The sequence below is a fragment of the Balneola vulgaris DSM 17893 genome (assembly GCF_000375465.1).
Taxonomy (GTDB): domain Bacteria; phylum Bacteroidota; class Rhodothermia; order Balneolales; family Balneolaceae; genus Balneola; species Balneola vulgaris.
Genome location: NZ_AQXH01000001.1, coordinates 1,326,443 through 1,384,113, shown reverse-complemented (window position 1 = coordinate 1,384,113; position 57,671 = coordinate 1,326,443). Strand labels below are relative to the sequence as shown.

The following is a 57,671-nucleotide window of genomic DNA, read 5'->3' as shown; positions in this document are numbered from 1 at the left end:
CAATCATTTCGCCCAATTTGGGATGCGGATGAAAAAGAAGTGATAGCCGTACGCTCTGTGGGCTTAGTGGAACTTGAAGTTTAGCTTTGGGTATTCCATAAAATAAAGTTTGAAATTAAGGCCCTTAAAAGGGCCTTTTTTCATGCATTCCCAATTTCATTTCCTATCTTTCACCTATGAATATTGAAGACGTACAAGAACGGATTATAAAAGAATTTGAATTGTTTGATGATTGGACCGAGCGGTACAAATACATCATTAAACATGGGAATAAACTAGAGCCACTGCCTGAAGAAGACAGGGTTGAAAGCAATTTAGTGAAGGGTTGCCAAAGCCAAGTATGGTTAACCGCTTCATTAAATGGAGACACCATCCAATTTAAAGCCGATAGTGACGCGGCGATCACAAAAGGATTAGTATCGTTGGTGGTTCGTTTGTACACCAATCAAAGCCCAGACGACATTTTAAGGGTAAACCCCGACTTCATCGGAAAGATTGGCATGGCTCAACATTTATCGCCTACACGCGCTAATGGATTAGCAAGTATGGTTAAACAAATGAAAATTTATGCCATGGCGTATAAATCTAAATTGAAAAACTCTTGAACGCTATGAAATAATTGCCGTACTTCACCCTATAATTTAAGGTATGGCAAATAATTTTTCGTTTACCGGACTTTCGGAGGTGGCAAGCAAGGAGACTCCGATTGATTCCGATCAGCTATTAGTAGAAGGAGTATCCAATAGAATTCTAAAATGGGTTTCATACTCATGTGCATTTGTGAGCTTAATGTTCCTGATTGCATTTGCGTTTGATGAGTCTATTTCTGTTTCTTGGTTTTTTGTATCCCAAGTAATCGCCTTCCTTTTAATACCTATTCTGGCCAAATCTGGCTTCGAAAACACCGCTAAGTTCATTCTCATCCTCTATGTGGATGTGTCGATTGTACTTCTAAGTTCCATTTTTGAAGGGGAAGTATATGTGCAGTTTTTCTTTATCCCTACTATGGGGCTGGCCATACTTTTATTCGATTATAAGTACATCCATCTGAGAAACATCTCTATTATGATATCGGTGATATCATTCTTCGTGATTGATTTCATATCCATCGATAGTATTATTTTAAGTGAAGACAATGTGGATGTAATTCGATGGAGTGTGTTAACCGCTTCATTCATTACAACATGGATCATTTTTAACACCTTCTCTGAATCGAAAGAAAAAGCTGAACAGGCCACTAAAAAGCTGCTTGAAAAAGAGCAAGACCTAAACAAGCAGTTAAGTCATAAGCAGGATGAGCTTCAAACGTATATCGACCAATTAGAGGTTACGAGTTTAGAGCTAGAGAAAAGTGCTCGAGCTAAATCGGATTTCTTAGCTACCATGAGCCATGAAATTCGAACACCGATGAATGCGATTTTAGGGATGACGCATTTGTTAAAAGAAGATGATCCACGAGAAGATCAGCTCGAGTCGATAAATATATTAGATTTTTCTGGTCGTACTTTATTAGCGCTTATCAACGACATTCTCGACTTCTCAAAAATAGATGCGGGTAAAATTGAATTCGAGCAAACGGAATTTGAGCTCCAACAATTAGTAAGCACCATCTCAGAGACATTCAAAGTAACGGCTACGAATAAACGTATTGAGTTAAAGACAGAGATTGAAGATGAAATGCCAAATACGCTTATTGGCGATCCTGCTCGGCTTACTCAGATCTTAAATAACTTGGTGAGTAATGCACTCAAGTTCACAGAAAAAGGCTCGGTAAAAATCAATGTGAAGGCATTGGAAGAAACCGATGATGAAGTCAAAATTGAGTTCAAGGTTATAGACACAGGCATAGGAATTGAGGAAGATCGCTTAGATTCTGTGTTTGAAAGTTTCACACAAGCAAATACAACTACAACACGCCTATTCGGGGGTACGGGCTTAGGGCTTTCCATCAGTAAGCAACTCACCGAATTACAAGGGGGACGGATATTTGTAGAAAGTGAGATAGGTAAAGGAAGTACATTCTCGGTTCAGCTACTTTTTCCTAAAGGAACTGCTAAAGAAAAAATTGAAGCAGGTGTTATCCTCGATGAGTTTGTGAAGCTGAAAGGGACACGAGTACTCTTAGCTGAAGATAATCCCGTGAACCAAAAAGTAATGACACGATTCCTAGAGCGTTGGGAAATTATTACTACGGTGGTAAACGATGGCCACGAAGTAATCGCTGAGTTAGAATCTAACGAATACGACATTATTTTAATGGATCTTCAAATGCCTGAACTTAATGGATTTGAAACAACAGAGAGAATCCGAGCTTTTGAGGATGAAAAGAAAAGGAAGATTCCAATCGTCGCACTTACAGCCGCCGCACTTAAGGAAGTGAAAGATCAAGTGCAGGAAGTAGGGATGGATGCGTATGTAACCAAACCATTTAATCCGGTGGAACTCAAAAAGAAAATATCAGAGCTTACTCGCCTTTAAGATTCCTTCTCATGATACAAGAAACTTCCTTTTCCCCGCCTTTTTCTAAATGATCAATAACCCCTTGTTGATCTTCTTTACTACGATTTTGATTGAATTTAAAAGTGCCTTGTAGATCCGTAATGTTGATCTGAATACCTACAATGGCTTTTAAATCGGTTTCCATGGTGGGTTCCCCCTCTTCTAGCGACCAATCGGTATCCACCATAGATTCATGGTGTTCAGTTAGCTCAGTTACTATGGAACGTAATTCCTTTGAATCATGAATCAATACAGGGGTACCATACACATGCACGGAAGCATAATTCCAAGTTGGAACGGTTACTCGATCTTTATACCAAGCAGGGGTGATATAGCTGTGAGGTCCCTGAAATACGCATAGTATTTGTTGTACATCTTCGAGATTTCTCCAATGCTTATTAGCCCGTGCCATATGGGTGGTAAGCGTATGCTCTTCAAAATTTACCATAAACGGTAAATGAGTAGCTTCTGGAACTCCATGTGATTGGCTAAAAAGTGTGCCAAAGTTATGAGCTTGGATAAACTCTAAGAGAACCTTAGGGGCAGTTTCTTTAAAAGAAGAAGGGGTGTACATCACAGAAATATTATTTCTTAGAAGGTACTAGATGAACGGTAGAATTCAAGGATTGAATTCAAGCAATCACAATATGCATAAAAACAAAAAAGCCGTCTCTTTTTTATGAAACGGCTCTGCATTAAGGGGTGAGCTCTTTCCGCTTGTTAGCAGAAAAATTATTTCTTTCCACCTTTTTTAGCTTGACCAACTTTCTTCTGTGGCGCTGCGTTTTTAGCGGAAGATTTGGTTTGAGCTTGAGCTGGCTGCTTAAATTTGTTAGCCATGGTAGTGTTCCAATAAAGGAGTTTTGGCCATGTTCTCTCGCCCGTTTTGGCGAAACCCTGACCCATGTCTTGGTGAGTATTCTCCTTACGACATTGATTAATGGTACACACTTTTTAGATCATATCAATGCATTGTAGATGTGGAAGTCCATAGATTTTATTGATAAAGTTTTTGGGACTTAGCTATCAGTGAAAATTGAAAAGACATAAAAAAAGCCCTCCAAAGAGGGCTATATCCACTATAGATAAATGAAGATCATTCTTTACCAAAAGGAAGTCTGTTCAATCCAATTTTACCATTGGTTATTACTACAATAACATCCTGTAGAGCACGGATATCTTCCAGGGGGTTGTCGTAGGTAACAATGATATCGGCTTCTTTACCCACTTCGATGGATCCTGTTCTATTCTCGATACCGAATAATTTGGCGTTATCGATAGTAGCAGTTCGGATAGCTTGCATTGGGGTTAAACCTAGCTTCACAAAGTTGATCACTTCCGTAGGAACGCGTGTTAAACTTTCAGGGCCATATCCTGAATCGGTACTCGCCCCCAGAGGAACTCCATAGGCAATGGCTTTCTTAACGGTTTCAGCCATTTTTGGGAGCATATAGTTCCCACGAATGGTTGTAACAGGGTGGTCGTAATCGCCACCAGGAATGGTTAGGTCCTCAACGGTAGAATAGGTAGGTACTAAGTAGGTTCCTTTTTCAGCCATGAGCTTAAGGGCTTCGTCGCTTGCATAGGTGCCGTGTTCTATACTCTTTACACCAGCTCTAACCGCGTCTATTACCGAGCCATGAGCATGCGACATCACAGGGATATCATATTTAGCTGCTTCTTCAACAATCCAGCGTAATTGTTGTTCGGTGTACACTTGTTTTCGTGGATCGGTTGTAGGCGTTCCTGCGCGTTCTGCACTACGGGTTTTAATCCACTGCACTCCATTTTCAGCATTTACTTGAACAAGTTTTTTTAGCGCTTGTTCTGTGGTTACTCCATCATAAAGCTCAGCTAGTTCGGTATCAGCTAGAATACTTGATCCTAATTTAGGTTGCACGAATACACCAGTAGGGATGATTTCAGGGCCAACCCAGTCACTTTCAAGAGCAAGTTTTTGGAGGGCTACATCGGCGTAGGAACCAACGCTAGCGCTACGAATGGTTGTAGTGCCGTAAAATAATGCACGTTCAGCGGCCTCAAAGCTACTAACGTGGGCGTGGGCATCTAATAAGCCCGGAAGCACAAAGTGCCCTTCCAAATCAATCACTTTACTGCCTGCAGGAATATCCCCTTTGGAAGATGAGATAGAAGTGATGGTGCCATTTTTAATAACGATTGTTTGATTGGGCCGAACCCCCTCCGAAACTCCATCAATAACGTGTGCGTTTGTGAGCACTAAAACTTCATTATTTTGAGCGATTACTTGAGTGCTGCTAAAAAATAAAACCCCTAAAAGAAATAATTTCAATTGTTTGAAAAATGCCATGTCCTAAACTCCATTAGTTAGTATATATGAACCCATCAAATAGAAAGTATTCGTGGTTCCGGCAATATGCGAAGATTAAAATGATGTAAAAAGAGTGAATCGATATGGATTGACATATTAAGGAGGATGAGTGGGCGAGAATTTTTGATCTAAAGATGTTTTAAGTCTGTGACTTTTAACTAGCAGTACCGTAAGACTGTGTCTTGCATTAAGGGTTAAATTCTATACATTTAGCCAATGTCTTTCAAAATTCATAGCGACGTTGGGAATGAAAATAAGCTTCAATATAATGAGCCAGTGATGGAAGTCAGGAGACTTCCTAGTCTAGGGCTTTTAAGTTGCAAACTTAAAAGATCGGGGGGGGGAAGAGAAGCCGCAAAGGCATATTATAAAGAGCATCAATCTATTTTTGATAATTTGATAATGTCTATTAGCTATAGAAAAACCTTAGAAGAAAGAGAAAATGATTAATCCAGTCCCAATTACAATAATAGTATCATTGATAATCCTGTTAATAATGTTAATAACAGGTAAGACACCTGCTTATGGAGTAAAATCTGGTATTATTGCTACGAAAAAGGAAGTTCCATTTTTATATTGGACACTTGTAATCAATTTTTCTTTTATAATCATTTATGGTACATACTTATACTACACAGAGTTATGATTACATTTTGTAGATGAGATAGCAGAAATAGAATTAATAACATACAGACTCAGAAATGCGATTTACAGCAAATAGGATATACTGTATTATTTTATTCTTTTTTGGACTTATTTCATTGAACGGTTGTTCCAATGAGGCAAATAAGAGCCATCCTGATACAGGTACTTTATCTACTTCTCAGGACTCTATTTTGTCTAAAATGGATGCAGATAGTGTAATAAAGAGTTTTTATATCGGTTGATTCTCTGCGTAAGTTAATAGAAGCAGATACGTCGTTGAAAGAAATGAAACCGATGATGGATTCTTTATTGAACGAGTTAGAAAAAGATTCTATCTGAAATTGATAATCTATTAAAAGTAAAGAAACCAAAGCCTCGGCAAATTGTCGGGGCTTTTTGTTTGGTGGTTACTGAATAGCCTTAAGCTTGGTAGCCTTAATAAAATTGTCAATAGTGAGTAGCAGGGAATTACGATCTTGCACCCCCAAAGATGTTTTAAGTCTGTGACTTAAAACTAGCAGTAAGGATTAAATTCTATACATTTAGCCAATGCCATTCAAAATTCATAGCGACGTTGGGAATGAAAATAAGCTTCAATATAATGAGTCAGTGATGGAAGTCAGGAGACTTACTAAGCTGGTACTTTCAAGTTATAAACTTGAAAGATTTATGGATAGAAAGTTGGTGAGAAAATCAGGAGTGGAGTCCTTTTAATGTTCCCCAGCGGTGCTACGGAACTAGGGGTATAGAATTGTAAGAGGTTAAATGGCATGTGTCACAATCTCGTTACGGAGTTCCACTCCGTAATGCCTAGACGGAGCTCTGCTCCGATTACTAAGAGTAAAAAATATTGTAAGGACCTACCTATCATGGAAGTCTTACCTAATAAAAAACTAATGGGAAGAAGTAGGTTTAAATTTCATGAAGATCATTACCCATACTTTATAACATATACAGTGGTGGGAGGGGTGCCTATTTTTGATGACCCTATTTTATCTAAAGTGATTATTGATTCATTGAAATTTATGACAGCTGAATTCGAGATTGTACTTTATAGCTATGTCATTATGCATAATCATATACATATGATTGTTGAATCAAATAGTATTGCAGAAAAGATAAGAAGGGTAAAATCTTTCACAGCTCGAAAAATCATAGACTCTTTAGAATTTCGAAATAGATCAAATATTCTATATAGAATCAAGCTGTTTCGGGTTACTTTTAAGGAGTCTTCACAATATCAATTTTGGCAAGAAGGTTCACACCCCATTCAAATAAATAATGATAAAAAGCTTATTTCTTGTATCGAATATATTCACAATAATCCTGTTAAAGCGGGCTTTGTGGAAAAACCAGAACACTGGCTATACTCATCTGCAAGAGCTTATAAAGGACTTGAGACTGATCCAATATGTACCTTGTATGGATTAAGATGATATTCATTATTAGTAAGGAGCAGAGCTCCTTAAGATATTCCGCAGCGGAGCTACGGAACTAGGGTAAAAGTAAAGCCCTCTGCGACTATTGATGTAAATATTGATGGTGTGGACTTCAAAGAACTAAAATATATAGATAATTAAACAATGAAGAATATAGATTCAGAATTATTAAATGAAATAGTTAGAAACTTAGAAATAGACTATATAGGTTTTTGGATCATTTATTCTATGATAAAAAAAGCACATAATACAGAAGACTCTAAAGAAACATTAGTCTATAAGGTTTTTTTGTATATAAATGAGTTGCTTGAAATAGATAATGTTTTAATTGGAGATTTATTAAAAGATAACGAAGATCAATCATTCTTTAAATCTTGGAAAATTTTAAAGAACGAAAGTATTCTAGCCATAATACAAAGATGGTCTCTGATGAATTTTGAAGAGCCTAACATCGGTGATGTATGTTACTTTACTAAATTAAAAAATTGATTCTCTCGCATCTATTGTAAAGCACGTTATTGAAAAACTAAAAGACATTCTGAGAAATTAGGATGTCTTTTTTTATTGGTGACTACTGAATAGCTTTGAGCTTGGTAGCTTTAATAAAATTGTCAATGGTAAGCAGTAAAGATTCTCTATCGGTTTCGGGGAGGTTTTGTATTTCCCAGTAAAAGCAGGATATGTGGATGATCCCATTCATTGGAGATATTCATCAGCAAGAAATTATCGTGGTGAGACTGGTTTGATTGATATTAGTTTGTATGCTGGTTAGGAGTGCAATTAATAGAAGCTGGAGCTTCTGGAATGTGTTCCCAAGCAGGAGCTTGGGAACAAGGAAGGGGGCCAGTGATGGAAGTCAGGAGACTTCCTCGTCTAGGGCTTTTAAGTTGCAAACTTAAAAGATCTGAAATGAATGAGAAAACAGAGGAGAGCAATAGTATATCACATCACATAGGGGCATAAAAAAAGCCCCAGAAGCTGTGAAAGTGCTTCGAAGGGCTTATTTAGGTGTACACCCGAGAGGATTCGAACCTCTAACCGCCTGATTCGTAGTCAGGTACTCTATCCAGTTGAGCTACGGGTGCATATTTCAATAATTTGAAAGGCTCCAAAGATACGGACTTTAGCAGCCCGAAACAATAGAGAATTCATGAAAAAAGCCCACTCGAAGGAGCGGGCTTTCTTTATTTACAAATTGTATACCTAAGCAAATGCTTAGTATCTGTACTGATCTGACTTATAAGGACCTGTGATTGGAACACCAATGTATTCCGCTTGGTCTTCAGTAAGGGTTTCAAGCTCTACACCAATTTTAGATAAATGTAAGCGTGCTACTTTTTCATCTAAACTTTTTGGAAGTACGTGAACACCTGGCTCAAATTCCTCTGGACGGTTCCAAAGTGCAATCTGTGCCAAAGTTTGGTTGGTGAAGCTGTTACTCATCACAAAAGATGGGTGACCCGTTGCATTACCAAGGTTCATTAAACGTCCTTGAGATAGTAGTACAACTTGCTTACCCGACTTCAACGTGAAGATATCAACCTGTGGTTTGATGTTTTCTTCTTTGGAGTTTTCTTTTAGCCACGCAACATCAATTTCGTTGTCGAAGTGACCGATGTTTCCAACAATCACTTTGTCTTTCATTATTTCGAAATGCTTGCCTTGTACGATGTCTTTATTACCCGTAGCGGTCACAATGATATCGGCACGAGGTGCAGCGTCATCCATTTTCTTAACTTCGAAACCATCCATAGCAGCTTGGAGTGCACAGATTGGATCGATTTCGGTAACAATTACACGAGCACCAGCACCACGTAGTGAAGCTGCGGTTCCTTTACCTACATCACCGTAACCAGCAACAACAGCTACTTTACCAGCCATCATTACATCGGTAGCACGACGAATAGCATCTACAGCTGATTCTTTACAACCGTATTTGTTATCAAATTTCGATTTTGTAACCGAGTCGTTTACGTTAATAGCAGGAAGAGTTAGGGTTCCTTTGCGCTCACGCTCGATAAGGCGAAGTACACCAGTAGTAGTTTCTTCAGAAATTCCGTTGATACCATCTACTAACTCAGGGTAGCGATCGAGTACCATGTTGGTTAAGTCGCCACCGTCATCTAAAATCATATTTAGAGGTTGGCCATCTGGGAAGAATAGTGTTTGTTCAATACACCAATCAAACTCTTCTTCAGTCATACCTTTCCAGGCGTAAACAGGAATGCCAGCTTCAGCAATAGCTGCTGCTGCGTGGTCTTGAGTAGAGTAGATATTACATGAAGACCAAGTTACATCGGCACCTAAATCTACTAATGTTTCAATAAGTACGGCAGTTTGGATAGTCATGTGAAGACATCCGGCGATGCGTGCACCTTTCAGTGGTTGCTCGGCTTTGTATTCTTCTCTTAATGCCATTAAACCTGGCATTTCAGCTTCAGCTAGTTCAATCTCTTGGCGTCCAAATTTTGCCAATGAGATATCTGCTACTTTATAAGCTGGTTTCTCTTTTACATCTTGCATAATAATTATATCGTCGATTCTAGGATTGTTTATTGTCTTCAATAATGGTTTTTGCCTTCAAGTAATCGCCTTTTGTACCGCTACTACCTACTTCAGCTTTTATCAAATATCCATCTGGATCGATGAATATTTTAAAGGGGATACCAAAAGTAATCACTTTTGCACCCACTTCTTCAGTGTCTAATAAAAAGTTAAAATCATAGCCTTTTTCTTCAGCAAAGGCTCTTACTTCTTCGGGAGTGTCTGAATCTTGCAAATTCACAGCAAATACTTCGAAGTCGTCGCCATATTCTTTGCGCAACGAATCCATAGCTGGGAATACTTGTAAACAAGGGCCACACCACGTTTCCCAAAAGTCAACCAGTATCACTTTACCCTTGTAATCTTTTACTGAAACCGTGTTGCCTTCCAAATCAGTAAAGGTGGCGTTGTAAATGATTTCACCTGTTTTCAGTAGTTCGCTATTGAGTTCGCGAGGGTTTTCGCGGGTTTCACCACAGGCTATAAATAGCAGTACAGTTAGGATGGGTAATAAGAGCTTTTTGTGCACAGTCTTGATTGAGTTTAAGGTTCGTTTATGTAACACCATAAAGATACCAATTAGTTCGGAGAAATTTCAGAGAGAGGTTTACATCTCTTAACACCATGCTTATAGTGAAACTGATTCTTAATTATTATTTAATAGCCGACACGTCAAAAGACGTTGTTTTTTAATACTAAAACAAATAAGGCATATGAGAAAAAGTTACTATTCGAAGGTAGGCGCATTTTTATTCGCACTACTTTTTTCAAGTCACTTAGTGATGGCCCAGTATCAAGTTACTGGTGTTGTTACAGATGAAGCCACAGGTGATGAACTTGTGGGTGTTACCATTTTCGATCCAGCATCGGGAGGTGGTGTAACCACTAATGTTGATGGTATTTATACCATTGAAGTTGACGGAGCCACTACCTTGCGCTTCTCTTACATTGGGTATGTAACCCAGAACATTGATGTTGATGGAAACGCTGGAGAAGAAGTTACTCTAAATGTGACGTTAAAAAGTGATGTTGCAAATCTAGATGAGTTAGTGATTACAGGTTTGGCTTCAACAACGAAGCGTTCCAACCTAGCAAACTCTGTTTCTTCCATTAACGCAGAAGATATTTCAGGTAAAACTGACCCTCCTACATTGGATGGAGCTATGCAGGGTAAAATCCCTGGGGTCCAAATACAGTCGTATAGTGGAGCGCCAGGTGGTGGTTTCAACGTTCAGATGCGTGGGGTATCCACTTTTGGTGCTTCAGGATCTCAACCACTTTATATCGTTGATGGAGTGTATATCAATAACTCTAATATTTCAAACGGTAGATCAAGTGTAAGTGGAGCCGGTGGCTCGTCGCAGGATGATTCAGCGAACCGACTTGCAGATTTAAACCCTGATGATATTGAAAGCATTGAGATTCTTAAAGGATCATCAGCGGCGGCTATTTATGGTCAGCGTGCGAATGCAGGTGTAGTAATCATCAAAACGAAAAGAGGTAAGGCTGGCGATACTAAGATTTCTGTATCACAAGATGTAGGTTTTAGTGCTGCATTACGTTTCCAAGGTCGTACCGAATGGAATGAAGCTCGTATTCGGGATTTCTGGGGAACGGGTGCTCGTGGCGATCTAGAAGTTCAGCGGTATAACACTGCAAAATCTAATGGTAATATCGTTGATCTTGAGAAAGAGTTATATGGCAACCAAGGTGCTATTATGAACACGCAGATTAGTGTATCTGGTGGTAATGAAAAAACTCGTTTCTTTATATCAGCATCTAACAACGATGAGCAAGGTATTATTGAAGAAACAGGCTTCCAGCGCCGTAGCCTACGTGCGAATATTGATCATAGCATCAATAAAAATGTGCGTATAGCTACTAGTTCTTCGTATATCAATACTGACTCACAGCGTGGATTTACTGGAAACCAGAATAACACGGGTGGATCTATTGGTTATACCTTAGCATTTACTCCGAACTACGCTTACGATATCCTTAAGCAGAATGCGGATGGGACCTATAACGACAACCCATATTTCTCTGAAAACCCATTTAGACTTATCGATGACGCTAGAAACGACCAAGAAGTAAATCGTTTCATCCAATCGGTTGAATTAAATGCAGATCTTATCTCAAGCGGTGTAAATCGTTTAGCATTTAGCTTACGTGGGGGATTAGATTATCTAGCTTCAGATGGTATAGTGTATTTCCCTGAGTACATGCAGTTCCAAAGAACAGCCGCTGACTTCCCTGGTGATGTGTATCATTCAATTAGTGAAGTATTGAATTTAAATCTACAAGCTTCATTAGCATACAGCACAGAGCTACAGTCTGAGATGGGAACGTACTACTTGAATACTCAAGCTGGTTTCTCTCGTTACGACCAAAAGATTTCACAAGACAATATTCGAGGTCGTGGTTTATTACCAGGGCAAACGAATGTTGGAAATGCGGCACAAGTAACGGCTTCTCAGGGCTTTACTGAGATTGCAGATATTGGATACTTTGCTCAGCAAGAAGTCAACTGGGATGATAAAGTTATCGCAACGGTGGGGGGTCGATTAGATCGTTCTACTCTAAACTTAAATGACGATGAGCTTTATTTCTATCCAAAAGCATCGGTTGCTGCAAACCTTACCAATTTCGACTTCTGGACGGTAAATGACATCAGCCAGTTGAAGTTACGTGTTGCTTATGGTGAGACTGGTGGACTTCCAAACTTTGGAAACATATTCACGAGTGCGAATAGTGAGAACATTGGAAGCTTTGTTGGTATTTCAGCAGGTGGTTCTACAGTTGATCCTAACCTAAAGCCAGAAAGTGCAAAAGAGCTTGAGTATGGTATAGATGTAACGTTCTTGGATGGACGTATTTCATTTGAAGGAACCGTATACAAGAAAACGGTTGAAGATTTAATCTTGAATCTAAACCCTGCTCCAGCAACAGGACTAGGTGGTGTTTCAACAAATGCAGCTGATCTTGAAAACGAGGGTATTGAATTAGGTCTTAATTTAATTCCAGTGAATAATTCTAACTTAGTGTGGAATAGTTCCATTCTATGGTGGAAGAATGAGTCGCTAATTACCGACTTAAGAGTACCTGAAGATATCAATGGTGCCTTCTCAACGGGTTTTGGTTTTGCTAAGATCAAAGAGGGCGTTTCACCAACAACCATTTATGGTTTTGATGAAAATGGTGAAGAGAAAATCTTTGGTAACTACCAGCCAGATTTCCAGATGTCGTTTTCAAACGATTTCAACTTCTTGCAAAACTTCAGTGCTAGTTTCTTAGTGCATTGGAGTCAGGGCTCTGAGTTAACAAACTTATCGGATTTATTATCTGATGGTAGAGGTAACACGGATGATTATTATACCGAAGGAACTACTCGAGTTCAGCGCCCAGCGGGTACCGCACGTTTCGTAGATGATGGTTCTTACATCAAGTTAAGAGAAGCGTCGTTGTACTATACAGTGCCTAAAGAATTCTTGTCTGACCAATTGAACGGTGCATTGAGCCGTATCAAAGTTGGTGTGTCGGGTACAAACTTATTATTGATATCAGATTATGGAGGGTATGATCCTGAAGTGAGTGCGCTTGGTAGATCAAACATTGGTCGTCAAGTAGACATTACCCCATATCCAAGTTCAAGAAAGATCTTGTTCCATTTGAAATTCGATATCAACTAATTCTAAAGAATGTATACTATGAAAAAATTTACCAAATATTTAGCTATTGCAGGACTTGGACTTAGTTTTGTGGCGTGTGATCTGATTGATCCCGCAGCCGTGACTGATCCAAATAGTCCGAGTGAAAATGCGGTGTTGCAGAATGCAACCAAGTCAGATATCCAAAACTTGGTAACAGGTTTGGAAGCTGAAAACAGAAACTATAATACTGTATGGACGTTATTCGGAGCTTTCGGGCGTGATTTATATTACTTCGGAACTTCTGATCCTAACTTTTTCGACCAGTGGTTACAGTTACCTGGAAACCCTGCACCTGATGCGGAAGACAATCATACTTTCTTCGGTGATGGATCTGCTTACGAAAGCCCTTATGGAGCCGTTCGCCAAGCTGACTTCTTAATTACTGCGGTTAACAATACCGATCAGTTATCTGATGCAGAAGCAAGTGGTGTAATTGGTTTTGCCAATACCCTTAAGGCCTATCAGCTTATCTGGCCATGGCACCATCAGGGAACGAATGGAATTCGTGTAGATTTAAACTACAGTGATCCATTGAATCCCGGTGATTTCCTATCGCAAAGTGATGCATTAACGAGAATTCGTGCCATTCTTGATGAGGCGAATACTTCATTAGGTAACGCGGGTTCAAGCTTTGTGTTTGAATTAACAGATGGCTTCGAAAACTTTGATACTCCAGCAACCATGCAAGAAGTGAATAGAGCTATTGCGGCTCGTTTTGCGGTATATGCAGGCGACTGGGGTGGTGCTTTAACTGCCTTAGATGATTCGTTCTTGAATCTGAATGCAACAACCGTAGCTGAACTAAAGGCAGGTCCAGCGCATGTGTATGCAGGTGGTGATGATAGAACAAACCCGTTTTATTATGTGCCGGATGCGGCCGCTGATCGTGTAATTGTTGGAAGCCCAAACTGGGTGAACGACGCTGAGGCGAACGACGATCGTATCGATGATAAACTGGATCTAAGAACAGCTCCAGCAGAAGTATCAGAGCTACCGCTCGTATCTGCGGATTACCAAGAAGGTAGATACGGACAAACGGATGCAGTACCATTTATCCGAAATGAGGAGTTAATCCTTATTTATGCGGAAGCGAAAATCAACCGTAATACGGGTACTGATTTAGTGGATGCCGTTGATGCTATAAATACCATTCGTAACATTTGGGGATTACCTGATTATTCAGGGGCAGTTACTCAAGCAGCTTTACTCGATGAGATGTTGAATCAACGTCGATACTCACTGTGGGGTGAAGGTCACCGATGGGTAGATATGAGAAGATATGATCGTCTGGATGATATCGATACCTCATTAGACGGTGGTCGTGTACCTACTCAAGTTGCACGTCCTCAAGGAGAGCTTGATTGGGAAGACTATGTTGGTTCCAATTAAAAAAATGGAATAGTAGTATATCTAACCTAATACTAAAGTAGGCGGTTAGCATTCCTGGAGCCCTGTGTGTAAAAGCACAGGGCTTTTTTTATGCAACCAGTATAAATCATTGTCTCAAATTGATTTAAATAGTTTGTAATTATTAAAGAGCAATTTACTCTAATAGTGAAATGCAATAGCGCAGATGTTAAAAAAGGTTGATAAATGTTAAAATTTATATAATAATGTTGGCTCAGCTTATTGCTATAACAATCAATTAAATCAAGACATATGAGACACAGTTACTATAAACGAGTATGTGCCTTTTTATTTGGTATACTCTTAACCAGCCAGTTAGCAATGGCCCAGTATCAAGTTACGGGCCTTGTTACAGACGACGCTACCGGTGATATACTGGTAGGTGTTACCGTATTTGATCCTTCTACAGGAAATGGTACGACAACTAATTTAGATGGTAGATATACCATCGATATTCCCTCAGGAGACGCTACGCTAAGGTTTTCTTACATAGGTTACCTTACGCAAAATATTAATGTATCAGGAAGCAACGGCGCTACCGTTACCATGGATGTAGCCATGAAATCCGATGTTGCCAATTTAGATGAGTTGGTTGTTACGGGTTTAGCTTCCACCGTGAAAAGGTCGAATCTTGCAAATTCAGTAGCCTCCATTAATGCAGAGGACATTGCAGGTAATAACGACCCTTCAACGATAGACAATGCACTATATGGTAAAATCCCTGGAGTGAATATCATATCCCAAGGGGGTGCGCCTGGTGGAGGATTTAACATCCAGTTACGTGGCGTAAGTACGCTTGGTGCAGGTACCTCTCAACCACTTTATATTATTGATGGGGTGTATGTAAACAACAGTGCAATTTCTACCGGTCGTTCTTCTGTTAGTGGGGCAGGTGGCTCGAGTCAGGATGATGTTGCCAACCGTTTAGCCGATTTAAACCCAGACGACATTGCCAGTATAGAAGTGCTTAAAGGTTCATCAGCAGCAGCCATTTATGGGCAGCGTGCGAATGCAGGTGTAATCATTATCACTACTAAAAAAGGTAAAACGGGTGAAACGGAAGTGAGCGTTCAGCAGGATATTGGTTTCACTAATGCTGTTCGTTTACTAGGTAGAACAGAATGGAATGAAGCTAAAATCAGAACATTCTGGGGAACAGGCGCACGTGGCGACTTAGAAGTTCAGCGCTATAATGATGCCAGCAATGCAGGTAGAATTCGTGATCTTGAAAAAGAGATTTACGGTGAAACTGGATTATTGAAGAACACTCAGTTGAGTGTATCAGCTGGTGGAGCGAAAACACGTTATTTCTTATCAGGTAACCTAAAAGAAGAAGACGGGATTATAAAAAACAGTGGTTTTGAACGTCAATCGGTTCGAGCCAATGTTGAGCATAATATTAGTGATCGCGTAATTGTAACCTCAAATACTAACTTTGTGCGTTCAGTAACCGACCGTAGCTTTACGGGTAACCAAAACGCAACGGGTGGTTCACTTGGGTATACATTGGCATTCACTCCTAATTATGCCTACAACCTATTGGTTAACCCTGATGGTACGTATAACAACAACCCTTACTTCTCTGAAAACCCATTCCGTTTAAGAGATAAAGCTGAAAACACTCAGGCGGTAAGTCGTGTGGTTCAGTCATTTGGTGCTACTGCAGACTTAGCTGAATGGGGAGCTTCAAGATTAGCCCTTAGAGCGAATGGTGGATTCGATATCATCAATTCGAATTCGATGGTATACTTCCCTGAATTCATGCAGTCACAGAGTACACTTACCGATCCCGGTGATGTGATTCACACCACTACAGATATTATCCAGACAAACCTTCAAGCTTCTTTAGTATATAATACAACGCTTGTATCAGGTGAAAATGAATTCTTCTTGACTTCGCAAGCGGGTTACTCACGTTTTAGAGTAGACCAAGAAGTGGAGACTTTAAGAGGCCAAGGATTAGCTCCAGGACAGGTTAATGTTCAGAATGCGAATGTTCAGCTACTAGGGCAAGCATTCCAAGAGGTAACCGATGTGGGATATTTTGCTCAGCAAGAAATCAACTGGGCTGATAAAGCAATCCTGACCATTGGTGGTAGAATGGATAAGTCGACGTTGAATGTTCAGCAAGACGAATTGTATTTCTACCCAAAAGCATCGGTAGCATTTAACTTAACGAACTTCGATTTCTGGAATTACGATGAATTCAATCAGTTAAAGTTAAGAGCTGCGTATGGCGAAACAGGTGGTTTAGCAAGCTTTGGTCAAACCTTTAGTCCGCTTAATAGTGTGAATATTGGTGGTAACTTAGGCGGTGTGCAAGGTACACGTGCTATTGACCCTGAGTTAGTTCCTGAGAGAGCCAAAGAGATTGAGTTTGGTATCGATTTAAGTGTACTAGACCAGAAAGTATCTTTCGAGGCTACCTACTATAACAAGACTGTTGAAGACTTGATTCTTGATTTAGTGCCTTCAAACTCTACAGGTATTACAGCGGTTGCAACCAATGCTGCCGAGCTTGAAAACAAAGGGCTTGAGTTAGGTTTGAATGTGAACCTGGTTCGTAACGTAGATATCGATTGGATGACCCGTATTTTCTGGTGGACCAACAGTTCTGAGATCACCAAGTTGAATATCCCAGATCAGTATAACACAGCTTTTGGTGCTCCGGTATTGGGTGGTGTATTACTTCGTGAAGGGGAATCGCCAACAGCAATTGGTGGCCAAAATGCAGATGGTGACCTCGTTAAGTTTGGTGACTTCCAGCCAGATTTCCAGATGTCGATTGGAAACGAATTAAAGCTTTACAAAAATTGGAGCTTAGATTTCTTATTCCACTTCAGTCAGGGAGCAGAAAACATTCAGCTTTCTAACTTACTAAGAGACTCTGGTGGTAATACCGATGATTACTTTGTGAGCGATACTGAAACAGTTGATCGCGGTCCATTCATCACATCTCAGTTTGTTCAGGATGCAAGCTACATCAAATTACGTGAAGCATCGCTGTACTACACCGTTCCAAAAGCAAGCTTAACAGGCTTATTTGGCGACTCTGTTCGAGGCATTAAACTCGGTGTATCGGGTAACAACTTATTATTGATAAGTGATTACGACGGATACGATCCGGAGGTAAGTAACTTTGGACGTCAGTCTGTATTGAGTTCTGTTTCAGTAACTCCATACCCGAGTGCACGACGTGTTCTGTTCCATGTAAAACTGGACCTGTAAGATGAGAACAATGAATAAAGGAATTAATATTATGAGAAATATAACAATGACCTTGGTTCTTGCAGCTCTGCTTGTTTTCACAGGCTGTGACTTCTTTAGTTACAATGAGGTTCAGGATCCAAATAACCCAACTGTTGAAGCCGTTACCAGCGGCGCTACGGCCGGCCAGTTAGTAAACTTGGCCACAGGTCTAGAATCACGCCATAGAACCTATGCGAATGCGGGATCAAACTACCAAGCATTAGTAGGTGTATTTGGGCGTGAGATGTATGCTATCTTCAATTCAGATCCTAACTTTTGGAGAAGATGGGTTCAAACGACTACCCCGAATGCAGAAAACGATCCAACCTTTTTTGCAGGTATATTTAGAACCTATACAGCACCATATAACGCTATTGCACAAGCAAATCTGATTTTAACAGCCGTAGACAATACGGATGCAATTTCGGATACAGAGAAAAACGGATACCGTGGATATGCGAATACCATCAAAGGATTCCAATATCTAATACCGTTGCAAACCCAATACAGAGATCAAGGAGACCGTAGTCCATCAGGTTCTATTCGAATTGATGTAGACGACTTCTTAAATCCTGGACCTTTTAGAAGTTATGATGATGCATTATCTGACATCAGAGATATTCTAGATCAGGGTTATGCTCAGTTACAGAATTCAGGTACAAGCTTGCACTTTGCAGATGGTTTATCCTCTGGATTTGATGGTTTTGCAACAGCAGCAGGAATGGCAGAACTAAACCGAGCGATTGCAGCAAGAGCGGCACTCTATGCCGAAGACTGGCAAGGAGTACTCGATGCCTTAGATGATTCATTCATAGACTTTACAGCTACACCAGCTTCTATGAATATTGGTGGCTACCATGTATTCCAAGGTCCACCAGATACATTCAACCCAATGTTCTGGACTCCGAACCAAGCAAGTACTCAAATTTTAATGGTTCATCCAGACATCCTTGCGGATACTACAGCAGGTGATGGTCGAATCTCTAAGTTCTTTGAGCGTAACGATCCTGTAGTATTTACAGGCGAGTCTACGTATCAATTTATGCATCAAGTACAGTTGTTTAATTCAAACGATTCTCCAATTCCATTTATCAGGAATGAAGAATTACTGCTCATGTATGCTGAAGCGAGTGCTCGTGAATCGAATTTCTTAGATGCCCTCGATGGTATCAATGCAGTTCGTAATGCATGGGGATTAGGCGATTATGCTGGCCCGGTTACAGAAGCAGACCTCATCGATGAAATCGTATATCAGCGTAAGTATTCACTGTATGGTGAAGGACATCGTTGGATTGATATGAGACGGCTTAATCGCTTAAATCAAATCGATACCTCGCTTGATGGTGGCCGAGTTCCATTATATATCTCACGTCCACTTGATGAGATTAACTGGGAAAATCGTAACTAATCGATTTACCCCTTAAAAATTAAGCCCTGCACAAAGTGTAGGGCTTTTTTTATGTGATAGATTTCTATCTTTGAGCATGGAGAATAAACAGCATGATTTTGTAATTGTAGGAGCCGGAATTGTAGGGCTTTCTACCGCATATAAACTATCCTTAACCTATCCTGAAGCATCGGTTTTAGTTCTTGAAAAAGAAGACAGAGTAGCGGCTCATCAAACGGGTAAAAACTCTGGGGTAATTCACTCAGGCATCTATTATAAACCAGGCAGTTATAAAGCAAAAAACTGCTTCGATGGTCGACATCAATTGGTTGAGTTTTGTAATGAACATGGAGTAGAAATTGATGTGTGTGGCAAAGTAATTGTTGCTACAAATGAAGAAGAGTTGCCGCGCTTAGAAGCCATCTATCAAAGAGGATTAGAAAATAAGATTGAAGGCATTGCTAAAATTGATGGGGAGCGTTTAAAGGAAATAGAGCCTCATGTAAACGGTATTGCAGCTATTCATGTACCTTGTGCGGGCATCGTTGATTTTGCAGGGATGTGCGAAAAGCTTCGTGAGCTCATTGAAAGTGGCAATGGCGAAGTGAGATTCGGGCATGCAGTAAACAACATACATCAGCATAAAGAAGGCTTGAACATTGCCACCAACCAAGGCAATGTAGCGGCAAAATATTTGATTAACTGTGCAGGGTTATACTGCGACCACGTTGCTAAATCAGCCGGCGTGAAATCACCGATTCAAATTGTGCCCTTCAAAGGTGAGTACTACGAGCTAAAACCTGACGCTGAATACCTGGTTAATCACTTGATTTACCCCCTTCCACATAAAGACTTCCCTTTCTTAGGTGTTCACTTTACTCGAATGGCACTTGGTGGTATTGAATGCGGACCGAATGCGGTTCCGGTATTTAAAAGAGAAGGCTACGATAAGATTTCCTTCGATATGGACGAAGCTATCGAAATGATCAATTTTCCTGGATTCTGGAAATTGTCGTTTAAGCACTGGCGAATGGGTTTAGATGAATACCATCGATCGCTATCTAAGAAAGCTTTTGTGAAAGGTCTGCAGAAATTGATACCAGAAGTTCGTGAAGAGCATTTGCAGGTAGCTCCTTCAGGGGTGCGTGCGATGGCCCTTCAACCAAATGGTGAGATCTTAGATGATTTCTATTTTGAAAGCTCCGACCGTCAAGTACATGTATTGAATGCTCCAAGCCCGGCCGCTACAGCAGCATTAGCTATTGGTGATGAGATTGTTAGTGAGGTGAAGTCAGCATTCGCTCTCTAGTTTGACTGATTGATAGATAGATCGAAAGGATTTGATCGTCTATAACTATTGGGAAATCGAAGTATTAGCATTCATATTTGTCTTAAACCAAAGTAGGAGAAATGATGAAGATAATTATTGTAGGTGCCTCAGGTACCATCGGTAAACCAGTAAGTGATGAACTTTCAAAACGCCACGAAGTGATTAGAGTAGGGTCGAAATCGGGCGATATCCAAATGGATATGACCTCTGTGGACTCTATTCAAAAGATGTATGAAGCAGTAGGAGAATTCGATGCCCTAGTTGTAGCCGCCGGAAGTGCTACCATGAAGCCTCTTCAAGAACTTGCCAACGATGATTTCTATGTGGGCATTAAAAGTAAGATGATGGGGCAAGTGAATTTAGTATTGGAAGGCCAAAAACGGATTAATCCAAAAGGCTCATTCACACTGATAACGGGTATTTTAGCTGATGATCCTGTGCATGGTTCCGTAACATTATCAACAGTGAATGGAGCAGTTAATGCGTTTGTAAAGGCAACAGCTCGAGAGCTTGATAACGGAGTTCGAATAAATGTAGTAAGCCCAGGACTAGTAGAAGAGTCGGCCGAAGCCCTAGGCTCTTATTTCCCAGGTCATACTCCAGTAAGTATGCACCGTGTGGTTGATGGCTTTGTTAAAAGTGTAGAAGGTATTGGTACAGGTGAAGTTATTCGCTTGCATTAAAATCCTTCGATCTTTTCATTGATATTTATACCAAATACCCTCAAACTCCTTTTGAATTATTTCACAGAAGGAGTTTTTTATTTTGATCAATACGGATTCGCTTTATCGGAGGCTTTATGCTACAGATGCCTCGATGTATGAGGAACTGCCTTATGGAGTTAGTTTCCCAAAAACTATTTCAGATATTCAACAAGTTGTTGAGTACGCGCAATCCAATGCATTGACAATTACTCCTCGTGGTGCGGGTACTAGTTTAGCTGGGCAAGCAACCGGCAGTGGAGTGATTCTAGATACTTCACGACACCTAAATGGCATTATAGAACTCAATGGCGAAAAGCAGTTTGCCCGAGTACAACCGGGAGTTATACGCGACACTCTTAACCGTGAATTATCGCCTTTAGGCTTTTTATTTGGTCCTGATACTTCCACTACGAATCGTTGTAATATCGGTGGGATGATTGGGAATAACTCTTCTGGTTCATTCTCAATTAAATATCAGACAACACGTGAGCATGTTCAAGAAATTGAAGCCATACTAAGCGATGGGAGTGTTGTTTGTTTTAAGGCGTTATCGTCTTCAGAGCTGGAAGAAAAAATGGCCCTTCAGAATTTAGAAGGCGCTATTTATAGAGGAATGATATCGTTGCTTAAGAAGCATGAATCGTTAATAAAGGAAATCTACCCTCATCCAGAAATAATTCGACGTAACACAGGCTATGCTTTAGATAAATTATTGGAAATGGCTCCATTTACAGAAGGTGGAAGACCATTTAATCTTTGTGAGTTGCTATGTGGAAGTGAAGGAACTTTAGCTATCACTGCTTCCGCAAAAGTGGGTTTGTCTAAACTGGATAAATTTCAACGCATGGTCATCCCACAATTTGAATCAGTGCATGATGCCTTGGTGGCTACTGTAGAAGCGGTAAAATTAGATCCGGCGGCGGTGGAACTCGTAGATAATATCATCTTAGACACTACAAAAGGAAACCTCGAGCATGTTCAGAACAGGTTTTTCTTAGATGGTGAACCCAAAGCTATTTTGATAATACAGTTTGAAGGCGATTCCGAAATTAAGCTTCAAGAGAAATGTGAAACTTTGGTTCAGCTACTTAAAGAGCGAAAACTAGGGTACGCCTATCCTATCGTGAAGAAGAGTGAGGAAATGAAAAGAGTTTGGGATCTTCGTAAAGCGGGCTTGGGATTGCTTATGGGGCTAGGTAAAGAAGCTCGCTCACCAACCTTTTGCGAAGATACAGCGGTTCGAGTTGAAGATTTACCCAATTATATCCAAGACTTCGAAGCTCTATTAAAAAGACATGACACCGAGTGTGTGTTCTATGCCCATGCTTCTGTAGGGGAGTTACATCTACGGCCTATGATTGATACCTCTACCTCAAAAGGTGTAGAGAAGATGAAAGAAATGGCCATCGAGATTGCCGATCTTGTGGGTAAATACAAAGGTTCATTATCAGGCGAGCACGGCGATGGAAGGGCCAGAGCTCCATATATCGAACAGGTTTTAGGCAAAGAGATGATCCCAGTATTACGCCAAGTGAAGGAACTCTGGGACCCAAATTATATTCTGAATCCAGGGAAAATCGTGAACCCTAAACCCATTGATTCAGATTTAAGATTTTCACCTTCATATAAAATTGCGCCTGTACACACGGAATTTAAATGGCGAAAGGAAGATGGGTATGCTAATGCCATCGATTTGTGTAACGGCGCTGGAGTGTGTAGAAAACTTTCGGAAAGTGGAGGCACGATGTGCCCGTCGTATATGGCTACAACGGATGAAAAAGACAGTACTAGAGGGCGAGCTAATATTTTTCGTCATGTGTTTTCAGGTGAGCAGCCCGAACAGTTTGAATCCGAAGATTTAAAGGATGCATTAAGCCTTTGTTTAAGCTGCAAAGCGTGTAAAAGTGAGTGTCCTGCCAATGTGGATATGGCACGGATGAAAGCAGAGTTTATGCAGGGTTGGATTGACAAAAAAGGAACTGGCTTACAGGATTTATTCTTTACGCAGAGCGCAAAATTTTATGGAATTGCTTCACTAGTACCTTCCTTTTCCAATTGGTTGATCCATTCGAATATGATTAAGGGACTGCTCGAGGAGTATGTGGGGCTTTCTTCAAAACGAAGGCTTCCTTCATTTGCGCAAAAACCATTTCATAAGTTATTACCCAGTTTGAACTTAAATTCATCCGCGAAAGAAAAAGTAGTTCTTATAGTGGATGTGTTTACAAGATATCACGAACCAGATATAGCAGTAAGTGCTATTGAGGTGCTCACGAAGATGGGATATGGGGTGCAGATTGCTGATTTTCAAGAATTAGGACGGCCTCATTTGTCAAGAGGACTTGTTAGAGAAGCCAAGAAGATTATGCAGCATAACTTACCAAAGCTGAATGCCTGGGCAGAAAAGGGCATGCCTATTATTGGGCTAGAGCCCTCAGAGATACTCACCATACGAGATGAATATGTAGACCTTTGCGAAGACACCGATTTAGACATGGTGCAAAATATCGCAGCTCTCACCTATACTTTTGAAGAGTTTATTGAAGGTAAAATAGAACGAGTTCCAGTTAGAGGGGGGAATCAAAAGCTTACTTTACACGATCATTGCCATGCTAAGGCCTTGAGTAAAAGAAGTACTACGAATTTATTATTTACTAAACTCGGGTTTGATGTACAGGAACTTGATTCTGGATGTTGCGGCATGGCCGGAAGCTTTGGATATGAAAAGGAGAATGAAGAAGTATCGTTAGCTATTGCAGAGCAAAGGCTTGCGCCGGCAATTCGTAAAGCTAAAGATCGTCAGGTTTGTGCCCCGGGTTTTTCATGTCGCCATCAGATTAGTGATAGCACAGAAAGAAACGCATTGCATACAGCTCAGATTCTTAGAAATAATTTAAAGTAAGTGCTTAATCTGCTTTTGAAATAAAGCAGATATGCTGTTTATTGTTAAAGATTTTAGGATTCTATATCCCCTTAACCCATCGGAGTTTGGTATGAGATCTTTGTTTTATTCAGTGGTAATACTCTTCCTTTTTTCAATTTCAGCGAGTGCTCAAATTGATTATAACAGTGAAATCCAGCCTATTTTTAATAACAGCTGTACTTCATGCCATGGCGGAACAAGTGGAGTAACTCTATCAAGTTACAGCGCCACTATGAACAGCACGGGTAGTCAATACGGAATCAAAATTGTTATAGCAGGAAATGCCGATGGAAGTCCGCTCGTTGATAAGATTGAACCCAACCCTACACATGGTAGTCAAATGCCGACTAATGGTACATTAAGTTCAGATGAAATCACCAAAATCAGACAGTGGATTGCTCAAGGAGCTAATGAAGTAGCTACTTCCAATGAAGAGGAGGAACTTCAAAGCCCAACAGATTATTCACTGCTCGGCAATTATCCCAATCCATTCAACCCCTCTACCACTATCCAGCTTCGCTTAAAAGAAAGTGCAGAATACAGAGTGAGTATTTACAATGTAAATGGACAGCGAGTAGCGTCCATGTTAGGTAGGGCAAGTGCCGGTACCCAACAGTTAAATGTGAATTTGGCAGAGCAACCGAGTGGGATATACATATACCGAGTTCGGGTGATGCAAGGGAATAAAAGTGTGTTCATCGGTTCAGGCAAGATGACCTTAGTTAAATAGGTCGACCTTAAGCCAGTATTCAATTTTGGTGAACCGATCGATTAATCAACTCTTGGGCACTTTTTAGGGTGTGTTCTGTGATTTCAGCACCACTCATTAAGCTAGCCACTTCGTGGATGTGCTCTTCGTCTGATAGTGCTATAATCTGCGAAGTTGTGCGCTCATCGTGTTCGGTTTTAGCCACTTTGAAATGATGATGAGCTTGGCTGGCTATCTGTGGTTGATGTGTTATAGCGATAATCTGGCATTCGCTAGATAATCGTCGCATAGCTTGGCCAACTTTCTCTGAAATCTCTCCACTTATTCCCGTATCAATCTCATCGAAAATCATTACTGGCAAACTCTGTTCTTTCGCTAAGATGGATTTTAGGGCTAGCATCACACGGCTAATCTCACCACCTGAGGCGATTTTGGCTAGCGGCTTAGGCTCTTCACCTTTATTCGTGGAGATGTAAAGTCGGATGTCATCACAACCAAATTCGGTACATTCCACAGGTTCGCCTTCGATAGAAACCCATCCCTGGTTGTTGATGAGATAGTTAACCTGAACTTCGAATTGAGCACTATTTATTCCAAGTTTTGCAAGTTCTTTGGCGATCTGATCAGATAGTTTGATTCCTATTTCTTTTCTCAATTCATGCAGGTTACGAGCACTTTGAGCAAGTTTTTTCCCTTGGTTTTGAACCGATTTCTCCAGCTTTTCAATTTCAAGATCGAAGTTATCAGCTAGGGATAATTCACGCTGAATCTCAGATAAATACGCAATGAGTTCAGGAATATCTCTTTGATATTTTTTTTGGAGTCGATTGAGCTCCGATTGGCGTTTACGTAGCTCTTCAAGTCGTTGAGGGTTGAACTCGATATTATTTCGGTATCGCTCAGCAAACTGAATGGCTTCGTTTACACTTACACGAGCGGCGTTAATCTCTTCCAAGTACGTTGAAAATTCAGGCTCGATGCGGGAAAGATCTTCCAAGTTCAATTTCAGTTGATTTAGAAGGTGAGAGATGCTCACTTCGTCATGATCGTTCATTTCGGAAATCATGGCCGCTTTTTGGTCTAACACTTCGGCATTATCGAGCAAGTTCATCTCAGCTATCATTTCCTCTTCTTCCTCTATGGATAGCCTTGCTTGCTCTAGTTCATTCACTTGAAATCTGTAAAGCTCCGTTTTTTCTTGCAGCTCACGCTCTCTCTTTTTTAAGGCTGAAAGCTGCTTTTTAAGCTCTTTCATTGCATGATACTCTTTTTGATAGGCCTCCAATACTGGGCCTACCTCTCCAAAGCCATCTACTACAGAACGATGATTTTCTTCCTTCAATAATAACTGATGATCGTGCTGTCCGTGGAGATCAACTAGGTGGTCGCCAATAGATTTGAGCACACCTATAGTAACAGGAGTATCGTTGATAAAAGCACGGCTACCAGTTTGGCGTATCTCACGCCTTAAAACCATATATGGTCGCACTTCAATTTCATGCTCTTCCAAAAATCGAGCTAAATCTGGCTGCTCAAAATATTGAATGGTGGCTTCGGCAATAGCACGATCGGTTCCTCTACGTATAACTTCGGTATCAGCACGTTCGCCTAGAATCATATTGAGTGCACCAATAATGATAGACTTACCAGCACCTGTTTGACCCGTTACAATGTTTAAGCCTTCACCAAATTGAACTTCAAGTTCGTCGATGAGAGCAAAATCTTTTATATATAGCGACTGTATCATGGCAATGAAATTATAGAAGCATTTATGGGATGATAAGATTTATGTGTGATATATGTAAGCGTAAATCTGAATCAAATGAAATATGCCGCAAAAAAACTGTTGTAATGAATCCTAAATATTTCCCTGTGATTAGGTTATCTTTACAGGTCATATTTGGCAGCGCTCTTGCAGGTAGTTAGAGTGGTGAAAATGGAATTCCTTACAGAAGAATGGAAATGGAAGAGAAGAAAACGACGATATACGAATTTACAGTTCCTGATGGACAGCACGAGTCGATACGCTTGGATGTATACATCACCAGCTTTGTTGAGAATGCTACACGTAACAAAGTGCAAGACGCTATTAAAGACGGTTATGTTCAAGTGAATGGCAAGAAAGAGAAGGCATCGTACAAGATGCAGCCGGGCGATAAAATATTTATTGAGCTGCCTAAGCCTCCACCACCTGAGGCTAAACCCGAAGAATTAGATTTGAACTTGATGTACGAAGATGACGACATCATCATCGTAAACAAAGAAGCAGGCATGGTGGTACATCCAGCCTATGGAAACTGGACAGGCACTCTAGTAAACGGATTAATGCATCATGTGGATGAATTAGCAGAGCATGATGACAATGACCTCAGGCCTGGAATTGTTCACCGCTTAGATAAGGATACCAGTGGGGTACTTGTAGTAGCAAAAAATGACGAAGCACTAGCCAAACTATCTGCTAAGTTTGCAGAGAAAGATGTAGAAAGAACCTATTGGGCTATAGTTTGGGGTACTCCAGCAGAAGAAGGAACCATTGAGGGAGACATTGGCCGATCGAAGCACGATCGTAAGTTGATGACCGTACTACCTAACGGACGTGGTAAACATGCGATAACTCATTGGAAAGTACTCGAGTATTTTGATTACCTAAGTTTGGTAGAAGTTCGATTGGAAACGGGGCGTACTCATCAAATTCGTGTTCACTTTAATCATATAGGGCACAACATTTTTGGAGATAAAACCTATGGGGGAACCTCGGTTCGCTATGGTCCTAATACTGGGGCTAGAAAAGTACTCTTTCATAAATTGATAACAGGCTTGAATCGCCAAGCTTTACACGCAAAAACTTTAGGCTTCGAACACCCTCGAACAGGTGAAAAAGTGAGTTTCGATTCGGAACTTCCAGAAGATTTCGCCCATGTGCTCAAAAGCTTACGTGAAAACTGTAAAGCTGAATATTAAAATAGAATCAACTGATTAAGTCAGATAAAACTGTATAGGAATGCAAAAAAAAGAAATTAACATCACAGTAGAATTAGATCAGGAAAACGTACCATCTAACATCATTTGGAGAGCAACAGATTTGCAAGGTCTTGATGAGGCGCAATGTAGGGCTATGTTACTTTCATTGTGGGACTCAGACAAAAAAGACACCTTGAAGCTAGATCTGTGGACGCGCGAGATGACCGTTGATGAGATGAAGATTTTCTTTCATCAAACACTCGTTACCATGGCAGATACCCTCAAACGTGCTACCAACGATGAGAGAATCACTGGTGATATGATGGACTTCTGCGATTACTTTGCAGAGAAGATGGAAATTAAAGGGTAACATCTCCCATGATTTCTTTCCAGTACAATGTGTTTTTTGAAGTAGCTACAAATTTGAGTTTCTCAAAAGCCGCTGAGTTGTTATACATAACACAGCCGGCGGTAAGTAAGCACATAAAAAAGCTGGAAGCTGAAATCGGCGTTCCTCTATTCGAACGAAAAGGCAATAGTATTTGCCTAACAGGTCCTGGCGAAAAACTGCTAGATCACATGTATAAGGCGAAGAACTTAGAACGCCTTATACAATCAGATATGGATATCATCAAAAGTAGGCGAGAGGCTAGAGGTGAATTAAGAGTAGGAGCTAGCACTACTATTTCACTGTATGTGCTGCCAAAAGTGTTTTCAGCTTTTCATAAAAGATTTCCAAAAATTCAGCTATTACTCATCAATCGTAATAGTGAGAATATCCTGAAAGCACTTGTGAATAAAGAAATCGATTTAGCCATTATAGAAGGGAAATACGAAGTGAACTCCTTTCAACAGGCCGAGTTTATGGAAGATGAAATTATTCCAGTGTGTTCGTCCCGTAGCCCATATGCAAAGTCGGAATTGTGCATTGAAGAATTGAAAGCGCTGCCAATGATTATGCGTGAAAGAGGTTCGGGTACATTATCAGTGTTAGCCAACGAACTAGAGCAAAATGGCATTAAGTTGGGTGATCTTAAAATCATTGCTCGACTAGGAGGTACCGAAGCCCTTAAAAATTATCTTTTAGAAGATGAGGCTATAGGTTTCTTATCACGATTAGCTATTCAGCGAGAGCTAGCATCAAATACGCTTCGAGAAGTTAAAGTAGAGGGATTATCCGTGAAGCGGCAGTTCTACTTTGTGATGCGAAAGGGCGAAGAAGAAGGTTCGTTAATAAAATCCTTCAAACAGATTGCGGCGCATCAGTATAACCAGGATTTATAGCTTATACTAAATGGCTATTTGATTAGTTATGTGCTTTCGATGGATTTTTGGGCATGGAAAAAATGTACGCACCCACTACTTATGTATCCCATTTAGCCTGTTCTAAATGCGGTCAAGAATTTGATATTAAAAGCCTTCAAACATTCGCTACATGTTGTGAGCGACCGTTAATTGTACGGTATAATTTCTTAGATCTCGGCAAAGAAGAGCTCATCGGTCGCCCTTTGAATATGTGGAGATACCGTGAGGTATTACCTGTTATCCATGACGAGAATATTGTTTCCTTAAGCGAAGGAATGACTCCTATTCTAGATATGCCTCGTCTTTCGCAAAAGTACGGATTAAGAACGGTGATACTGAAAGATGAAGGATTGAACCCAACCGGATCTTTTAAGTCTAGAGGGCTAAGTATGGCCGTTTCAAAAGCGAAAGAGCTAGGCGTTACGGAGTGTGTGATTCCAACGGCAGGAAATGCAGGAGGTGCGCTTAGTGCCTATTGTGCTCGTGCAGGAATGAAAGTGACGGTATTAATGCCGGATATCACTCCAGATATATTTCAGGAAGAATGTAAGTTCTATGGAGCCGACCTCATTTTAGTGGATGGTTTGATTGATCGTTGCGGGGAGCTATCAAAAGAAGTGCAGGAGCGAACGGGGGCATTCAATATGTCTACATTAAAAGAACCATATCGCATTGAAGGCAAAAAAACCATGGGATACGAAATTGCCGAACAATTGAATTGGCAACTTCCAGATGTGATTATTTATCCAACAGGTGGAGGAACAGGACTCATCGGTATATGGAAGGCCTTTAAAGAAATGGTAGAATTAGGCTGGATTCACGAAGAAGATTTACCCAAGATGGTGGTTGTTCAAACCGAAAATTGTGCGCCTGTTGTGAAGTACATCCACGGGCAGGAAATTGATGAAGCCACTATTAAACGCTCCATAGCTAATGGCTTAGCCGTTCCTAAGGCCTTTGGTAGAGATTTAATCAAAGAGACTGTAGAGGAGTCGAATGGCTACGCTATTACCGTTTCAGAGGACCAAATCTATGAAAGTACTCTCGAAATCGGTTCGCAAGAAGGAATATCAGTAGCTACAGAAGGTGGAGCTATTTGGGCGGCCCTTAAAGATTTAGTGAGCGATGGTAGAGTAAAATCGGATGAAAAAATTCTATTATTGAATACCGGAAGTGGTAATAAGTACTTAGAAAATCTACGTAACTATCGCTAAGGTTATAGTCCAATCATAATTGCAACCATGATGGCAACTAGTCCAATGCCAATCACACAAAGCAATGGGAGCCAAGCGAATTTGAACCATTCTTTGTAACTCACCCCTGCTGCCGTGAGTACGGCAAGTAGCGCACCGTTAGTGGGGGTAATCATATCCATGGTTGATGCACCGTACTGGTAGCAAAGAATCATTACTTGTCGCGACATCCCGATTAAATCGGCTAATGGAGAGAGTAATGGCATAGTTAGTACAGCTTGCCCAGAATTACTTGGAACGGGGATATGGAGAATTGCTTGAGATACGGTCATCCCAACTGCAGAAACCGTTACAGGAAGATCTTGAAGGGGGTTGAAGAGGGCATACACCATAGTGTCTATAACTTTGCCTTCCTCAAGTATCAGATAGAGGCTACGGGCAAGTCCTACGATTACGGCAGCGAAGGCCATTTCCTGAAAACCACCGGCATACGCTTTAGAAGTACCATTGATTCCTAATCGACCAATAAGTCCACAGGTAATACCCATCACAAAAAAGAGTGCCGACATCTGATTGTAATCCCACTCCCAAATCAGAATGCCATATACCATAGTTGCAAAAGTGGCTACCACAAGGAGTAATATTATAGCTGAACGAGCGGATAGTTTTGACTTAGAATCATGTTCATACACAATGGCTTCATCTACCGTTTTTCCTTTTTTGATTACCCAAGTAATCCAAAATGCAACGGCAATGGCCATAACTACAATTCTGAATAGCGAACCTGAGAATGGAGTTACTTCAGCAATAGATTGAGCTATTAGAACTCCAAATGGGTTTACAGGACTAAAAGCAGCACCAAGGGCTGCGTTTCCTGCACTTATACCAATGGCTGCAATCCGAGAATATCCCAATCTATCGGTCATCAGGATGAGGAATGGAACCATGGCTATTATTTCCTCTTGGAGGTTATTCAATGCACCCGCAATGGCAAAGGTAACACCTGTTAAAGCCATTACTACATAACGAGAGTGCTGGAATCGATTCGCTAAGGCCGTAAGTCCTTGATTGAAGGCTCCTGTTTTATCAACAACTACAAAAGCTCCACCAATAATGAGGATCAATACTACAATATCCGCTCCGTATATGATGCCTTCAGGTATTTTGATGAAGGTTTCGAATACCCCAATTGGTTCGGAGTCAACTTCTTGGTAACTATTAGCTACAACAATCTCACGTCCGGTTTCTTCATCAATTACGCGTTGGTATTCACCTGATGGGATCAAGTGTGTAAGAGTAGCAGCCATTGCTATAAAAAAAAGTAGAATGGCGAGAGGGTGTGGGAAACTAAATTTCATATTCGAATATCCATATTGGCGGGCAAAATACGAAATCTGATTATTTCATTATGTAAATAGAATGCTTGCATAGCTTACCGCGCTATCCGCTCTTTCTTCATCCCAGATACTCCGATCTAATAGTGTACCCTTCACTTCAGTAAAAGCATTCAAATAAGTAAGCAGAGGAGGGAATCCACATACACGATAAGGGTCGTAGCCTTCTTTCATGAGCTCTACAACTTGCTTTGGGCTATTGGAAGTAGCATGGTCCAGAAACGTGGAATCAAAGTTTTCTACTTCCGAGAAGAGTTCTTTGGCTGCTTTTTGATCGCCGAATTTTTTGCCCACATGGCATTGATCGCCGCTTATCAAATAAAAGGTTTCATCATCGTTGAACTGCTGATTTAGCAGATAGATGAATGCTTTGATCTGGTCTTGCAAAAAACTCTGGTCGTGATAAAGTAATTCATCAAAGCCACCTACTAGTATGGGGATAATCTCGAAGTCATGATCCCATAGATGGTTCAGAAACAATAGATGTAGTTCTATACTATGCTCCACTCGGAATGCTCGGTCTACAAATGAAGTGCCGAAAATATCATCATGTTGAGTTTGTTCTTTAATGAGTGAAATGGCTTCACGGTGAGTTTTTACCGTGCCATTAGGCATCTCATAATCTTTAGAGCTGAGTATGAATGGTTTATTATCGTAAACATCGCCATATAAGCCGGCATAATGGGATGTAGCTAATACAACCACTCGTTTTGGTTTGAGGTTCTTGATAGCTGAAAATGCTTTTACATAGGTGCTCATTCCAACTCTTGGATCTATATGCGGAGCATATAAGGCATGTGCTTTGGAAACGGGTTCAGCATGAGGATGCGTGTCAAAAGCATCGTTCAAATATGCGTTTAATTGAGTTGGATCTGCTGGGTAGGTGCTTCCAGCCGTTATACTAGAATGAATGTTGTTCTGTTCATACTTCACTTCAATTTCTTCAGCTCTTTCACCAAAGTATGCTGAATCTAGTAAGCCGTTACCGTCTAAAAATTGGACGTATTCCAGAATCTGTTCTTTGGTAACTTCGTCATCGCTGAAGTTGATAATATCTTGTACCGAACGGCTACCATCTATGAGCGAAAGTATAGGCTCGGCGGCAGCAGGAACCGCAAAATTAGGAGTGGCATACCCCAACTGGTCGTAAAAATATATGAGTGGTTGCCCTTCTTGCTCCACAGAGATACGTTGGATGTCGAAACGAATAGGGGGTATTGCATCAGTGAAGGAATTGAAAAGTAAATCCGACATAAAGGGTATTTATTTGGTGTTCTTAGCTCTCATTTTTTGGCACTCACAATTCTTGCCATATTTAATGCATAACTCATGATCGGGAGCTTTCGAGATTCTTGCTTTACAAGGCCCTCGGCCATGATGAATCATCAAGTGAGAGAGGTCGGTCCAATTTTCACGGGGGAATAGGGCCATTAAATCACGCTCTATTTTGTCGGTATTCTTTTTCTCTTTTGTTAAGCCAAATCGATTACTGAATCGTTTAACATGCGTATCTACAACAACCCCTACATTGATATTGAATGCGTTGCCTAATACTACATTGGCTGTTTTTCGTGCAGCTCCTCGAAGCGAGAGCAAGTCTTCCATATTCTGAGGCACTTCGCCGTTAAACTCTTCAACAAGTCGTGTAGAAGTTTCTTTTAACGACTTGGCTTTGTTTCGGTAAAAGCCGGTGGTCTTCACAAGTTCTTCCAATTCTTCTAGCGGAGCTTCAGCCATTAACTCCGGAGTGGGATAGGTTTCAAACAGTTGTGGGGTCACCTTATTTACCCGCACATCGGTACACTGAGCACTCAGTATTGTAGCTATCAAAAGTTCGAAGGGATTTCGATGATTTAGCTCACAATGAGGATTTGGGTAATAGGTATAAAGTTCATCCAGAATTGCTTTAGCACGTTCTTTTTGGGCTTTTGATTTCCGTGGCAGTTTAGGAAGTTTGTTTTTTTTATCGTCCGACATAAGAATTTTTATTTCTTGGAACTTAAAGATTGTGCTACTTAGAAGGAACTTCTGTTCCGAATAGTTTCTAACTTTAGGCTATGCAGAAATCTGATGTTTTTCAAAAAGAGACCACGTCTAAAATCTACCCTTGGATAGTATTGGGGATTTTAGCCCTAATCTATATTTCTAGTTTTGTAGACCGCCAAGTTATAGCGGTATTAGCCACTCAAATTCGTGCGGAGTTAGGACTTAGTAATACGGAAATTGGTGTTTTATATGGCCCTGCTTTTTCATTGATCTACGCTATCTGTGGGATATTTATGGGAAGGGTTGCCGATCAGTTTTCAAGAAAGCGAATTATTCTCATCGGTCTGATAGTATGGAGTTTGATGACCGCCGCTAGCGGATGGGCCAGCTCCTTGGCGTTCCTAGTTACGGCTCGATTATTTGTAGGGCTAAGCCAATCAGCTTTAAGTCCGGCTGTGTATTCTATGTTAGCGGATTATTTTAAACCATCACAGCGAGCAACGGTGTTTTCCGTTTATGCCTCAGGTATCTTTATTGGAGTTGGGCTTTCATTCTTGATTGGAGGTTCTGTGGCTCAAGCCTATGATTGGCGAGTAGCTTTACAAACGGTGGGCTGGCCAGGTATAGCAATAGCGGTAATCGGTTTCTTTGTGATAAAAGAACCAGCTAGAAAACAACTTAGAGCTACTCCACAAAAAGAGAAGTTTGTTCGGGTATTTTCATCAATTTTAAAGAAGCGTACAGTACGTTACCACTTGATGGGTTTCTCTTTATTGGCATTAAGTGGGTATACAATTCTCGCATTCATTAGTACCATATTAACCGATGTATTTGATGCTTCCGACCGAATTAGTTCTTATGGCTGGTTCATGTTTTTGACGGGGATATCGGTGAATTTATCTGGGTTTTTTGCCGACAAACTAGCTTCAAAGTGGGGAAGTGAAAAACGTTTTGTAATGGGGATTGTAGCGGCATTAGCAGGATTGCCCTTCTACTATTTTGGATTGTTTGCTGAATCGGCATTGATTGCATTTTTATTAATCGGAACCGCAAACGTATTGTCATCAAGTTATAATGGAGTGGCCGCGGCACTTATTCAGGATTTTGTGGGTTCCGATAAAAGAGGAGCCGCAGGAGCTTTATATCTCTTTGTGGTGAGTATTGTTGGTTTTGGTATAGGGCCACCCGTAACAGGTTGGTTAATAGACCGTGTATTCACAGGTCCAACGGGAGCTTCACAAGCAATCTTCTTGGTATTCTGTGTTTGTGGTGTGCTTTCCACAATCTGCTTTATGCAGGCTATGAAAAGCTATCACCAGGATGTGCATCTAGAAGAAGCGAATTAGTCCGTGTTTTTTTTGATGCGATTGGCCCGTAACATGGTATCCGAGGCTTGTAAGATTTTCATGCGTAACTGCTTGTTGTAATTTGGGCGGTTTTCGAGGAAATCACGAACTGTTTTAACAGCCCTGTCTGAACTGTGATTGCTGAGTGTTTGATCAAGCCAACGTTTAGGGAAAAAGATATCTCCAGTAACCTGAATCTCTTGCAATAACTCTAAGCTCGGTAATATATATTTATCAGATTGATGTGTACGAAGTGGGTGATGTAAGTTTCCTAAGGCTCCTAACACCCACGACTCAATCGCTCTGTTTTCTTCTTGCTTTAAGGATTCAAAGAACTGATCACGAACTGCTTCATCCCGTGATAGAGTGGGAGCGATAAACTCAAATCGCTTTTTACGATCTGGATTTTTAATTCGGTTAAGCTGTGCTTGAACTAAAGTATCTGCCATTGTGGGTACTTTTATTGCTAGATTCGAAGCTAAGCCTACATAGTCATTTTCTGAAAGGGTAAGTCCTGAAATCTCCAAGTCTTGTTTCCAGATGGCCATTAATTGCTCCACAGCAGAATCTTGCATCGCTATACTTTGGTATGTATTGAAAAGGATTTTCTTACGGCTTGAATCCTTTTCTTTTATCATCTCATCCCAAAGTAGTTTCTCCCAACGCGGACCATGTTGCACACGTTGTTCAGCTGTTAAGAAATTCCAGAAAATAGATCGAACATGCCCTAAGCCAAGGTTTAATAAAAGTTGATTGTCTTCATAAACGGCTAGTGTATAAAGTTGGCTTAAATATGATTCAGGACTGAGTTCAAAGCCTTCCAACATGTTTTCATACAAGTTGATATAAACCGTTCCTCGTTCTAGATCGGTTAAGTCATTCCATAGCATGAGTCCACCAAAATCTAACGGAAATAGCCCGTAACCATAACCATTCGAGTTTAGAAATTTGTAGCAAGATGCTTCAGAAATTTTCAGTGATTTGGACTCTTTGTCGCTAAGGATAGAATACGTTTGGTTTCCAGTTTCATGATTAACCTTGATATCAAACTGTTGCGACCAAATACGCTCATTTCCAGTCGGGTCTTCTTGATGTAGGATTAAGCCCGTATATCCATCACTTTCTACACTAAAATGAGGGCGCCCCGCAGTGTTCACCCAAACTTTGCTCCATTCTGATAAATTTCGATCGATGGTTTTATTTAAAATGTGAATCAAATCAGGCCATGTAGCATTCTTAAAGCTATACGTGCTTAGATAGTCTTGCATGCCTTTTTGAAAATTCTCTTCACCCACTAATAGCTCTAATTGGCGCATCATGATTGGAGCTTTGTTGTAGATGATTGCCCCATACATTTGGCCCGCTTCATTCAAATTTGGAAGCTCTTGGCGGATGGGATTAGCTCCTGAAGTACGATCTACTGAATAAGCGGAAGGATAATGGCGTACTAAAAAGTTTAATTCATGATTGATTTCAGGGAAACTTGGATGTACAATTTTAGCCGCCATAAAATTAGCGAACACTTCTTTAGTCCAAACATCATTGAACCAGTCCATAGTTACTAGGTCACCGAACCACATATGGGCCGTTTCGTGAGCTATTAAACTCGCTCTACTAAGTTGTCTAGACTCTGAGGGATCTTCGTCTAAAAATAAACTTGAAGCTCGGTATTGAATAGCTCCTACATGTTCCATCCCTCCATATTGGAAGCTTGGGATGAGAGCGAAATCAAACTTTTTGAATGGATAGTCTATGCCTGTGTAGTCTTCCAGCCATTCAAGTGCCGTGCCATGCAATTCGAATATGTCATCCAGGTTTCGAGCTACTTTCTCTTCATCGGTTTCGCGATGTAGCATTGTCATTTCTCGACCATTTACGGTTTGGCTCACTCGTTCAAATTCACCGGCAACAAAACTGAATAGGTAACTACTGATAAGGTCGGATTCCTCAAAAGCCCAAACGGTATTCCCATTCGTAGTTGTTTTTTCTGCTAAAGGGCCATTCGAAATGGCTTCCCAATGAGAAGGGGTAGTAAGTGTTAGGGTGTAGCGAGCTTTTAAGTTGGGTTGATCAAATAACGGGAATGCCGTGCGTGCACGATCGGGTACAAAGAGTGTGTAAAGGAATTCTTCGTTTCTATTTAATGAAGTCTCACCAGCTTCGAAGCTAAGATGAATTTCATTGTCACCATCCACTAAATACTTTTTAGAGATAATGATGTGCTCTTTCTTGAAGTCGATGGGAGTAGCCTGTCCATTGATAGTTATGGAATGGAGCTTTGATTCTGCTTCTCTAAAATCTAATAATAGATCGGATTCACTATCATTGAGAGAAAAATAGATAGTGTTCGTGGCTTCAATCGAAGCATCGATCTTCGCAGGGATTTTAAAAGATAGGTGATATCGAATATCAGATAGCCTTTCTTTGCGTTCGTTGGCTAATTCGAGTGAAACACCATTTTCAATCTTACTGTTTGTATCGCAACCACTTATCGTAGCTACTGCCACACCTAATAGAATTAGAACCCTAAATAACTTCATAGATAATCTTGCTATAGTTTATTGAAACTACAGCAATCAGGTGATTTATAAAACTAGAAAAGTAAGAGAAGGGAGAATAGGCGTTTGGGTGTCAAAGCAGGTGTTAGTTAGCCTTTGAGCCTCTTCATGGGTATTGATGAAGTTCAAAGGCTAAATCATCGAATATTATTGAACGCCAATGAGGTCGATTTCAAAGATAAGATTTGAGTTTGCTGGTATAGATCCTACTTGACGAGGACCATACGCATAACCTGATGGGATGTATAATGTAATTGAGCCCCCTGATTTAATCTTCGGGATTCCAATTTGCCAGCCCGCAATCAAGTTACTTAATGGGAATGCTACAGTTCGGTCACTTTCATCAAAGATATTGCCGTTACTCATCAACTTGCCCACATAGTTAACACCTACAGTGCTACATAAATCGGGAGCAGTGCCCGAGCCTTCAGTAGTAATTACATAACGGATGCCTGTAGGGTCTGTTTGTACATTTTGAATCTGATTTTCTTCAATATAAGCGTCAATAGCGGCGATATCGGATTCTAATTGTGCTTGATCAACGTTGGTGTTTACGTCAACATCGCAACCACTATTTCTTAAACAGCCTGTAAATAGTAAACTAGTAGCTGCTAAAGTTAGGAGGAATAGATTTTTCAAAGATCTTGTTTTAGGAGTTCAAATTTTATCTATAAAAGATAGCAAAGCTGAATTTATTGTGTGCACTAAGATTTAAAAATCTACACATCATTTAACGCTTCATTTAACCCCTGTAAACTTTTCTTGGCATCCCCAAAGTACATTTGGTTTTTCTCTTCATAGAATAGGGGATTATCGATCCCTGCATATCCGAAACTAAGGCTTCGCTTAAACACGATGGTTCGTTTGGCTTCATCAACGTTTAGAATGGGCATTCCATAAATAGGGCTACCCGGTGAAGTTTTGGCCATCGGGTTTACTACATCATTAGCACCTATAATGAGCACCACATCGGTGGAAGCGAACTCAGGGTTTATTTGATCCATATCATACAACTGATCGTAAGGCACATCCGCTTCAGCTAAGAGTACATTCATATGGCCGGGCATTCGCCCAGCAACGGGATGGATGCCATATTTTACCTGTACTCCTCGCTCTTCAAGTTTCGCGGCAACCTCTTTAATTACATGTTGAGCTTGTGCCACAGCTAAACCATAACCTGGAACTATCACTACTTTAGAAGCATAAGCTACTTGTATGGCTAAGTCGGTTGCAGAAGTTTCCCGAACTGTTTTATCTCCCGATTCACCATCACCAACACTGCCTGTAGCCCCCCCTCCAAATGATCCGAAAATCACATTCATCAATGAGCGATTCATAGCTTTACACATTATTTGTGTTAAGATGAGTCCTGCTGCACCTACTAAAGCTCCAGAAATAATGAGCAAGTGATTACCCAATACAAAACCAGCCATAGAGGCTGCTATACCCGAGTATGAATTTAGGAGTGATATAACCACTGGCATGTCGGCACCACCAATGGGTATCACAGAAGTAATACCAATCAACAGAGACAACCCTAAGATGCTCCAGAAGAGAACAGCATTAGTTGGGCTGAGACTAAATGTAATGATCAGTCCTAGCACAGCGATCATTGCCGCTATGTTTAAAACATTTAATCCTGGGAAAGTAATAGACTTTCCAGAAATGAAGCCTTTAAGTTTACCAAATGCGATAAAACTTCCTGTGAAGGTGAGCGCACCAATACAAATACTTAGCCCAGTGGTTATTAAGCTGGAACTGCCCAAAATAGTTGGATCAGTTACACGGCTTAATTCACCCCATGCTACTAAGGCTGAAGCACCCCCGCCAAATCCATTGAATACGGCAACGAGTTCGGGCATTGCCGTCATAGCTACTTTTTTTGCAAGTATAGCACCGATTAAACTTCCTACTACAACGCCTATGATGATGCCTTCAAACGATACAATTTGTTGATCTAATAGGGTTACAATAACGCCAATTAACATACCGATTGCAGCAAGTTGATTACCTCGGCGAGCGGTAGCCGGTGAACCTAATAACTTCAACCCTCGGATAAAAAAGGCTGTGGCTACTAAATAGCTTAGGTGGATAGCATCGGTTAAAAAAGGAAGAATGGATTCAGGAAGAAAAGTGCTCATTACTTGTCCTCCTTTTTCTTGAACATCTCTAACATACGATCGGTAACCATAAAACCACCTACCACATTAATAGTGGCAAAGATGATGGCGGTAATACCTAATATTTGGGTGAGTAACCCATCACTTGTAGATCCTGTAATGAGTAAAGCTCCTACAATAGTGATACCTGAAATAGCATTAGCTCCACTCATTAGTGGAGTATGCAAAGTGGGGGGCACTTTGGATATAAGTTCAAAGCCAATAAAGCAGGCCAACACAAAAATAAATAATGAAAAAATTAGTGCAGACATTACTAGTTCTCCTTAGGCTTAATGAGGGGTGAGATTAAAGCCCCTTGATGAGTGATGGTAGTGTGTAGAATTATTTCGTCTTCAAAATTGAGCTTCATCTCTGAATCCGATATCAGTAAATCTAAAAATGCCAAGATGTTCTTAGAGTATAGTAGGCTAGCATGATGAGCTAATTGGCTAGCTAAATTCAGAGGGCCTATGACTTTCACACCATCAACGATGTGTGTTTCGCCAGCTTTGGTGAAAGCGCAATTCCCGCCATTTTCGGCAGCAATATCTACGATTACAGATCCTGCTTTCATGTCATGAACCATTGCCTCTGTGATGAGTAAAGGTGCGGGTCGGCCAGGAATTAAGGCAGTCGTAATCACCACATCTGATTTTTTTACATGCTCGTGTATTACTTGCCGTTGCTTCTCTTTGTCGTCTTTTGTGAGCTCTTTAGCGTAGCCACCTTTGGTTTCAGTTTCACTATCATCAAGAGGTACTTCTACAAATTTTGCGCCTAAGCTTTCTACTTGTTCTTTCACCGCTGGGCGAATATCAAATGCTTCAACCACAGCGCCCAATCGTTTACTAGTTGCAATGGCTTGTAAGCCGGCTACACCGGCGCCTAATACTAGAACTTTTGATGGGCGAATCGTCCCCGCTGCCGTCATCATCATGGGTAAATATTTATCCAACTCATTGGCAGCAATTAAGGCTGCTTTATAGCCAGCAATGGAACTCATTGAGGATAATGCGTCCATGTTTTGTGCCCTTGAAATTCGCGGGATGGCATCCATTCCAAAGGAAGTAAGCTTTAATTCTTGTAGTAGTGTTACGGTTTCAGGATGTTGAAGCGCCCATAAAAAACATAATAGGCTGGCGCCTTCTTTCATGCTTTTGAGTTCATTGTACTCTGGTGTTTGAACTGTAACTAATAGGTCGGCCTCAGCAATAATTTCAACCCGTGGCTTAATCTTAACCCCCACCTCTTGATAGCTTGAATCTAAAAACCCTGATGCAGTTCCGGCACCCGATTCTATCCAAACTTGCATACCTTTTTTGATGAGTGAGTTACAGCTCTCTGGGCTAAGAGCAACTCGTGTTTCGAGATGGGCAGTTTCTTTAATACTGGCTATTATCAACGTTCCCTCCTTCAATGGTTTACACAAACTTAATCAATTAGGGATAACACTCAAGTAGTTTCTAAATTTATACTCGAAATACTTTTGTGAAGTCTATCAACCTAATAGAAACATTCAAGGAAATGGGTGTATGATTTTTTGTACTTTCATGCACCAATTAGAAATTAAAAGAAGATGGAAATGGAAGATATTGCTGGAAAGACATTTAAAGTGGTAATCATTGGTAGTGGACCCGCGGGCCTTACGGCGGCTCTTTATGCGGCACGTGCTGATTTAAGCCCAATCGTTTTTGAAGGGCCTGAGCCAGGTGGACAATTAATGACTACTACAGATGTCGAAAATTTTCCAGGCTATCCTGATGGCGTAATGGGGCCACAAATGATGGATGATTTCCGCAAGCAAGCCACTAAGTTCGGTGCCGATTGTCGTTACGGTTATGTAACAGATATAGACTTCGAAACACAACCATACAAATTAACGGTGGATGAGAAAACGGAAATTCAAGCTCATACCATCATTATTTCTACCGGAGCTTCAGCGATGTGGTTGGGACTAGAAAGTGAGACTCGCTTACGTGGTAAAGGGGTTTCAGCATGTGCTACCTGCGACGGTGCTTTCTTCAGAAACCAACATGTAGTGATTGTAGGTGGTGGAGATACTGCCATGGAAGAAGCAACCTTCCTAACTAAATTTGCTAGTAAAGTTACCGTGGTTCATCGCCGTGATGAGTTGCGTGCTTCTAAAGCAATGCAAGCGAGAGCATTCGAGAATGAAAAAATCGAATTCATGTGGGACAGCGAAATCGATGAGATCTTAGGAGAGCAAGTTGTAGAAGGTGTTCGTATTAAAAATAGAAAGACCGAAGAAACCACAACTTTAGAAGATGTAACGGGCGTATTTATCGCGATTGGCCATAAGCCAAATACAGACTTGTTTAAAGAGGTATTAACCATGGATGATGTGGGGTATATCCAAACGAAGGGACAAACAACGAAGACTGACTTACCGGGTATCTTTGCTTGTGGTGATGCTATGGATTCTTTCTACCGCCAAGCAGTTACAGCAGCGGGAACGGGCTGTAAAGCAGCTCTTGATGCCGAGCACTACTTAAGTAACGAGCTTAGTAAGGAAGCTATCGCCGAAGAGCACTGGAAGTAAGTTCAGTAGTTATGAGCTTCACTCAACCACCCGACGGGTAATCCGTCGGATGGTAAGTTCGGGGCAGGAAGGTGAATTTGGCTATTCCATCGGGCGGATAGCCCGTCCGATGGATAAGTGAGGGATCGATTTAGTTTAGTCCAATCTGCCAGTAGTTCAGTAGTTAGGGGCTTTTCTCAACCACCCGACGGGTAATCCGTCGGATGGTTAGTTCGAGGCAGGAAGATGAATTTAGCTATTCCATCGGGCGGATAGCCCGTCCGATGGATGAGTGGGGGCTAGATCTAGTTTGATCGATTTTGATTCAGTAGTTAGGGGCTTCAACCAACCACCCGACGGGTAATCCGTCGGATGGTAAGTTCGTGGTGGGAAGATGAATTTGGCTATTCCATCGGGCGGATAGCCCGTCCGATGGATGNGTGNGGGCTAGATCTAGTTTGATCGATTTTGATTCAGTAGTTAGGGGCTTTTCTCAACCACCCGACGGGTAATCCGTCGGATGGTAAACTTGGGGGCAGAAAGATGAATTTGGCTATTCCCTCGGGCGGATAGCCCGTCCGATGGATGAGTGTGGGCTAAATCCAGTTCAATCTGCCAGTAGTTCAGTAGTTAGGGGCTTCACTCAACCACCCGACGGGTAATCCGTCGGATGGTAAGCTTGGGGCAGGAAGATGAATTCGGCCGATGGATGGGGTGAGGGCTACCATTGATTTGTTATTATGAATTATGCATAATCTATAATGAAGTTTTATGCAGGCCATTCCTATCATATTTATAATCAAGGGAATAACCGAGAGAAAATTTTTTATGAAAGAGAAAACTATCTGTATTTCTTAAAGAAATTAAAGAGCAAGGTTACCCCTCATTCAGATATACTTGCTTGGTGTTTAATGCCCAATCATTATCATCTATTGGTTCAGGTTAAAACCGACTATTATGATTCTGAGAAAAGTAGTATTGGAAAACTGAATCAAGCAATAGGAAGCATACAAAGTTCATATACTCAAGCAATTAATAAGAAATACCAAAGGTCTGGTTCACTGTTTAGACAAAGAGCCAAAGATAAAGCAGTAGATGTAAATAGCAGATCACATGATGATTATTTGTTAAACTGCTTCTTATATATCCATCAAAATCCTTTAAGAGCAGGATTAGTAGAAAGGTTAGAAGATTGGGAGTTTTCGTCTTATAGAGATTTTATAGGCCGACGAAGTGGGGAACTTTGCAATAAACAGCTTGCACTTGAATTGCTGAATATCCCAAATAACCTTAAAGAGTTTGAACGCTTTTCATATCAAACTATACCAGAGCAATTTAACTAGACTATCAGATGGTTAGCTCGGGGGTAGGAAGATGAATTTAGCTATTCCATCGGGCGGATAGCCCGTCCGATGGATGGGTGTGGGCTAAGATCCAGTTTAGTCCAATCTGCCAGTAGTTCTGTAGTTATGAGCATCTCTCAACCACCCGACGAGTAATCCGTCGGATAGTTAGTTCGAGGCGGGAAGATGAATTTGGCTATTCCATCGGGCGGATGCCCCGTCCGATGGATGGGTGGGGGTTCGATCCAGTTTAGTCCTATCTGCCAGTAGTTCTGTAGTTAGAGGCTTCACTCAACCACCCGACGGGTAATCCGTCGGATGGTTAGTTCGGGGGCAGGAAGATGAATTTGGCCGATGGATCGGCTAAAGGATACCTTAAATCATAGACATAAAAAAAGGTTAGATGAGAACGTACGTTCAACATCTAACCTCAAGTCTGACATGATTAAGTCGAATTTCTATTTCTTCTTTTTCTTACCTACGGTTTTTTCGTCCTTTTTATCCTCTTCAGGTTCTTCCGCTTTGGTTTCATCAGAAGTTTCTTCTTCCTCGTCTTCATCTTCTGTAATCTCGATGATATCAGCATCTACCGAATATTCATCGTCTTCATCTATGATTTCCTTTTCAACTAGGATTTGATAGTCGTTAATAAACATGGCGAACATCCCGATGGCCGAAATTACAGGAGCCATTGCACCTACTAGCGCGGCTCCACCAACACCAAATGCCAACTGTGTTTGAAAAACTACTTCGCCTTCTTTGTTCTTTATGATAAGCTTTCTTGCACTTCCTTCTTTGATCATCTCTCTGATAGAGCTTATCACTTCATTCACACCGCCTTGCACCTCTTCGTAGATGCGTTTCGCTTTAGATTTTGCTTCGTCTTTGTTCATGATATGTGCGATTTATGAAAATTTTTGTAAGGATTTCTTCCCACTGGGGTCTGACTACGCAAAGCAAATAAAAAAGATTCGGAATAAAAAATGTTAGCAAGAGTATACTGTGCATCCACGGTTGGAGTTGATGCACGCATCATAGATGTTGAAACTCACCACACGAACGGGCTGGTTAAATTCTTTCTGGTGGGTTTGCCTGATAGAGCAGTGAGTGAATCGCGAGATAGAGTTGAAGCCGCTATTCGAAATACGGGTTCCTATTATCCTTTAGGGCGTATAACGGTGAATTTAGCACCGGCAGATTTACCCAAAGAAGGCAATGCTTTTGATTTACCAATTGCTGTTGGACTTTTGAGGATGTCGGGGCAATTACATACTACCAAACTCGAAGATACCGTGATGATGGGGGAATTATCACTCGACGGTCAAATTCGCCCCATTAAAGGAGTACTACCTGTTGCTGTTGAAGCCAAGAAAAAAGGATTTAAATATTTGATAGTTCCCAAAGAAAATGGGCCAGAAGCCGCAGTTGTTGAAGGCATTGAAATTTTTCCTTTTGAGCATTTAAACCAAGTAAAAGATTGGTTAGAGAATAGAGGTTCGATGGACCCTTTAGAAGTAAATGTAGATTCTTATTTCAGTAGAAATGGACATAGTAAGCTTTTAGATTTTAGTGATGTTCGGGGCCAAGAGAATGTAAAAAGAGGCTTAGAGATTGCCGCTGCTGGAGGGCATAACGTTGTGATGGTTGGTCCACCTGGATCAGGGAAAACGATGATGGCTCGGCGTATTCCTACAATTTTGCCCTCATTAACCCTAGAGGAAGCCTTAGAAACAACGAAAATTCATTCGGTTTCAGGAATTTTAGAAGGTGGTAATGCTTTGGTGACTGCACGTCCATTTAGAGCACCTCACCACACCGTTTCAGATGTTGCGTTGGTAGGAGGAGGAAGTATCCCAATGCCCGGTGAAATATCAATGGCACATAACGGAGTTTTGTTCTTAGATGAGCTCCCAGAGTTCAAAAGAAGTGCTTTGGAGGTAATGAGGCAGCCATTGGAAGATGGGTTTGTCGCCATTTCTCGGGCGCGAATGAGTGTTACTTATCCTAGTAGGGTAATGTTAGTAGCATCGATGAATCCATCCCCTTCGGGAGATTGGTATGACCCCCAAGATATGAATGGAGCTACTTCATTGGCTATGCAACGTTATTTGAGCAAGATTAGTGGACCTCTTTTAGATCGTATTGATTTGCACATTGAAGTGAATAAAGTGAGCTATGAGGAACTTTCAGGTAAAGCAAAAGGAGAGAGTTCAACACAAATAAGAGAACGGGTAGTTGAAGCGCGACAAATTCAGTCAAATAGGTTTTTAGGTATTAAGGGGGTGTATTGTAATGCTCAAATGAATACACGAATGGTGCGTAAAGTATGCGAGTTAGATTCACCAAGTTCAGAAATTCTTAAAAAAGCGATTACCTCATTGGGATTATCAGCAAGAGCGTATGATCGAATTCTCAAAGTAGGGCGTACCATTGCTGATTTGGATAAAAAGGAGCGAATAGAGGCTAGTCATATTGCAGAAGCTATACAATATAGAAGTCTTGATAGAGAAGGGTGGCTTGGTTAACAGTTATGATGGATGATTGACCTACTTCGCATGTTCATGTGGTGTAAATATGGAAACAAAAAGACTTATTTATCTATTAAGGGATAGTATATAGTGATGTGTATATATATAAAGAACAATCAAAACAAGGAGGCATCATGCATGAAAAAAGATCTACATATATGCCAAGCGGTTTGGTGTTTACCTTGCCAATCATAATCATGATAATTTATTTGCTGCTTACATTATGAAGTTGATTTCAGTGAGATAATTGGATAAGCTTTCAGCCCTTTTAAAACTCATTTTTAAGCGCTGATCATTGTCTCAATTTGCTGAAATAGCTTTTCCTACCGCCGTTCGGAAAACATTTACTTATCGTGTGCCCAAAGAACAGGTTAGCAAAATTATGCTTGGTGTACGGGTATGGGTGCCTCTTCGGCAACAATATGCAATTGGTGTAGTAGTAAGGTTGCATGATGATACTCCGAGTTTTAAAACTAAAAACATTCGAGAGGTCTTAGATGACGAGCCCATTCTCTCTGCAGATTTACTCTCACTCACAGAATGGATACACCATTTCTACTTTTGTAGTTGGGGAGAGGTAATTCAAGCAGCATTACCAGCTGGCCTCAATTTTGTTTCTAGGAAGAAACTTCGTCTTTCACCTCAGCATGCCCCTACTTTGCTGGAAGATGAGCAACAAGTAATGAACGCCGTTTCGGGGGATAAAGCATTACATTTTGAAGAGGCTGAAAAGAGATGGAAAGGAACAGCGCTAAATAAGGTATTTAAGAGCTTACTTAAGCGGGGTGAAATTGAAGTGTGGGAAGAACCTGACTTGGCAGTTACGGTTAAAACAGAAAGAGCCTGGCAATGGAATGAGAATGCAAGTAAAGAAGTAGCCAAAGCTCAACTTAGCGATGCAAAGAGAGTATTAAAATGGCACGAAGCATTACAGGTTTTTTTATCGAATGAAGGTGCTATACCAAATTCAAAACTAGATGCTTATGGTATCTCCACTTACGCCATAAATAAATTGAAGGATGAAGGCTGGATTGAGGCCACGGAAGTTGAAGTGCCTTCTTCACTCGATCGTTTAACTTATGCTCCTGATGAGTTAAAAGAACTAAATTCAGCTCAAGAAGATGCTTTTAAGTCGATAGAGGATTCTATTCAAAAAGGGCAATTTCAAAACTTCTTATTAAAGGGAATTACGGGCAGTGGCAAAACGGAAGTGTATATCCATGCGCTAAAGAAAGCATTAGAGATGGGAAAAGGCGGAATCGTACTTGTACCTGAAATTGCTTTAACACCTCAAACGGTATCTCGATTTTATAGAATTTTTGGTGAGAAAATAGCCGTACGCCATAGTAGAATGACTCCACGAGAAAGGCTTGAGTCTTGGAAAAAATTACAAAGTGGTGCAAAGAAAATTGCAATCGGACCTCGGTCAGCGATTTTTTCTCCAGTTCAAAATTTAGGCATCATCATTTTGGATGAAGAGCATGATGCTTCATATAAACAAATAGACCCCTCACCAAGATATCACGCACGTGAAGTGGCTATTATGAGGGCTAGTAGGTCCAAGGCAATTGTTTTACTCGGTTCTGCAACACCAAGTATGCAAGCATTGAATATGGTGGCCAAAGATAAGGCTACCTTGCTTGAACTCACGAGTAGACATGAGGGGGCGGTTCTGCCTGATGTAGAGATTTTAGATTTGAAGCAGTACAAACATGCCATGAGAGGCGAATTTGCGGTGCCATTGTTTCAGGCAATAGAACAAGCGATCGAGAAAAAAGAGCAAGTTATTATCTTATATAATCGCCGAGGATTTGCGAATTATTTACAATGTGAAACTTGTGGGCATATTCCCCAAAGTCCAGAGTGCTCGGTAAGCTTAACCTATCATAAAAACCGAAACCAATTGATTTGTCACTATTCCGGTTATTCCCGAAAAGCTGACGTGAAATGTGAACATTGTGGTTCCAATCAATTAACCGTACAAGGTGCGGGAACTCAAAAAATAGAGGAAGAGCTAGAAGGCCTTTACCCTCAAGCCAATATACTAAGGTTTGATCGCGACACCACTTCTAGGAAAGGCGCACATGAGCGAATATTGAATAGGTTTGCAAATGGTGAAGCAGATATTTTAGTAGGAACCCAATTGGTAGCCAAAGGTTTAGACTTTCCAAATGTTACGGTTGTAGGAGTGATTGATGCTGATACGGAATTAGCATTCCCATCCTTTCAATCGGGTGAACGAATGTTTCAACTGTTAAGTCAGGTTGCAGGTCGATCAGGGAGAGGCGAGAAAAATGGGAAAGTATATATTCAAACTCGTAGGCCTGAAAATGAAGCCTTAAAGTTTGCACAAACGCATGACTTCAACGGATTCGCTCAATCAGAATTATCATATCGTGAAGCTCTGAATTATCCTCCGTATTCGAGACTCATCAAATTTGTGCTTAAGGGAAAAGATGAAGGTAGAGTACAGCAAGCTGCGAATATTTTAACTCAAGTAATATCCAAGCTCACCCCAGATTTGGAAACTTTAGGCCCCTCTCCAGCCCCCATTGCCTGGATGAATAAACAGTATATTTGGGAAGTAATGGTGAAACTATCCCCTGAAAAAGGAGAGAAATATATAGCTGCGTTTCTAGAGAAAGTGATGGAAGTTTATGATCAACATAGTGCAAGTAGCAGTAGCGCAGTTCGTATAAACGTTAATGTTGACGCAATACGTTAAAAATTTGCAATCCGTATAATAAAATCTGTATTTAAGGGCGAAGAGATTACAAACTACATTATATGGGTGAAGAAAGAGTTACGCTTGCCAAGAGCAACGACGAAGTTCAAGCTTTTATGAAGCACGTTCTAAAGGATGTTCGTGCACTTCGAAAAATGTTAGAAGATGATTGGTTCGAAACGGACATCATTCGTATTGGTGCCGAACAGGAGCTATGCCTGATAGATCGGAGTGGTAAAGCCATGACGAATGCCATGGAAGTTATGGAGGCTTTAGGAGAAGGGAATTATACCAATGAACTAGCGAAATTTAATCTTGAAGTCAATTTAGAACCGCTTGAATTCACTGGGAATTGTTTATCTCAGCTTGAAGAAAATCTGCAAAGAGAAGTAGAATATGTACGAAAGACCGTACAGAAATTAGGAGGAGATATCCTGCTTACAGGAATCTTGCCATCCATTCGAAAAAGTGATGTAGCCATAGAAAATTTGACTCCCCTTCCACGCTACAAAGCACTCTGTGATGCCATTGATAACATGAGAGGGAAGGAGTTTGAGCTACGCATCCAAGGAATGGATGAGTTGTTAATGAAATTTGATACTCCATTACTGGAAGGGTGCAATACGGGCTATCAAACCCATTTACAGATAAAACCAGAAGAATTTGTTACTAAGTATAATGTAGCTCAAGCTATTACGGCTCCAGTATTAGCCAGTGCTGTAAACTCGCCACTTTTGTTAGGTAAGCGATTATGGGCTGAAACTAGAATCGCGCTCTTTCATCAATCAGTTGATACGCGATCAGTAGGAGATCATCTTAGAGAAAGTACTCCTAGGGTTACATTTGGAACCGACTGGTTGCGTGGGAGCATTTTAGATATTTATAAAGAAGATATATCGCGCTACCGAGTGCTGCTAAGTTCAAACGTTCGAGAAGAAGTTGAAGAATTGATGAAGCAAGGGGTGCCACCTGAGCTCATGGCTCTTAAAGTGCACAATGGTACGGTTTATCGGTGGAATAGACCTTGTTATGGTGTAGGGAATGGGAAACCACATCTCAGAATTGAAAACCGTGTGTTACCTTCAGGCCCAACGGTAGTGGATGAGGTAGCCAATACTGCTTTTTGGCTTGGGTTAATGAACGGGTTTGAAGATGCTTACCCTGATATCACAGAAGTACTTGATTTCGATAATGCTCGAATGAATTTCTTTGCGGCTTCAAAGATGGGCTTAGACACGAAGTTTGTTTGGGTGAATGATCAAAAAATTACAGCTCGAGATCTCATCAAGGAAGAGCTGTTACCTATTGCCAAGGATGGACTAAAAAAAGCGGGAATCAACGAATCTGACATAGATACCTATTTAAGTGTTATTGATGATCGAGTTGAAAGTGCACAAACCGGAGCCTATTGGGTGGTTAAGTCGTTTGGTAAGTTGATCAAAGAGCATAACAAAGAACATACTTTAGCGACCATTACCGCTTCCATGGTAAAGAATCAGCAAAAAGGAGAGCCCGTTCATAAATGGGGTTTGGCTAAAGTTGAGGACCTAGATTATTGGTTGCCTTCGAAGTTGTTGGTGGAAGAGTTCATGACCACAGATCTATTTACAGCACGCAAAGATGATTTAATAGAGTTTGCTGCAAATTTGTTGGATTGGAGACGCATCCGGTATATCCCTATTGAAGATGATCAAAAGCATTTGGTAGGGCTAGTATCGATGAGGATGGTTTTACGAGAATACTCGAAAGCACTTCATGAAGATGGAGATTATGTGAGTCACGCCATAGAGGATATCATGATTGATAATCCCATTACCATTCATCCAGAAGCATCTATAATGGAAGCGATGGCCATAATGCAGGAGCAGAAGATTGGTTGCCTACCGGTGGTGAAGAATAGTCGATTAGTTGGTATTATTACAGAGGATAATTTCTTAAAAATTAGTCGGCGCCTGTTGAAGTCGATTGATAATGGGAATTCTAAAAAGTAATTATAGCAACATCTAGGATACGTTTGGCTACGCAAGTACAAAGAATTATTGGTAGAATTGATGGGCAATTGAAAGGCCCTGTAATTGTAGCTCTGGCTGGGATTCATGGGAATGAGCCTACAGGAGTGTCGGCTATAGAGCATGTTCTAGAAGTTTTAAAAGGAAAAGTTGAAAACTTCAGAGGTGCTTTTATTGGCCTTCGTGGAAATATACCGGCTCTAGAAAAGGGGGTTAGGTATATAGATGAAGACATGAACCGAATCTGGTTTACATCCATCTTAGATAAGGTAAGAAGAACACCCATTTCAGAATTAAAAACAGAAGAACGCCGACAGACTAAAGAAGTACTTGCAATACTAGACCCTTTAATTGAGGAGCAAAAACAAAAACAGTCGCCTTTAATTTTTGCGGATCTACATACATTTTCATCTGCAAACGGTCTGTTCGTGATAAGTTCCAATGCTCCACAAAGCGTGAATCTACTAGATAAGCTTCAGGTTCCACTCATCTTTGGAATCGAGAAAGCTCTTCATGGAACTGCCCTTAAATATGTACAGAATACCGGCAATATTGGCTTCGCATTTGAAGCCGGTACACATTTCTCAGAAAGTGCAGAATATAATGCTACTGCAGGCTTATATTCATTGATGATTGCTTCAGGGTGTTTGATGAAAGAAGATATTCCCGACTATGATCATTATGTTGGTTTCCTAACAGATCAGACGAACGTGTTGCCGGCTAAAGTTGAATTTATTTATAAGCACATCATTGAAGATGATGATGAGTTTAAGATGATTCCAGGATTTCAAAATTTTGATCCCGTAAAAAAAGGGGATCTATTAGCTATTGATAGGCATGGGGAAATCAAAGCCCAGCATGATGGTTATTTATTAATGCCCCTTTATCAACAACAGGGGAACGATGGATTTTTTATTGTAAAAGATATTGAGTGAGCTATGAGTGAACGATTAAATGATTATCAATTTGTTGATGGGACAAGGCTTTCGTCTGTTATAGAAGCATTGATTTTTGCGAGTGATGAGCCGATGTCGGCGGCTAAAATCCGTGATATCATTGTTGAAAATGAAGAACAGATTGAGATTTCAGAAGAAACGGTTTCTGATTTTGTAGATAAGCTAAACGATCGCTACGACGAAAATGGATTGAGTTTTAGGATTGAACGCGTAGCGAATGGTTTCACACATGTAACCCAGAAGAAATTTCATTATTGGCTCAGTGTTTTCCAGCACGAGAATGCGTATCGAAAGTTATCTCAATCAGCCATTGAGAGTTTAGCCATTGTAGCTTACAAGCAACCGATCACAAAACCAGAGGTAGATCAGATCCGTGGTGTTGATTCAGGATACATAATCAGGCAGCTGATGGAAAAAGCTCTAATTGAAGTATCTGGCCGTTCTGATAGTCCCGGAAAACCCTTACTTTACAAGACAACAAAACATTTTCTGAGACATTTCGGGATAAACAGTGTAGATGAACTTCCTAAGCCTCGTGAAATTGAGGAAATCCTGAAAGATGATGACATGGCCGAGCACAGACAATTGCTTCTAGAGCAGTCCATGATCATGAAAGAAGACGACGATGAGGACACATCGGGCGATACTGAAGCTGATATAACAGCAGAAAATGATATCAAAAAAGACGCTAGTAGCGAAGAAGAATAATTATGAAGAAAAGAAGAGGCCCAGCTAAAAATAAAAAGAAGACTCCCAAAAAAGGGCCAAAGTCTCCTAATGCTGTGGATCAAAACTACTCTCAAAAAGAAGAGATACGTTTAAATAAATTTATTGCTCATTCAGGCTTATGTAGCCGTAGAGAAGCAGATCGTTTTATTGCAGAAGGTAAAGTTAAAGTAAATGGAAAACGTGCTACCGAGTTAGGTATGTCGGTAAGGCGTATGGATAAGGTGGAAGTGGATGGCCAGCATATCGCTTTAGAGCCTTTTGTTTACTTGTTATTGAACAAGCCTAAAAACACTATTACCACCACCGATGATGACAAAGGAAGAAATACTGTTCTCAATGAAGTAGAAAATGCTACGGGTGCACGTGTGTATCCCGTGGGTAGATTAGACCGCAATACTACCGGTTTACTTATTTTAACGAATGATGGAGACCTTGCTCATCGCTTGATGCACCCTAGCTTCAAAGTGAAAAAAACCTACGAGGTGGAGTCTGAGCGCATGTTAAGTGATGAAGAGCTTTCGCAACTTGCCAAAGGAGTTGAGCTAGAAGACGGCGTTGCGAAGGGACATCAGATCAAAAGATTTGTAGATATGCCAAAGTCTTTTCAAATTGCAGTGTTTGAAGGGCGAAATCGATTGATTCGAAGAATGGTTGAGCATTTTGGAACGAGCGTTTCAAAGTTAAAACGAGTTGAATACGCAGGCTTGAACCTAAAAGGTGTAAAGATGGGCCGCTGGCGTTACCTCAAGCAAAGAGAAATTAATGATTTAAGAAGGCTAGTGAAGCTTGATACACTAGATTTCAATAAAAAATAAACTAGGTGGAATATAATAACCTATCCATATCCTCAGGCAGTATTGCAGGTGTTGATGACCAAGTCATCAAGTACGACTTGTATGCGCCTATTAGTGGCAACACTAGGGGATTTCCGGTTATTCTATTTGCACACGGGTTTAAAGGATTTAAAGATTGGGGCGCTTTCCCCGATGCTTGTGAAGATCTAGCACGTTATGGTTTTGGTGTAGTGGGATTTAATTTCTCACATAACGGAATTGGGAATAAGAGAACCGAATTCGATCAACTTGACGTGTTTGCAGAATCAACCTTAACAAAAGATCTGCAAGAGATAGGGTTAATAATAGACGCCATACAGGATGGGCGTATTTCAAATCCACAAGCAGAATTAAATACCGATGATATTGGTATTGTAGGGCATTCAAGAGGCGGGCACACAGCAATAGCTGCTGCAGCAGAATATGAGTCGATCAAATGTTTGGTGACTTGGGCTGCCGTTGCTGATTATACAGAGCGAACAACAGAAGCCCAACGAAAAGACTGGGAAAAGAACGGGTTCACTGAATTCAAAAATAGCCGAACAGGTCAGATGATGAAGCTTAATAAAGCTTTTATTGATGATCTTGATGCTAATAAAGACACTTTAGTTGCTATAACTAGAGTAAGTGATTTAGTGATACCTGCATTATTTATTCATGGAAGAGATGATGAATCGGTGCCTTATACCGATTCAGAAAAATTATATATAGAATGTGGTTCTAAGGACAAAGAGCTACGATTAATTGCAAATGCAGGACATACGTTCTGTGTTTCCCACCCTTTTGAGGAAGAGCATTTTCCTCCACAATTCGAAGAATTAGTAGAGTTTACTGGCGGCTGGTTCCGGCAGTTTCTTCGGTGAATTTGTAAACATATGTAAAGCTAAGTGACTGTTTAGTCATATTTTAATTGCTTTACTTGTTGCAATGTCAATAAATCCCGTTATCGAACACGGGCTAGGATTAATCCATAAAATCAATAACAATGATGAAACAAAACAAAATAATGGGTAGCATTTTAACCCTTGCGATGCTGCTTATTTTAAACACAAATGGATGGGCGCAAAATACCATATCCGGTAAGGTTCTGGAGGCTAATACAAAAGAACCCATTACTGGAGTAACTGTGGTAGTAAAAGGAAATACCTCACGGGGCGATGCCACCGATATTGATGGTAATTTCGAATTTTCTGTTTCGGACTCTGAGTTAACAAATGGAACTTTACTTGTTTCCTATGTAGGGTATATCCCACGAGAGATTCCTATTAATGGGCGAACAAACTTCACTATTGAACTCAGTGTAGATACTAAGCTTTTAGACGAAGTGGTTGTTGTTGGTTACGGATCAACCATTAAGGAAAAAGTGACAGGAAACATTTCCTCGGTATCTTCTTCTGATTTTGAAGATGTAACCATAAACAGTTTCGAAGAGGCCGTTCAAGGTCGAGCTGCCGGTGTTTTTATTCAAAAAGACAACGGTAAGTTAGGTGGCGGAATTACAGTGCGTGTACGTGGTACAGCATCGGTAAATGCGAGTGCACAGCCACTATACGTGATTGATGGTATCCCAGTGAATACAAATAACCTATCCAGCAATGGATCGGAAACGAACCCACTTGCGGATATTAACCCTGATGATATTGAATCGATTGACATTCTAAAAGATGCCTCTGCTTCGGCTATTTATGGTTCCCGTGCATCGAACGGCGTAGTTCTTATTACCACCAAATCTGGTAAAGAAGGTTCTACCCAAATTAATGTGAACTACTCAATTTCGACGCGAACCCCTTCTAACCAAAAGGAGTTTTTGAACGGTGATCAGTATTATGAACTGTTTGAAGAGGCGCATTCAAATTCAGGAATAAGCTTAACGATAGATGATTATTTTGATTTTTATTTTAATGATGAATGGAGTCGAGACAATAATGTTAACTGGGAAGATTTAGCTTACCAAGATAACCTATCTCAAAAGCTTGAAGTGTCAGCAAGTGGCGGTGATGCTAAAACAAGATACTTCATTAGTACTGCTATTGACGATCAGGAAGGGCATATCATTGATGATAAGTTTCAGCGTGTAAATGGCCGTGTTAACGTTGACCACAATGCGAGTGATAACTTTACATTAGGTATGAATTTGGCGCTTACACGATCGCTGAATGATCGTATTCCAAACGACAACTCGTTTGCAACCCCAATTCAGCTTGCAGCGCAAAGTCCTTTAACTCCGGCTTACTTAGATGATGGTAGCTTAAACACGAACACCATCTATAGTAATGGACTGTTATATCGTGAAGGCAATACTTACCAAACAGAAGTTTACAGAACGTTAGGTAAAGCTTATGCGAACTACCAACTCAATGATAACTTGAGTGTTCAAGGTGAGTTTGGTCTAGATTTACTTGATCAGCAAGAAAAAGTGTGGAATGGTAGTAGTGTGTTCCAGTTTACAGGAGCGAATAATGGTAGTGCTTTCTTAAGTAACGATCGTGTACGAACTATTATCTCACAAGCATATCTAGAATACACAGATACTTTTGCTGAGGATCATGATTTAGAAGCTGTACTTGGAACTTCTTATGAGAATACGGTACAGGAATTCAATTCCGTTTCGGCAGAGGACTTCCCAAATGATAACTTCACTCAAATCTCTAGTGCTGCGAATATTACAGCAGGAACAGGAGGTGTAAGTGAATACAGTTTCGTGGGATACTTCGCTCGTGCGAACTATAGCTTCCGCGACAATTACTTATTAACACTAAGTGGACGTATTGATGGATCTTCACGTTTTGGTGCGGATAATCGCTACGGTTTCTTCCCAGCAGTTTCAGCAGGTTGGATTGCTTCAAACGAAGACTTCTTAGATTATGAGAACCTAAGTTTCTTAAAACTAAGAGCGAGTGTTGGGGTAACGGGTAACGCTGCTATTGGGAACTTCCAATCTCGAGAGTTGTATGGTGCGGGAGCATATGCTGGAAGGTCATCACTTTCACCAACACAAACACCAAACCCAGCGCTAAAATGGGAGCGTGCTACACAGTACAACCTGGGTATTGATTTTGGATTCTATAACGACAGAATCAGTGGTGAAGTAGATGTTTATATGAAAAAATCTGAAGACTTACTATTGGATGTAAACATTCCAATTACTTCTGGATTTACTCAGCAAACAAGAAACGTAGGTTCACTAGAAAACAAAGGATTTGAGTTCGTATTAAATACGGCCAATTTTGTAGGTGAATTTAACTGGAGTACTACTTTCAACTTCGGTATCAACCGCAATGAGATTACCGATATCGATGGTCAGGTAATTACTTCAGGTATTAACCGTGCCATTGAAGGTCAACCAATTGGTGTGTTCTATGCCTTAGAATGGGCCGGCGTTGATCCTGACAATGGTGATGGTCTATACTACATCAATAGTCCTGAAGGTGTTGATCATAGTACGGGTACTACAACAAATCCTGATGCTGCGAATCAAGTAGTAATCGGTGATCCTAATCCGGATTTCACAGGTGGTATAACGAATAACTTTAACTATAAAGGATTCGACTTAAGCGTATTCTTCCAGTTTGTATATGGAAACGATATCTACAATGGCGGTGGTGTATACCAGTCGTGTGGTGCTTGTTTCTTTGATAACCAAACATTGGATCAATACGAAGATAGATGGCAAAATCCAGGTGACGTAACGGACGTTCCTCAAGCTCGTTTATTCGATTTTGATGCATCTGCAGCTTCATCTAGATACTTAAGTGATGGTAGCTACCTTCGTTTAAAAACATTGAACTTTGGTTATACCCTACCAAATTCAATTACGGAAAGTCTATCCATACGAAAAGCTAGGTTCTATTTCTCAGGGGTGAATTTGCTCACCTTCACTAAATATGATGGATGGGATCCTGAGGTAAACACTGATATCAATGGTGGAAATATTGCGATAGGTGAGGATTTCTATTCTGCACCGCAGGCAAGAATCTACACCTTTGGTGTAAGCTTAGGCTTTTAATCCGAAATGAAATTTAGACTAAAAATGAGATTAGACATGAAAAACAGAATTAAAACATATAGCAGAGTGCTGTTGTTGCCGCTTTTAATATTAGCAGGCTGTGATAGTTTACTCGATGTTGAGCCTAAGCAGTCGGTGTCGGGAGACCAAGCATTGCAAGGGGCTGAAAACGTTGAATCCGTATTAATTGGAGCTTATGATAGTT

At 40.7% G+C, this 57,671-nt stretch carries 44 protein-coding genes and 1 tRNA gene (2 of these 45 running past the window's edge); 30 read left to right on the top strand and 15 right to left on the bottom strand.

The window, feature by feature from the left end:
- The 3 genes from B155_RS0105910 to B155_RS0105900 all read left to right on the top strand — a co-directional run.
- Positions 1–84 carry the 3' end of a PAS domain-containing protein gene (locus B155_RS0105910; protein ID WP_018127328.1) on the top strand. It extends 1,173 nt beyond the left edge of the window, so only the last 84 of its 1,257 coding nucleotides appear in the window; its start codon lies beyond the left edge, outside the window; it ends in the stop codon at positions 82–84.
- Between the two features lie 92 nt (positions 85–176).
- Positions 177–605 carry a SufE family protein gene (locus B155_RS0105905; RefSeq protein ID WP_018127327.1) on the top strand — a complete coding sequence of 143 codons (429 nt, stop codon included), beginning with the start codon at positions 177–179 and terminating at the stop codon, positions 603–605.
- A 43-nt stretch (positions 606–648) separates the two neighbouring features.
- The gene (locus B155_RS0105900; RefSeq protein ID WP_018127326.1) at positions 649–2,478 is read left to right on the top strand and encodes an ATP-binding protein; all 1,830 of its coding nucleotides are present in this window, start codon (positions 649–651) and stop codon (positions 2,476–2,478) included.
- On the opposite strand, the gene B155_RS0105895 is transcribed toward B155_RS0105900, so the two are convergent.
- Together B155_RS0105895 and B155_RS0105885 are read right to left on the bottom strand one after the other, a co-directional pair.
- The gene (locus B155_RS0105895; protein ID WP_018127325.1) at positions 2,465–3,073 is read right to left on the bottom strand and encodes an FMN-binding negative transcriptional regulator; all 609 of its coding nucleotides are present in this window, start codon (positions 3,071–3,073) and stop codon (positions 2,465–2,467) included. The two genes, B155_RS0105900 and B155_RS0105895, sit on opposite strands and share 14 nt — an antisense overlap.
- A 522-nt stretch (positions 3,074–3,595) precedes the next feature.
- Positions 3,596–4,828 carry an amidohydrolase family protein gene (locus B155_RS0105885; protein WP_018127323.1) on the bottom strand — a complete coding sequence of 411 codons (1,233 nt, stop codon included), beginning with the start codon at positions 4,826–4,828 and terminating at the stop codon, positions 3,596–3,598.
- Positions 4,829–5,065: 237 nt separating this feature from the next.
- On the opposite strand from B155_RS0105885, the gene B155_RS0105880 reads away from it, so the two are divergent.
- The 3 genes from B155_RS0105880 (at position 5,066) to B155_RS0105860 (ending at position 7,422) form a co-directional block, all read left to right on the top strand.
- A complete protein-coding gene (locus tag B155_RS0105880; RefSeq protein WP_018127322.1) occupies positions 5,066–5,299 on the top strand; it encodes a hypothetical protein in 234 nt (77 codons plus the stop codon).
- Positions 5,300–6,363: 1,064 nt separating this feature from the next.
- Positions 6,364–6,930 carry an REP-associated tyrosine transposase gene (locus B155_RS0105865; protein ID WP_169331278.1) on the top strand — a complete coding sequence of 189 codons (567 nt, stop codon included), beginning with the start codon at positions 6,364–6,366 and terminating at the stop codon, positions 6,928–6,930.
- Between the two features lie 147 nt (positions 6,931–7,077).
- Positions 7,078–7,422 (top strand): hypothetical protein, encoded by a 345-nt coding sequence (locus tag B155_RS0105860; RefSeq protein ID WP_018127318.1) that lies wholly within the window; start codon positions 7,078–7,080, stop codon positions 7,420–7,422.
- Between the two features lie 522 nt (positions 7,423–7,944).
- On the opposite strand, the gene B155_RS0105855 is transcribed toward B155_RS0105860, so the two are convergent.
- From B155_RS0105855 to B155_RS0105845, 3 genes are all read right to left on the bottom strand, one after another.
- Positions 7,945–8,018 (bottom strand) — tRNA-Arg (locus B155_RS0105855).
- A gap of 130 nt (positions 8,019–8,148) precedes the next feature.
- A complete protein-coding gene (gene ahcY, locus B155_RS0105850; RefSeq protein WP_018127317.1) occupies positions 8,149–9,456 on the bottom strand; it encodes an adenosylhomocysteinase in 1,308 nt (435 codons plus the stop codon).
- A 19-nt stretch (positions 9,457–9,475) separates the two neighbouring features.
- The gene (locus tag B155_RS0105845) at positions 9,476–10,006 is read right to left on the bottom strand and encodes a TlpA family protein disulfide reductase (protein ID WP_240386252.1); all 531 of its coding nucleotides are present in this window, start codon (positions 10,004–10,006) and stop codon (positions 9,476–9,478) included.
- 184 nt (positions 10,007–10,190) lie between these two features.
- Here B155_RS0105845 and B155_RS0105840 point away from each other — a divergent pair, with 184 nt between their 5' ends.
- The 8 genes from B155_RS0105840 to B155_RS13725 all read left to right on the top strand — a co-directional run bounded on the left by B155_RS0105840 (position 10,191) and on the right by B155_RS13725 (position 24,917).
- Positions 10,191–13,166 (top strand): SusC/RagA family TonB-linked outer membrane protein, encoded by a 2,976-nt coding sequence (locus B155_RS0105840; RefSeq protein ID WP_018127315.1) that lies wholly within the window; start codon positions 10,191–10,193, stop codon positions 13,164–13,166.
- 18 nt (positions 13,167–13,184) lie between these two features.
- Entirely contained in the window at positions 13,185–14,576 is a 1,392-nt protein-coding gene (locus B155_RS0105835) for a RagB/SusD family nutrient uptake outer membrane protein (RefSeq protein WP_026167226.1), read from the top strand.
- Positions 14,577–14,846: 270 nt separating this feature from the next.
- Positions 14,847–17,822 (top strand): SusC/RagA family TonB-linked outer membrane protein, encoded by a 2,976-nt coding sequence (locus tag B155_RS0105830; RefSeq protein ID WP_026167225.1) that lies wholly within the window; start codon positions 14,847–14,849, stop codon positions 17,820–17,822.
- A 31-nt stretch (positions 17,823–17,853) separates the two neighbouring features.
- A complete protein-coding gene (locus tag B155_RS0105825; RefSeq protein WP_169331277.1) occupies positions 17,854–19,251 on the top strand; it encodes a RagB/SusD family nutrient uptake outer membrane protein in 1,398 nt (465 codons plus the stop codon).
- 76 nt (positions 19,252–19,327) lie between these two features.
- A complete protein-coding gene (gene lhgO / locus B155_RS0105820; protein ID WP_018127311.1) occupies positions 19,328–20,539 on the top strand; it encodes an L-2-hydroxyglutarate oxidase in 1,212 nt (403 codons plus the stop codon).
- 101 nt (positions 20,540–20,640) lie between these two features.
- A complete protein-coding gene (locus tag B155_RS0105815) occupies positions 20,641–21,243 on the top strand; it encodes a short chain dehydrogenase (protein ID WP_018127310.1) in 603 nt (200 codons plus the stop codon).
- An 82-nt stretch (positions 21,244–21,325) separates the two neighbouring features.
- Positions 21,326–24,166 carry an FAD-binding and (Fe-S)-binding domain-containing protein gene (locus B155_RS0105810; RefSeq protein WP_240386251.1) on the top strand — a complete coding sequence of 947 codons (2,841 nt, stop codon included), beginning with the start codon at positions 21,326–21,328 and terminating at the stop codon, positions 24,164–24,166.
- A 91-nt stretch (positions 24,167–24,257) separates the two neighbouring features.
- Entirely contained in the window at positions 24,258–24,917 is a 660-nt protein-coding gene (locus B155_RS13725; RefSeq protein ID WP_157464737.1) for a T9SS type A sorting domain-containing protein, read from the top strand.
- A 19-nt stretch (positions 24,918–24,936) separates the two neighbouring features.
- Here the strand turns inward: B155_RS13725 and recN are convergent, their stop codons facing one another.
- The gene (recN, locus tag B155_RS0105800) at positions 24,937–26,643 is read right to left on the bottom strand and encodes a DNA repair protein RecN (RefSeq protein ID WP_018127307.1); all 1,707 of its coding nucleotides are present in this window, start codon (positions 26,641–26,643) and stop codon (positions 24,937–24,939) included.
- 215 nt (positions 26,644–26,858) lie between these two features.
- Here recN and B155_RS0105795 point away from each other — a divergent pair, with 215 nt between their 5' ends.
- Genes B155_RS0105795 through B155_RS0105780 form a run of 4 tightly spaced genes read left to right on the top strand, consistent with a single transcriptional unit; the run spans position 26,859 to position 30,376 of the window.
- Positions 26,859–27,857, top strand: coding sequence for an RluA family pseudouridine synthase (locus B155_RS0105795; RefSeq protein ID WP_240386250.1), 999 nt, complete (start codon positions 26,859–26,861; stop codon positions 27,855–27,857).
- 40 nt (positions 27,858–27,897) lie between these two features.
- Positions 27,898–28,227, top strand: a complete 330-nt coding sequence (gene gldC / locus B155_RS0105790) for a gliding motility protein GldC (protein ID WP_018127305.1) — start codon at positions 27,898–27,900, stop codon at positions 28,225–28,227.
- An 8-nt stretch (positions 28,228–28,235) separates the two neighbouring features.
- Entirely contained in the window at positions 28,236–29,141 is a 906-nt protein-coding gene (locus B155_RS0105785) for a LysR substrate-binding domain-containing protein (RefSeq protein WP_018127304.1), read from the top strand.
- 53 nt (positions 29,142–29,194) lie between these two features.
- A complete protein-coding gene (locus B155_RS0105780; RefSeq protein WP_018127303.1) occupies positions 29,195–30,376 on the top strand; it encodes a threonine synthase in 1,182 nt (393 codons plus the stop codon).
- Positions 30,377–30,378: 2 nt separating this feature from the next.
- Here B155_RS0105780 and B155_RS0105775 read toward each other — a convergent pair whose 3' ends face one another.
- Genes B155_RS0105775 through nth form a run of 3 tightly spaced genes read right to left on the bottom strand, consistent with a single transcriptional unit; the run spans position 30,379 to position 33,726 of the window.
- Positions 30,379–31,713: a YfcC family protein gene (locus B155_RS0105775; RefSeq protein ID WP_018127302.1), complete on the bottom strand. Its 1,335-nt coding sequence runs from the start codon at positions 31,711–31,713 to the stop codon at positions 30,379–30,381.
- Positions 31,714–31,761: 48 nt separating this feature from the next.
- Positions 31,762–33,003, bottom strand: coding sequence for an AmmeMemoRadiSam system protein B (amrB, locus tag B155_RS0105770; protein ID WP_018127301.1), 1,242 nt, complete (start codon positions 33,001–33,003; stop codon positions 31,762–31,764).
- A gap of 9 nt (positions 33,004–33,012) precedes the next feature.
- Complete coding sequence (nth, locus tag B155_RS0105765) at positions 33,013–33,726, bottom strand: endonuclease III (RefSeq protein ID WP_018127300.1); 714 nt, start codon at positions 33,724–33,726, stop codon at positions 33,013–33,015.
- A gap of 80 nt (positions 33,727–33,806) precedes the next feature.
- Between nth and B155_RS0105760 the strand changes: the two genes are divergently transcribed.
- On the top strand, positions 33,807–35,081 hold the full coding sequence (locus tag B155_RS0105760) for an MFS transporter (RefSeq protein WP_018127299.1): 1,275 nt from the start codon (positions 33,807–33,809) through the stop codon (positions 35,079–35,081).
- Here the strand turns inward: B155_RS0105760 and B155_RS0105755 are convergent.
- The 5 genes from B155_RS0105755 to B155_RS0105735 all read right to left on the bottom strand — a co-directional run bounded on the left by B155_RS0105755 (position 35,078) and on the right by B155_RS0105735 (position 41,200).
- Positions 35,078–37,621: a M1 family metallopeptidase gene (locus B155_RS0105755; protein ID WP_018127298.1), complete on the bottom strand. Its 2,544-nt coding sequence runs from the start codon at positions 37,619–37,621 to the stop codon at positions 35,078–35,080. The two genes, B155_RS0105760 and B155_RS0105755, sit on opposite strands and share 4 nt — an antisense overlap.
- 165 nt (positions 37,622–37,786) lie before the next feature.
- Complete coding sequence (locus B155_RS14060; RefSeq protein WP_018127297.1) at positions 37,787–38,278, bottom strand: FKBP-type peptidyl-prolyl cis-trans isomerase; 492 nt, start codon at positions 38,276–38,278, stop codon at positions 37,787–37,789.
- 80 nt (positions 38,279–38,358) lie between these two features.
- On the bottom strand, positions 38,359–39,780 hold the full coding sequence (locus B155_RS0105745; protein WP_018127296.1) for an NAD(P)(+) transhydrogenase (Re/Si-specific) subunit beta: 1,422 nt from the start codon (positions 39,778–39,780) through the stop codon (positions 38,359–38,361).
- Positions 39,780–40,070: an NAD(P) transhydrogenase subunit alpha part 2 gene (locus tag B155_RS0105740; RefSeq protein ID WP_018127295.1), complete on the bottom strand. Its 291-nt coding sequence runs from the start codon at positions 40,068–40,070 to the stop codon at positions 39,780–39,782. Before B155_RS0105740 ends, B155_RS0105745 begins: the two co-directional genes overlap by 1 nt.
- A gap of 2 nt (positions 40,071–40,072) precedes the next feature.
- Entirely contained in the window at positions 40,073–41,200 is a 1,128-nt protein-coding gene (locus B155_RS0105735; protein ID WP_018127294.1) for a Re/Si-specific NAD(P)(+) transhydrogenase subunit alpha, read from the bottom strand.
- Between the two features lie 174 nt (positions 41,201–41,374).
- On the opposite strand from B155_RS0105735, the gene trxB reads away from it, so the two are divergent.
- On the top strand, positions 41,375–42,358 hold the full coding sequence (trxB, locus tag B155_RS0105730) for a thioredoxin-disulfide reductase (RefSeq protein ID WP_018127293.1): 984 nt from the start codon (positions 41,375–41,377) through the stop codon (positions 42,356–42,358).
- Positions 42,359–43,098: 740 nt separating this feature from the next.
- Entirely contained in the window at positions 43,099–43,680 is a 582-nt protein-coding gene (locus B155_RS0105725; RefSeq protein WP_018127292.1) for a transposase, read from the top strand.
- A gap of 458 nt (positions 43,681–44,138) precedes the next feature.
- Here B155_RS0105725 and B155_RS0105720 read toward each other — a convergent pair whose 3' ends face one another.
- Positions 44,139–44,573, bottom strand: a complete 435-nt coding sequence (locus tag B155_RS0105720) for a DUF4342 domain-containing protein (protein ID WP_018127291.1) — start codon at positions 44,571–44,573, stop codon at positions 44,139–44,141.
- Positions 44,574–44,663: 90 nt separating this feature from the next.
- On the opposite strand from B155_RS0105720, the gene B155_RS0105710 reads away from it, so the two are divergent.
- The 9 genes from B155_RS0105710 to B155_RS0105670 all read left to right on the top strand — a co-directional run.
- Positions 44,664–46,205, top strand: a complete 1,542-nt coding sequence (locus B155_RS0105710) for a YifB family Mg chelatase-like AAA ATPase (RefSeq protein ID WP_018127290.1) — start codon at positions 44,664–44,666, stop codon at positions 46,203–46,205.
- Positions 46,206–46,503: 298 nt separating this feature from the next.
- The gene (priA, locus tag B155_RS0105705) at positions 46,504–48,933 is read left to right on the top strand and encodes a replication restart helicase PriA (RefSeq protein WP_018127289.1); all 2,430 of its coding nucleotides are present in this window, start codon (positions 46,504–46,506) and stop codon (positions 48,931–48,933) included.
- Between the two features lie 62 nt (positions 48,934–48,995).
- Positions 48,996–50,924, top strand: coding sequence for a glutamate-cysteine ligase family protein (locus tag B155_RS0105700; RefSeq protein ID WP_018127288.1), 1,929 nt, complete (start codon positions 48,996–48,998; stop codon positions 50,922–50,924).
- 23 nt (positions 50,925–50,947) lie between these two features.
- Positions 50,948–51,877, top strand: coding sequence for a M14 family metallopeptidase (locus B155_RS0105695; RefSeq protein WP_018127287.1), 930 nt, complete (start codon positions 50,948–50,950; stop codon positions 51,875–51,877).
- Positions 51,878–51,880: 3 nt separating this feature from the next.
- Positions 51,881–52,606, top strand: a complete 726-nt coding sequence (scpB, locus tag B155_RS0105690; protein WP_018127286.1) for an SMC-Scp complex subunit ScpB — start codon at positions 51,881–51,883, stop codon at positions 52,604–52,606.
- Positions 52,607–52,608: 2 nt separating this feature from the next.
- Positions 52,609–53,442, top strand: a complete 834-nt coding sequence (locus B155_RS0105685) for a pseudouridine synthase (protein WP_018127285.1) — start codon at positions 52,609–52,611, stop codon at positions 53,440–53,442.
- 5 nt (positions 53,443–53,447) lie between these two features.
- Positions 53,448–54,323, top strand: a complete 876-nt coding sequence (locus B155_RS0105680; RefSeq protein WP_018127284.1) for an alpha/beta hydrolase family protein — start codon at positions 53,448–53,450, stop codon at positions 54,321–54,323.
- A gap of 122 nt (positions 54,324–54,445) precedes the next feature.
- A complete protein-coding gene (locus B155_RS0105675) occupies positions 54,446–57,466 on the top strand; it encodes a SusC/RagA family TonB-linked outer membrane protein (protein WP_018127283.1) in 3,021 nt (1,006 codons plus the stop codon).
- Between the two features lie 36 nt (positions 57,467–57,502).
- Positions 57,503–57,671 carry the 5' portion of a RagB/SusD family nutrient uptake outer membrane protein gene (locus tag B155_RS0105670; RefSeq protein ID WP_026167220.1) on the top strand. 1,205 nt of this gene lie beyond the right edge of the window, so the window shows 169 of its 1,374 coding nt (coding positions 1–169); its start codon is at positions 57,503–57,505; its stop codon lies beyond the right edge, outside the window.

Excerpts from the sequence above, each read along its gene's own strand:
- B155_RS0105905 (WP_018127327.1), top strand. The coding sequence starts at position 177 with ATGAATATTGAAGACGTACAAGAACGGATTATAAAAGAATTTGAATTG.
- B155_RS0105900 (WP_018127326.1), top strand. The coding sequence starts at position 649 with ATGGCAAATAATTTTTCGTTTACCGGACTTTCGGAGGTGGCAAGCAAG.
- B155_RS0105895 (WP_018127325.1), bottom strand. The coding sequence starts at position 3,073 with ATGTACACCCCTTCTTCTTTTAAAGAAACTGCCCCTAAGGTTCTCTTA.
- B155_RS0105885 (WP_018127323.1), bottom strand. The coding sequence starts at position 4,828 with ATGGCATTTTTCAAACAATTGAAATTATTTCTTTTAGGGGTTTTATTT.
- B155_RS0105880 (WP_018127322.1), top strand. The coding sequence starts at position 5,066 with ATGTCTTTCAAAATTCATAGCGACGTTGGGAATGAAAATAAGCTTCAA.
- B155_RS0105865 (WP_169331278.1), top strand. The coding sequence starts at position 6,364 with ATGGAAGTCTTACCTAATAAAAAACTAATGGGAAGAAGTAGGTTTAAA.
- B155_RS0105860 (WP_018127318.1), top strand. The coding sequence starts at position 7,078 with ATGAAGAATATAGATTCAGAATTATTAAATGAAATAGTTAGAAACTTA.
- ahcY (WP_018127317.1), bottom strand. The coding sequence starts at position 9,456 with ATGCAAGATGTAAAAGAGAAACCAGCTTATAAAGTAGCAGATATCTCA.
- B155_RS0105840 (WP_018127315.1), top strand. The coding sequence starts at position 10,191 with ATGAGAAAAAGTTACTATTCGAAGGTAGGCGCATTTTTATTCGCACTA.
- B155_RS0105835 (WP_026167226.1), top strand. The coding sequence starts at position 13,185 with ATGAAAAAATTTACCAAATATTTAGCTATTGCAGGACTTGGACTTAGT.
- B155_RS0105830 (WP_026167225.1), top strand. The coding sequence starts at position 14,847 with ATGAGACACAGTTACTATAAACGAGTATGTGCCTTTTTATTTGGTATA.
- B155_RS0105825 (WP_169331277.1), top strand. The coding sequence starts at position 17,854 with ATGAGAAATATAACAATGACCTTGGTTCTTGCAGCTCTGCTTGTTTTC.
- lhgO (WP_018127311.1), top strand. The coding sequence starts at position 19,328 with ATGGAGAATAAACAGCATGATTTTGTAATTGTAGGAGCCGGAATTGTA.
- B155_RS0105815 (WP_018127310.1), top strand. The coding sequence starts at position 20,641 with ATGATGAAGATAATTATTGTAGGTGCCTCAGGTACCATCGGTAAACCA.
- B155_RS13725 (WP_157464737.1), top strand. The coding sequence starts at position 24,258 with ATGAGATCTTTGTTTTATTCAGTGGTAATACTCTTCCTTTTTTCAATT.
- recN (WP_018127307.1), bottom strand. The coding sequence starts at position 26,643 with ATGATACAGTCGCTATATATAAAAGATTTTGCTCTCATCGACGAACTT.
- B155_RS0105795 (WP_240386250.1), top strand. The coding sequence starts at position 26,859 with ATGGAAGAGAAGAAAACGACGATATACGAATTTACAGTTCCTGATGGA.
- gldC (WP_018127305.1), top strand. The coding sequence starts at position 27,898 with ATGCAAAAAAAAGAAATTAACATCACAGTAGAATTAGATCAGGAAAAC.
- B155_RS0105785 (WP_018127304.1), top strand. The coding sequence starts at position 28,236 with ATGATTTCTTTCCAGTACAATGTGTTTTTTGAAGTAGCTACAAATTTG.
- B155_RS0105780 (WP_018127303.1), top strand. The coding sequence starts at position 29,195 with ATGGAAAAAATGTACGCACCCACTACTTATGTATCCCATTTAGCCTGT.
- B155_RS0105775 (WP_018127302.1), bottom strand. The coding sequence starts at position 31,713 with ATGAAATTTAGTTTCCCACACCCTCTCGCCATTCTACTTTTTTTTATA.
- amrB (WP_018127301.1), bottom strand. The coding sequence starts at position 33,003 with ATGTCGGATTTACTTTTCAATTCCTTCACTGATGCAATACCCCCTATT.
- nth (WP_018127300.1), bottom strand. The coding sequence starts at position 33,726 with ATGTCGGACGATAAAAAAAACAAACTTCCTAAACTGCCACGGAAATCA.
- B155_RS0105760 (WP_018127299.1), top strand. The coding sequence starts at position 33,807 with ATGCAGAAATCTGATGTTTTTCAAAAAGAGACCACGTCTAAAATCTAC.
- B155_RS0105755 (WP_018127298.1), bottom strand. The coding sequence starts at position 37,621 with ATGAAGTTATTTAGGGTTCTAATTCTATTAGGTGTGGCAGTAGCTACG.
- B155_RS0105745 (WP_018127296.1), bottom strand. The coding sequence starts at position 39,780 with ATGAGCACTTTTCTTCCTGAATCCATTCTTCCTTTTTTAACCGATGCT.
- B155_RS0105740 (WP_018127295.1), bottom strand. The coding sequence starts at position 40,070 with ATGTCTGCACTAATTTTTTCATTATTTATTTTTGTGTTGGCCTGCTTT.
- trxB (WP_018127293.1), top strand. The coding sequence starts at position 41,375 with ATGGAAATGGAAGATATTGCTGGAAAGACATTTAAAGTGGTAATCATT.
- B155_RS0105725 (WP_018127292.1), top strand. The coding sequence starts at position 43,099 with ATGAAGTTTTATGCAGGCCATTCCTATCATATTTATAATCAAGGGAAT.
- B155_RS0105720 (WP_018127291.1), bottom strand. The coding sequence starts at position 44,573 with ATGAACAAAGACGAAGCAAAATCTAAAGCGAAACGCATCTACGAAGAG.
- B155_RS0105710 (WP_018127290.1), top strand. The coding sequence starts at position 44,664 with ATGTTAGCAAGAGTATACTGTGCATCCACGGTTGGAGTTGATGCACGC.
- B155_RS0105700 (WP_018127288.1), top strand. The coding sequence starts at position 48,996 with ATGGGTGAAGAAAGAGTTACGCTTGCCAAGAGCAACGACGAAGTTCAA.
- scpB (WP_018127286.1), top strand. The coding sequence starts at position 51,881 with ATGAGTGAACGATTAAATGATTATCAATTTGTTGATGGGACAAGGCTT.
- B155_RS0105685 (WP_018127285.1), top strand. The coding sequence starts at position 52,609 with ATGAAGAAAAGAAGAGGCCCAGCTAAAAATAAAAAGAAGACTCCCAAA.
- B155_RS0105675 (WP_018127283.1), top strand. The coding sequence starts at position 54,446 with ATGATGAAACAAAACAAAATAATGGGTAGCATTTTAACCCTTGCGATG.